This is a genomic window from Pseudomonas sp. GW822-FHT03F08, assembly GCF_058801265.1.
The window spans coordinates 84,896-142,566 of the sequence record NZ_JBXANC010000006.1 but is presented as its reverse complement, the minus strand read 5'-3'; the positions used below and the strand labels follow the sequence as shown (position 1 = coordinate 142,566).

Genomic DNA, 57,671 nt, shown 5'->3' with positions numbered 1-57,671 from the left:
CACCAGCATGCCCTTGTCGTGGGTGTATTTATTCATCCATGGCTGAACCAGATCCGAATAGCTCTGATCGCCGCCGTGGGTCAGCTTGGCCGAAGGACCGGTGCCGATGGCACCCTGAGCCTTGGCGTAGTCGACCCATTGCTTGAATTCAGCTTCGGATTTCGGCTCTTGTTTGCCGTAGAACGTGTTCTTGTCCTTCTCGCCGGAGTCGGCAAAAGTCACTTTGGATTTCGGCTCGATGCTGCCTTCGCCAACCCACAGCAACAGAATCTTCGGCACCTGCGGCATTTCCTTTTGCAGCAGTTCGAGGCTGTTCTTCTCGAAGGTTTGCAGGATCACTTTACCGTTGCCCGCGCCGACGCTGGTGGCGTCTTTTGGCTGTTTGGCGCCGGCCGGGATCAGCAGGCCGCGAGCCTGGAGTTTTTCCTTCAGGTCGTGCTCGATGCCGGGGAACAGTTGTGGCTCCTTGGTCTCGATGTACAGGCCCGGCTTGTGCTGCGGGTTGGCCTGGGCGATGTCGATGATTTCGTCCAGGGTCAGAATCTTCAGGCCGGCGTAGGACGGACGCGCACGATCCGGGTAGGCCTTGTTGTACCAGCTGCCGGCATCCAGGGTTTTCAGTTCGGCCATGGTGAAGGCGTTGGCCGGGCTGTCCTTGCGGTCCGGGAACTTGCTGGCGACGTCGGTGGTGCGTTGCAGGTTGTTGTCGTGCAGGGCGAACAGCACGCCGTCCTTGCTGCGCTGCAGGTCCATTTCCAGGTAATCGGCACCGAGGTCACGGGCCAGTTTGTAGGAGGCTGCGGTGGATTCCGGTGCATCGAAGGAGGCGCCACGGTGGGCGATCACCGCCGGGTGCGGAATGCCCTCGGAGGCAGCGAGCGCAACCGGGTTTGGCTGGCTGGCAGCATGGGCCTGACCGAGGCCGAGCATCAGGCTCAGCAGCAGAGCACTTTTGGTAAACGTGGCGGGCATGTCGAGGTCCTTTCGCAGGTATTTTCGAAGATGTCCCTTTTAGCAACTCAAACGAAAACGTGCTATCGCAAGACCGACATAAACGTACTGAAAGCGAAAATTTCCGCACTTTTGTGCGTTTGTTTGCAGTACGCTTGGCCACGGCGACCACCCCGGCAGAGGGTGTGCCTCAATGCCCTGCGTGTAAACCTTCGATCACTCTTGTGAGGTTTACCATGCGCATCACATCCCAACTCATCTGCCAGGCGGCCGACGACCTCAAGGGTTTTGTCGGCCTCAATCGCAAGACCGGCCAGTACATCGTGCGTTTCAGTGAAGACTCGTTCGGCATGGACGTGGCCGATGACGGCATCATTCCCGCCAGCGAATTCGTCTGGGCACCGGCCACCGAACAGACCATGACCCTCAAGCGCGAGTTGATCCAGTTGCTGCTCGATCAGCACATCGATGACCGGATCAACATCACCGAGCCGTTGCGCGTTTACATGAGCAAGCGCGAAGTGCCGGAGATTGTGGCGGTGCGCAGTCTGGTGAAGGGCTGACTATCCGAATCGATAATCGCGCTCCACTTTGCACACCCGCGTATGACATGCCGAGTACCAGGTCGAACGTCCGCGCTCGCGAATCGCCTGGTGCTCGGGATGGTGTTTCCACGCCAGAATCGCCGCTTCACTGTTCCAATACGATGTCGTGATCCCGAGCCCATCCGCCCCTCGGGCCGACTCCACGCCGAGAAATCCCGGTTGCTCGCGCGCCAGTTCAACCATGCGCTCGGCAGCTTCGGCATATCCCTGATCAACTTCGGTACGGGTTGAGGTGAAGATCACCGCGTAGTACGGCGCTTCTGGCGTTTCGGCGATCATGCCCGTTGCTCCGTGCAGGCTTCGACAAATGCCCGCACCAGCGGTGGCAATAGACCTTTGAGCGCCGCACGTTCCGGCTGGAACAACGTCGCGACAAAGAACACATGGTTTTTCAGTTCGATGGCGCGCAGATCGCCTGTCGAATCGTGGCCCACGGCGTGCAGGTCATGGGTCAGCAATTCGCGTTCGAACTGCGGATTCACACCAAAACGGCAGCGATAACCTTCGCAAATCTCGGACGTTTCGTACGCCTTGGCGATCAACGAACCGGGCACCAGATGGATGCTGTCCACCGCTTCCACCAGCGAACAGGTCAGCGGCGTGAGCACCGCACGGCTGGATTCGGGCGAGGTTTCGCCATGCTCCGCATCGGCCCAGCCCAGCACATTGCGGGAAAACTCCAGCACCGCATGTTGAAAACCGCCGCAGGTGCCGAGGAACGGGCGCTGCTGTTCGCGGGCAAAGCGGATGGCTCGCAGCGCGCCAGCTTCACTCTTGTAAGGGCTGGCCGGGACGCACCAGAAACCGTCGAAACCTTCGAGCGGCGTATCGAGGTGGATTTGCTCAGTGGACAGCCATTCGAAATCGACTGGTCGGCGGATGTGTTCCGCCACAAGCCCGAGGGCGACGGGGATGGCTTGATGGGCGGTGACTTGCGGGTCGTAGTCACCGATCAGGGCGATGCGCAGGGCTCTGGATTCCATGAGTGTTCGCTGTGCTTGTTGAGGGATGACGCTCACTATAGATTGGCGTTCACGCACTCAATATGGGCGTTTCCCCAAGTGATTAATGCAGCGACGCACTATCGACTCGACTTCCCGGATCTGGCGCTGATTCTCGCCCTGGTGCGCGGCGGCTCTCTGGCCCGGGCCTCGCAGCTGCTGAAGGTTGACGTGTCGACGGTGTTTCGCGCGGTGCGCCGACTGGAAGCCGCGCTCGGTCAGCAACTGTTCGAAAAAAGCCGCGCCGGTTACCTGCCCACCAGCCTTGCGCAGACTTTGGCCGAGCAGGCCGAGCGCGCCGAGCAGGCACTGGAAGCAGCGCGAATCGGCGTGGAGCAGGGCGGCGAAGTGATCAGCGGCACGGTACGCCTGACCTGTACCGACTCGGTATTGCAGGGTCTGCTGCTGCCGGCATTGGCGCAGTTCATGCCGAACTACCCGGCGCTGACCATCGAACTGAGCACCTCCAACGACTTTGCCAACCTCAGCCGTCGCGACGCCGACATCGCCTTGCGCCTGACGCGCACGCCACCGGAGCACCTGGTCGGACGGGAGCTGGCGAAGATTTCCTACCGGGTCTGTGCCAGCGAGCGTTATCTGCAAAATGTTGAAGCGGTCGATCTGAACGCCCTGACCTGGATCGCCCCGGACGATTTCCTGCCCGATCACCCGACTGTCGTCTGGCGTCGCCAGCACTTGCCGGGCGTGACACCGGGCTATCGCTGCAACAGCATGTTGTCGGTGACGGAGCTGGTGCGTGCCGGGCTCGGCGTCGCGGCGTTACCGGACTTTCTGATCACCGAAGGCCTGCGAGCCTTGAGCGAACCGCTGCACGGTTACGACACCGCGCTCTGGCTGCTGACCCGCCCGGACTGCCGTGCGTTGCGCTCGGTGGTTACGCTGTTCGATGAACTCGGGCGGGCACTGCGTTTGCCGTGATCAGGCCTGCGGGTTCTGGCGCATGTGATCGTGCAGTTCGCGGGTCAGGCCTTCGATGCGCTCGGTGAGGTTCTTGGTCATTTCGGTGAGCCGGGTGTTCTGCTCCAGCAGTTCCAGCAACTGCGCGGTGTTCTTTGCGGCCTGCGCCTGACGCTCGGAATTGGCCACGGCCAGGGCTTCGCGATGCTGCGCGTCGGCGTCGGATTGCGCCTTGTCCCGTGCGGCCTGACGGGTCTGGGCCAGCAGAATCAGCGGTGCGGCATAGGCCGATTGCAGGCTGAACGCCAAGTTCAACAGGATGAACGGATAGACGTCGAAGTTCGTGACGCCAAACATGTTGAGACACACCCACAGCACCACGATCAGGGTCTGCGCGCCGAGGAAGGTCGGCGTACCGAAGAATCGCGCAAACGCCTCGGCCCGCAAGGCGAACTTGTCGTTGCCGAAGGTTGTGTTGAGGTGGGCGTGGGGGCGGTGGAAGCGCAGGTGATCGACAGGGGCGGCGGATTCGTTTTTTTCGGTGGTCATGACGGGCTCGGCAAGGCTTGGGACGTTGAGTCACTATAGCCCTGCGTCGCCCGTGTTGGCCTTATCCCGGCGCACGCTCGTTGGCAAACATGCTCACCGCTTCCACGGCTTCGCTGGCGCCATCGCGAATCTGCAGAATCACCGTCCCCGCCTGATCCGCCAGTTCGACGCCTTGCGCCGCGCGTCCACGAGTGCCGTCCATGCTCTTGATCGCCTGACGGGTTTCGCTCTGGATCAGGCCGATCATGTTGGAAATCTCCGCCGTCGAGCCGCTGGTGCGTGCCGCCAGTTGCCGCACTTCATCGGCCACTACGGCAAAACCGCGACCTTGCTCGCCGGCCCGTGCCGCTTCGATCGCGGCGTTCAGGGCCAGCAGATTGGTCTGATCGGCAATCGCACGGATGGTGTTGACGATGGTGGTGATCTGTTCGGAGCGTTCGCCGAGTTGTGCGATCAGGTTCGAAGACTCGGCGATGTCATCGGCGATCTCGCGCATTTCGCTGGCCGTTTGCTGGATCACTTGCGTGCCTTGCTCGGCGACTTTTCGGGTGGCGACAGAGATGTGATAAGCGGCGCTGGCACTGCGTGCATCCTGCTCGTGCTGCTCGACCCGGGCGGTGACGTCCGAGGCAAACTTCACCACTTTGCACAAGCGGCCGGCGGCGTCGTAGACCGGGTTGTAGTTGGCTTCCAACCAAACGGTTTGCCCGCGCTTGTCGACGCGTTCGAACTGTCCGTGGAAAAACTCACCCTGATTGAGCCGGCGCCAGAAGTCATCATAAGCACTGCTGTTGACCAGCTCTGCAGTGCAGAACAAGCGGTGATGTTTACCTTTGAGTTCGGCGAGCGTGTAACCCATGCGTGTCAGAAAATTCTGATTGGCTGTAAGAACGTTGCCATTGAGGTCGAACTCAATCACCGCCATGGCGCGGTCGATGGCTTGCAGTTTGGCGTTGGCTTCACTTTCCTGCTGCACCTTGGCGGTGACGTCCATGGCGTACTTGACCACTTTCACCACACGACCCGAAGCATCCTTGATCGGGTTGTAACTGGCTTCGAGCCAGATCGGCCGGCCCTGGCTGTCGACGCGCTCGAAGGTGCCGGACTGGAACTGACCGTTTTTCAGCTTCGACCAAAGCTCGGTGTATTGGCTGCTGCGGGCAAATTCCGGTGGGCAGAACTGGCGGTGGGACTGGCCGATCACCTGTTCGGCGGTATAGCCCGTGGTCTTGAGAAAGTTGTCATTGGCGCGCAACACCACCGCGTCGAGATTGAATTCGATCACCGCCATGGAGCGGTCGATGGCTTCGAGCAGGCCGGTTTGCTGGGCGAGGGTGTGTTGCAGGTCGTCGACAACAGACTGCTGGCGATTGAAAAACATGCTGGGTGCGCTCCGGAAATAGGGCTAGAGGTGTTGTCCCTGTTCCCGCGGCGGCAGGCCGAAGATGCTGGCGACGTTCGGCGTTGACTTCATAGTGCCAGCATCCAGGCTGACAGTTCGATCTTATACAAAGTTTATAAAGTTGTACAAGAAAGTGGTTGATCTGGATCTTGTACAACGCTTGTCAGGCGCTGGAACGGCTCAACGCTACGCTGATCGTGTTACGGCCCGTGTGCTTGGCGGTGTACAACGCTTTGTCGGCGTCATCCAGCCAGTCGAGGGCGTCCGGGCAGGTCAGTTGGAAACGCGCCAGTCCGATGCTCAGGCTGACCCGCAACTCGGGCACCTCGGGATGGCGGTACTGATGCAGAGCCTGGCGCAGTTGCTCCATCAGGGCTTCGGCTTTGCTCAGCGGCAGGTTGGGCAGGATCACACAGAATTCGTCGCCGCCGTAACGCCCGGCCAGCTCACTTTCATCCAGCACGGATTTCAGTTCGCGACTCAGTTGTTGCAGCACCGCGTCGCCGACGATGTGCCCGTAACTGTCATTGATCACCTTGAAATGATCGATGTCGATCAGTGCCAGGGTGGCTTGGCTGTTGTGGTCGCGGCACTGCTGGAACTTGAGGTGCAGCAGGTCTTTCCAGGCGCCGTGGTTGAGCAGGCCGGTGAGGCTGTCGGTGCGGCTCAGGGCGCTCAAGGTGCGTTTGTGTTCGGCGAGTTTGATCGCCAGTTGGTAACAGACCATCCCCAGTGCAAGCGGATAAAGAGTGAGCATCGGCAGGCACGCCCAGACCTGGGTTTGCGTGGTGGTCAGGTTGAACTTGACCCCGAACACTGACCAGCCCAACAGCACGCCGATCACCTGGGCGAGGGCGCCGAGTAGGAACAGCCGCCGGCCACCGGCGGCCACATTGTTCATGGTCATCATCGACAGAATGGTCACGGCGGTCAGCGGGTTGAACTGGAAACACGCGGTCCAGAAACCACCGAACACCGAGTCGTAAAGCAGGTTGCGACGCTCGGCGCGATAGGGGAAGGCCGAACGGGTCGACCATTGATAGGCGACGTGGGGCCAGAGAAAACCGTTGAACAGCAACAGCGCCCAGAGCCAGGCCGGCATGTTCAACGGATACAGCGCGGCGCCGACACTGAAGAAACCGACGCCCAAACCGATGGCGCGTGGCAGGTAAATGCGTCTGGCGAATGACAAGCCTTTGCCGCGTTGGTTATCCATGAGGTTCTTCGCCAGATTCATTCTGAAACACTTTCCAGTGTAATTCTTCAGAGCGACCGTTCATCGGTCAATGACAGATATTGTCATTTATTCCAGCGGGAAAATTCAGTGTCCTTGTGAGCCATTTAATCGTGGCGCAGGCTCGATCTAGAGCTGATAACAGGCCAGGAACATGTCCAGCGCCGATTCGACCACGGCATTTTGCGTTGCGTTGTCGAGCGCCGGCTGGCCCATGGAAATCTGTGGCCAGAAGGCGAAAGACTTGAGCAGGCCCTGTACCTGATGCGCGGCGAATTCCGGGTCGACCGGTTTCAGCCGACCGTCTGCCTGAGCGGCGCGAATCCACACGGTCACGCTTTCCTCACGCTCGCCCATGCGCGCCACCATGTTCTGTGCGCGTTCGGGCGAGTGGATCGCGGCGGCGATGGCGACACGGGCCAGATTCATGAAATTGTCGTCCGCCATCATCTGCAGTTTGGCCAGCAGCATCGTTCGCAATTGATCGCGCAAGGGGTGATCAGGCTGATACGACACGGCTTGCTCGGTGCTGATTCGTGCCCACAACTGGTTGAGAATTTCGGCGAACAGCTCTTCCTTGCTCGGAAAATGGTTGTACACCGTGCGCTTCGACACCCCGGCGGTGGCCGCGATCTTGTCCATGCTGGTGACTTCGAAACCGTTGGCACGGAATTCGGTGATGGCCGCCAGGATGATGGCTTCGCGTTTGCGGTCGGTGAGGCGCGTTGGAGCTGTCATAAATTCGATTCGGCAGGAAATAGATGAAATTACACTCGGCAGTTTACTTGTCATCCGGTTTGATGCAACCTAGAAAGTACACCGATCAGTGTAATGTTGCGTTAATCGGTGCAACCTAAAACCAGATGTCCGGCTGATGCGTGCGTGCCTTGGCCATTTATCGTCCCACCGTGGAAAACCGTGAATTGCGCGGTTTTTCTGGAGTCATTCAGTCATGGCCAAATCAATTTCTTCCGCGGTCAGTCCTGTACCTGAAGCTTCGCGCCAGGCAGAAGGGACGTTCCGTAACCACGCCCCGGTGCAGCGCGAAGGCGTGCGAAAGATGCTGCGCATCATGTGGAACATGATCTTCCACAAACCGCGCAATACCCGTCCGGCGTCGGCCATTCCGGTGCAGTCACTGACCCGTGCCGACCTGATCGCCGCCCCCAATCACAGCGTCTTTCGCCTCGGTCACTCGACCTTGCTGCTGAAGCTGCAAGACAAATTCTGGATCACCGACCCGGTGTTCGCCGAGCGCGCCTCGCCCGTGCAATGGGCCGGCCCGAAACGTTTCCACCAACCACCGATCAGCATCGACGAGTTGCCACCGATCGAAGCGGTGATTCTGTCGCACAACCATTACGACCATCTCGACTACGAAGCGGTGTTGAAACTGGCGGACAAGGTCAACGTGTTCCTGACCCCGCTGGGCGTCGGTGACACGCTGGTCAAATGGGGCATCGATGCCAGCAAGATCCGCCAGTTCGACTGGTGGCAGGGCACCGAAGTCGCCGGCATCCGCTTCATCGCCACCCCGTCGCAGCACTTCTCCGGCCGTGGCCTGTTCGATGGCAATCAGACCCTGTGGGCTTCGTGGGTGATCATCGATGGCGATACACGAATCTTCTTCAGCGGCGACAGCGGCTACTTCGATGGCTTCAAACGCATCGGCGAACAATACGGCCCGTTCGACCTGACCCTGATGGAAACCGGCGCCTACAACGTCGAATGGCCCCACGTGCACATGCAACCGGAAGAAACCCTGCAAGCCCACATCGATCTCAAGGGTCGCTGGTTATTTCCGATTCACAACGGCACGTTCGATCTGGCGATGCATGCGTGGCACGAACCCTTTGATCGCATTCTTGCACTGGCCTGGGAGCGCAGCGTTTCCATTACCACCCCGCAAATGGGCGAGGCGTTTAACCTGGCACAGCCGCAACGCGGGCATGCGTGGTGGTTGGCGGTTGAAGGGGCGAGTGAGGCGGTGGTGCAAGGGGCCTGACTCACTGACGCAGGTTCGCCTCCATGAGGCGGACCGAATCACTCCGCCATCGCATAGTCCCCACGCACCGATTCAACCGTCGAACCATTGCTTGTCGAACGCCCTGGCGCAAACCCCGGAAAGAACACCAGCCCCTGCGCCTCAAACCGATAGGTCAACGCCAGCCGCGCCGAATCCGCCACTTCCTGTTGCGCCTCGAATCGCTGAATATCGTCTACCGAAACCCCTGCCTCCCGCGACAGCTGTTCCACGCTCCAGCCCAACATCCCTCGGGCCTGGGCGCAATGCGTCGGGGTGAACTGGAAAAGGGCGATACGTTCGAGGATGAGGTTCATCGCTGAAGAGGCCATGGTGTGCTCCGGGCTCGAGAGTGTTGATGGAAAATATACTGTGTTTTTGTACAGTTGTTTTCGGCCGGGATCAAACGCATTTTTTGATTTGCCCTAGTTCGCCGCCTCCAACCAGACGGACGGTGCCTGACCGAGGATCCGACGGAACATCGTCGAGAACGCCGCCGGGCTGTCATAGCCGAAATCCAGGGCAATCCGCGTCACCGCTTCACCCGCCGCCAGCCGTGCCAGCGCCAGTACCACGCAGGCGCGCTGGCGCCATTGACTGAAACTCAGGCCGGTTTGCTGACGGAACAGTCTGTTGAAGGTGCGCAAGCTTACGTGCAGCTGATCGGCCCATTGCAGGGGCGACTGGTGGGCGTTCGGCTGATGCAGAAATTTCTGACACAGTTCGAGCAGTCTTCCGTCAGACGGCAGCGGTATATGCAACGGCAGCGGTGCACTGCGCACCAATTCATGCAGCAACAAATCGATCAGCACGCCGTCACGCCCGGCCAGGTCATAGGTCAGCGGCAGCTCCACCGCCTCCATCAGCAAATGCCGCATCAACGGCGACACACTGATCACCTGACAACGCTCACCCAGATCCACCGCCCCCGGCTCGATATACAAACTGCGAGTGCTGACTCCCAGCATCAACACCTCATGCGCCACCCCCGGCGGAATCCATACCGCTCGCTGCGGCGGCACCACCCAGTTGCCGTCATGCGTGCTGACCTGCATCACCCCGGTCGCGCCGTACAACAATTGCGCCCGCCGATGCGTATGACGTGGCAACAGATAGCCGTGGGAATAATCCGTACCGATCGCCACCACCGGGCGTGGTGTGTCGTCCAGCAGGTTGATCGAAACATTGCGCATCGAGCGGCATCCAGCGATTGGCGTAAACGCAAACATTATTGGCTGACTTGCTGAGGCAGGCCAAGCGCCGCCGCTCTATCGTCGACCGCTCCCCACCAACGGACGACGCGCCATGTTCTACCTCCTGCTGACACTCTTCGGCTGCCTGACCGGTGTCACCGCCGTGCTCTTCGGATTCGGCGGCGGCTTCGTCGTCGTGCCGCTGCTGTACCGCATGCTCACCGCCAGCCACGGCGTCGACGACCCCGTCGGTCAATCGGCCATGCACATCGCCGTCGCCACCTCGACCTGCGTGATGATCGTCAACGCCCTGATTGCTGCCGACAAACACCGCCGCGCCGGCAACCTGATCCGGGATTACCTGTGGCCCTTGGGCGGGTTCATCGGGTTGGGCGCGGTTGTCGGCGCAGTCGCAGCGGTCTGGGTGAGCGGTGAGGTCATTCGCTATGCCTTCATCGCCTACCTCGGCGTGACGATTGTCGATTGCCTGCTGCGACGCGGGTTTCTCACACAGTCCGAAGGCGTCATCCCACGGCGATTAGGAACGGTGGAAACGTCCGGCGGTGGTGTAGGCATTGGCGCCATCGCGACGTTTCTCGGTGTAGGAGGAAGCGTCATGACCGTGCCGTTGTTGCGGCGTTGCGGGTTGAGCATGTCCCAAGCGACGTCGATGGCCAACCCGTTGAGCGTGCCGGTGGCGCTGGCAGGAACCCTGACGTACATGCTGATGGCGGGGTTCAGCGAGACACCCCTTGGGCCATGGTTTATCGGGTATGTGGATCTGCTGGCGTTCGCGGTGCTGACGCTGGGCTCGATGCTGGGGATTCGACTGGCGACGCCGTGGATCGGGCGGATACCGGATCGGGTGCATGCCTGGGTCTATATCGGGTTGCTGGTGATTGTGATGATCAGCATGTGCGTGAATTGAATCTGAAGTCGCTCGATTCCCCACTGCAACCACTACATAATCCGCGGCTACTTTTTGCGAGCAACGGCTCGTTTACTCAAGGATGAAGTGATGCTCCGAGGACTGTTGCGCCTTTTCGGTGTTTTTTTGCTGACGGGTTTGTTTGTGCCGACGCCGACCTGGGCCGACAGCGGCGCGCAGGTGTACACCGGCACTTTGGGTAAATCGCCCATCGTCCTCGAAATAAATGCTCGCACCGGAGAGGGGCGGTACTTCTATAAAAAGTACCGCAAGGATCTGGCACTCGACGGTGCCATGGAGGGGGAAACACTTGTGCTGGAAGAAGGTTCGCGGATAGAGAACTCCCGCCCGACCCTTCGCCTGCAGCCAGCACTTGATGGTTGGATTGGCGAGTGGACAAGTACCGCCGGTAAAACTCTGAGGATAGAGTTGAAGCCAGCCATCATTCCTGAAGTACCCGTTGATTCCTTACCCTATCTGGCCAAGCTGCATGATCATGCACCTTACGAGTACTTGCGGCTGCAGGGCGTCACACTCAAGAAAGGCAAAACCGAAACCTTCATGGGCTACACGCTGCAATGGTGGAGCGAGCCGCAGACCAAAACTTCACTCTTCGAAGTGGTCTCGGGTTACTCCCCTGAGGAGCGTCAGCGTATCAATCAGCAGTTGATGGCGCGTTTGTGGGGTCAAGTGTTGTCGTCATATGGCTGCGGCGGTTATTACGCTCAATCCAGTCAACCACTGTGGATGTCATCGGCAGTGATGAGCGTGCGCATTTCAACCGAATACTTCTGTGGCGGGGCCTATCCGGATCAAAACCAGGAAGCGCTCAATATCGATACAAAGAGCGGCAAGTTACTGACCCTCGAAGATGTCCTGTGGGTCGGGCAGGGCCAGCCAGTACGTCATGAAGAGCGCGACGACTACATCGACACATCCTCCGGTTCGTCTGATGTCTGGTCAAAGTACCGCACCACGGAGTTAGCGCCTTGGCTGGTTGCCCAATTGACCAGGCTCTACCCGAAAGACATGACCATCACGCCGGAAGGCACAGACGACTGCGGCTACAACGATGAAGGTCCTTGGGACTTCCCGGGTTGGTATTTCACACAGCAAGGCATCAAGCTCGATCCATCGTTTCCGCATGTAGCAGCGGTGTGCGGATTCGTGGACTGGAGTGTTCTGCCGTACAACATCGTCAAACAACATCCGGGTGGTGTTGCGCTGCAACTGCCATGACGCGATGTTGCATCTCGAATTACATTTCTCGATTACCGGGCACAACCCCGCCATAATCCGCCGCGAATTTTCCAGCGCCGGCACCCACGTCCCGGCGCAACTTCCGACTCATTCAGGGACCGATCCATGCTCAAGGGACTGTTACGCCTGGCGCCATATGCCGTGGCGTTGTTCACACTGATTTCCACTGCCCATGCCGAAGATGGTCGGCGCGTGTTCACCGGCAAGCTGGGCAAAACGCCGATTGTGGTTGAGCTCAATACCCAGCAACCGGATGAAGTGACCGGTCGTTACTTCTACGAAAAATACCATCGGGACCTGCCCCTCAGCGGGTCATTGCAGGACAGCACCCTGACGCTGGTTGAAGGCAATAATCGCTACGGTGACGACAAGCCACTGCCAACTTTGAAACTGGAAGAAACGGCCACTGGCTGGCAGGGCGAGTGGCAAAGTCCGAAGGGCAAGAAGCTTACAGTGCAGCTTTCCGAGGCCAGGCTTCCAGCGCCGACAACTTCTACGCTGCCCTTCATCGCCGCGCTGCCAAACGGCGAGCCGTATGAGTATTTGCGACTACAGGGACTCAAGCTCAAACCGCTGAAGAAACAAGACTTCATGGGTTACACCCTGCAATGGTGGACAGAGCCGGAGTCGAAGATTTCGCTGTTCAGCGTAGAGTCCGGTCTGCCAAAAGATGATCTGCAACGGGTCAACCAGCAGTTGCTTGGACGATTGTGGAATGAAGTCATCCGCTATCACGGTTGCCAACTACAGGGCGGGGAAAACGTCGACTTCATGCAGGACGCAGAGCCCAAAATGATTTCGCCGGCCGTGGTCAGCCTGAACATCTCGACCAGCTATTTCTGCGGTGGCGCGCATCCGGACTTCGGTGATTCACCCCTCAACATTGATGTGAGCACTGGTCATCCGTTGTCGCTCGAAGATGTGTTGTGGGTAGGTGAGGGCAAGCCACTGCTGCATGCCGAACGAGACAGTCTGGGTGACAAGCCTTTGAGCTCGGCTGAAAGTGACGCGCGTTATCAGTATGAAAACAAAGAGCTGGTGCCTTGGCTGATCAAGCAACTCACTGCCCTATACCCCGCAGAAATGAAGAAGCCGACGCAAGATGATGATTGCGACTTCACGGAAGAAAGCGTTTGGGGTTCTTCGCCGTGGTACTTCACTGCGAAAGGTTTGTACCTGGGCGCCTACTTTGCCCGCGTTCAACGGTCTTGCGACAGACCAGACTGGTCAGTCCTGCCGTACTCAGTCGTCAAACAACACCCCGGCGCCGTCAAACTGCAACTGCCCCAGGGCTAACCGTCACGCCAGACCCGGCGCTTCACGAATGATGAAGTGATCCAGGTTCTCGATATTGGCATTGAAGACCTCGAAAGGCTTTTCGGGGTTCTTCTTGCCCGGCACCTGCTTCAACTCCGGCGTTACACCATAGAAGAAGCAGAACAACTCCTTATCACTGTCGATGGCGTGCTTGATCTCCTCCAGAAACGCCTTGCGCTTGCGGTAGTTGTCGATCAGCTTTTTGTTGAGATAGACACTGACCGGATAAGGCTTCTTCTTGCTGTCATCCGGCTTCTTGAACCAGACCTTGTCCTCGAAATCGATCCGGAAACTGGCACTGTGGAAGTCCTCGATTTTCTTGATCCGGCCCCAGTAAATCAGCCCCTTGTTGTCCATCAAGTACTCGATCTTCTTGAAGAACGAACTGTACGGCGCCGTATGCTCGCCAATCTTCAACGGCATGCGCTTGAGCAAATCCTTGTCCGCGAAGTTCGACACAAAACACTCCACGGGGTGAGCGAAGACACTGGTCTTGTCCGGCGCCGTCTCACGACTCGGCGACTCTTTTGAGGGGGCAGTCGCCACCCGCACCGGATCATCCCGCAACACATCCGCCGCTCCCGCAGGCGCGGCAGGCTTGCGCACATACTCACGGCGCGTCAGCAACAGCTCCGACGGGAAATGCTCCTCACGCCCGTCATCCGTTTCCCCCTCCGCCGCCTCAACCCCCGACGCCGACGTCTTCAAACTCACATACGGACAACCCGCCACATGCTGCGTACCGGGCAGATTCTTGAAGTGCGGCGTGCGCACGTAATTCACGTTCTTGGCGTTGAACGTACCCAACTCGTTGGAAGCATCGAACGCCGCACGACAGGCGTCGTTGGGGCACTGGAAATGCTCCTTGGCGGAATCGAACGCCACCGTCTCATCGAAATTGAGATCGCGAACGTCATAGATCGACAACTTGTCGTCGAGGCTGAGGCAGTAGGCGAGGTCGAATTTCATGGTGGGGCTCGGGTCCTTGAGTGGGGGAGGGAGTATCAACAACGGGAGGTTAGGTGGGTTGCATTCACGGTTTCAACATACCATTGTCCTCCATGAGTATGAGGAGGTCGTTCGAGGGAGTTCAACGCAGATTTGCCATTCCTCGATTTTCCTCTATTCTCTCGGTCGTCAATAAAGAGTCGGATGTGATGCCTGAAGAAATTATCACCCTGAAGGAAGTTGCTGAGTATCTGAAACTTGCGGAGAAGACGGCCTATCGGCTTGCCGCCGAAGGGAAAATTCCCGGTTTCAAGGTAGGGGGTAGCTGGCGGTTCAGAAGAGATGCTATAGAAAACTGGATCGATCAGCAGACTGAAAGTCGGCGCACGTGATCTAAGCTTTCATCAGATGGTTCTGGTAAAGCAGACGTAAAGGTCAAACGGCACAAGACAGTGATCGGATCAATTTAAAGATTTATATGGAACAAGTGTGACTAAGACTTCTTACCCAATAGTAGATCTCTTTGCGGGCCCCGGCGGGTTAGGAGAAGGCTTCTCCGCCCTGCACAACGGAAAAGGCGCATCGTCCTTTCACAGTATTGTATCCATAGAGCACAACGTATTTGCTCATAAGACGCTTACGCTCCGACATTTTTTTCGCTTATTTAGGCCTGGTAAAGCTCCGAGGGAATATTATCAATATATTAGTGGCGAGATTCCCAAAGAAGAACTGATTAAAAAATATCCTGAGCAATGGGCGAGAGCGGAAAACTCTGCGCTTTGTATCTCTCTGGGAGAGGAGACTCATGACATTGTTAAAAGTGTTATTAGCTCTCGGCTGGGCAGCACGAAAAAGTGGGCATTGATTGGGGGGCCTCCTTGTCAGGCCTACTCTCTGGTTGGGCGTTCAAGAATGAGCGGTTCACCTGACTTCGAAGATGATAAAAGGCACTTTCTGTATCGGGAGTATCTGAAAATCATCGTTGATCATAAGCCGCCTGTATTTGTTATGGAAAATGTTAAAGGCCTGCTTTCGGCAAAAGTGAAAGGTGAGCCTGTAATTCAAAAAATTCTGCGTGATTTAACGCATCCAAAATCTGCTGTTGGAGAAGGCGATAACGGGTTGGCATATCGTCTTTACTCCTTGAGTGAAATGGGTGAGTTTAGTATGGACGCTGATCCCGCTTCATTTCTCGTCAAAGCGGAAGAGTATGGCATCCCTCAGGCTAGGCACCGGATCTTTATCATTGGTATTAGAAACGATATAAAAGTTACGCCCGGTATACTGGAACCGCGAAAATCTCCAAGCGTTCGGGACATTATTGGTAACCTTCCCCGTCTGAGAAGTGGCGTAACTAAGGACGCCGACAGCTCGGAACGCTGGCAGCAGATAATCCGCTCTGCAAGTGCTATGCCGTGGTACAGAATGTCTACCGGCTCAGACTATGCATTGTCCGAGATTATGGCGAAGTACATATCTCTTAATTATCGTCTTCCATCTGATAAGTGTTCGACACGATATTCACTGCCGGAAACGATGACCAGTTGGTATGGCGACGAGCACTTGATTGGTTTGACGCATCATGACTCGCGTGCGCACATGAAAGATGATCTTTACCGGTATCTTTTTGCTGCCTCCTATGCCAATAAATTTAAAGTCTCACCGGTCCTTGCCGATTTTCCAACTTTGCTTCTACCGAAACATAAAAACGTAAATGCTGGCGTCAGCGGGAAAATGTTTAATGATCGTTTCAGGGTTCAATTGGCTGAAAGGCCGTCGACAACCGTAACCTCTCACATATCAAAAGATGGGCATTATTTCATACATTATGACCCTAGCCAGTGCCGCAGCCTGACTGTGCGGGAGGCGGCGAGATTGCAGACATTTCCGGACAACTATTTTTTTGAAGGTCCTAGAACTGAGCAGTATCATCAGGTTGGAAATGCTGTGCCAGCCTATTTGGCGTTAAAAATTGCAAATATTGTAAGGGATGTTCTAGAAAGAGTTAAGGGCTGATAATGGCGGACCGACTTAGTAGTCAGAGGCGGAGTTGGAACATGTCTCGTATTAAGTCCCAGGATACCGCTCCGGAACTGGCGGTGCGGAAAGTACTGTATGGAATGGGGTATCGGTACAGGCTGCACTGCGCAGCCGTACCTGGAAAACCTGATATTGTGCTGAAGCGATTCAAGGCTGTCATTTTTGTTCATGGCTGTTTCTGGCATAGGCATCTAGGCTGTAAATTGTCCTATATGCCAAAATCCAGAGAGGAATTCTGGTTAAAAAAATTTGAAGCCAATGTTCAGCGTGACGAAATGGTTAAGAAGCAGCTTTCAGATTTGGGATGGAAGTCTCTAATTATCTGGGAGTGCGAAACAAAAAAAAGCGAAACAATTGAGCACCTGCTGAGAGGATTTCTGGGTGAAGATGGAACGAGCTCCAATCACTGAGCTGTCACCGGATGATTACGATGTTGCAGAACCTGAGCCATCAGCTCTCGTCGAGTCGCTGAGGGCCTTCGGATACAGTTTGCGTACTGCGGTTGCTGACCTTGTTGATAACTGTATTTCTGCATCAGCCAAAAATATCTGGGTCAGGTTTGAATGGGATGGCGTTAATTCCTTTATTTCCATCAGGGATGATGGCAGTGGAATGACCGATACCGAGTTGGTGGCGGCCATGAGGCCGGGCTCAAGAAGTCCGCTGGAAGATAGAGCTCCTAGCGATCTCGGCAGGTTTGGGCTGGGGCTGAAGACAGCGTCCTTCTCTCAGTGCAGGCGCCTTTCTGTTATCACCAAGACGAATGATACTGACTGTGTGGCCCGCTGTTGGGATCTTGATTATATCAACACGGTCGGAGAGTGGCGTCTCCTCAAAAAGGTTAATCAGCACCGTCTTACGGAGGCAAGGGAGGAGATAGCCCTACAGGGGACGATTGTTCTCTGGGAAGAAATGGATCGGGTTACCGGCTCCGCACGCACTGACGACAAGAACGCCTATAACCGTTTCCTCGAAGCCATTGAGGAGGTTAAGGAACACCTCGCAATGGTATTCCACCGCTACCTGGAAAGGCGGGGTGGCATCAATATCTTCATCAATGGTCGCAAAATAGAAGCCTGGGACCCGTTTCTGCGGGGAGAGAGGGCAACGCAAGAACTCCCCTCTGAAAAGCTATTCTGCAAAGGCGCTCATCTTACCGTTACGCCTTACGTGCTTCCACATCAGTCAAAGCTGGACCAAGACAGGCATCGGGTAGCGGCAGGCCCCCAGGGTTGGAACGCTCAGCAGGGTTTCTACATCTATCGGAATGAACGCTTACTCGTTCCCGGCGACTGGTTGGGGCTCGGTTTTCAGAAGGAAGAACACCACAAATTAGCAAGAATCCAGATTGACTTGCCTAACAACATGGACGATGAGTGGCAGATCGATGTAAAGAAATCCCGAGCCAGGCCGCCGGGCTACCTTCGCGCAGATCTAAAAAGAATCGCCAAACTGACGCGAGAACAGGCGGTCCAGATATATCGCCACAGAGGAAAGGTTATTGCCAGAAAGTCCTCCCAAGACCATGTTTTTCTCTGGCAGCAGAAAACCAGACACGGAAAGTATTTCTACGAGATAAACCGTGAACATCCTCTGATTCAGTCTTCTCTTCGTGAAATCGGGACCGACAAAATCGAGCCCATTCTGCGTTTGCTGGAAGAGACCATTCCTGCGTCTCACATCATCATCACTAGTTCTGAAGAACCAGATAGGATGAGCCGCCCGCTGGAGGGCGCACGATACATAGAGGTCCGGCCTCTCTTGCAAAAAGTTTACAGTTCATTTCAGAAAAATGGCCTAAGCCGGGACGAAATATTTGACCGTCTCGCAACGATGGAACCATTCAGTCAGAATCCTGAGTTTATAGAAGCCTTTAGAGAAGAACCCGAAGGAGAAATTTAGATGGATCAGTACGGATACGATGACATTAAGGCTGCGGTCATGAAAAGGCTTCGTAAAAAAGAAACAGTCACCTCTGAAAGAATTTTGAAGGAAATTAATACACTCCTCGACGCTTTTGAAGCGGCGGAAATGGTTGAGGAAGTCAATCGCGACCTATTGTTCCGGGATATTTCCAGCCAAGTCAGTGTATGGCAGCCTGATCCGTCGGTGTTGCGTGACAAAAAACACAAAAATTGGCTTCCTGAACGAAAAACTGAGATCAACTGGGGATTTTGGAAACGTTATCGCCAGTATCTGGAAGAAGAGAAGAGCTGGTCCCCCGTTGTCACCGGAAAACTAGATCAGGTCACAGATGCGATCTTGGGTGACATTGGAAATCCCGCACAGTCAGGTTCATGGGACCGACGAGGAATGGTTGTTGGTGATGTACAGTCAGGCAAAACAGCAAACTACACGGGACTTATCTGCAAGGCCGTAGATGCCGGGTACAAACTTGTCATTGTGCTTGCCGGCATGACAAACGATTTGAGGAGCCAGACACAGTCCCGTCTAGACGCCGAGTTTCTTGGTTTCGAAAGTGAGCTTGACAGACAACATGAGAACGGAAGCCGGATTGGCGTCGGGAAGCTTGAAGACCACGGTCAGCTAATTGTACAGCCTCTGACCTACAGCGCGCACGGTGGAGATTTTCGTGCCAGAAACGGCGCGAATGCGCAGCTCGGAGGTAATCCTCTTCTCCTCGTCGTCAAGAAAAATACTTCGGTTCTCAAACGGATACTCGCATGGGTCGAGGGGCAGGGACAGACCAATCCTGAAACGGGTGAGAAAATCGTTAACGGTATTCCTGTTCTGCTGCTTGATGACGAAGCCGATAACGCTTCTGTAAATACAAAAGATCCCGAAGAAGATCCCACTGCCATCAATCGGGCTATCAGAAAAATACTCAAGACATTCTCACAGAGCTCATATATCGGGTATACAGCTACACCTTTTGCGAATATTTTCATCCTGCCACCTGATGAGGAGAGTGAGAAGTCAAAGTATGGCGAAGACCTATTTCCGCGAAACTTCATCTACTATATCAATCCCCCGAATAATTATATCGGTGCTACGAAAGTTTTCGGCCTTTCAGAAAGCATCGACGGCCTGACTCCTGTAGATAAAAGCCTTCCTCTCATCAGACACGCCGAAGATGCCGAGCAGTATTTTCCTGCCAAACATAAAAAAAATCTTCCGGTAGATGGCCTTCCTGACACGATGATCGAAGCAATCCGGACGTTTGTTCTGTCTTGCGCGGCCCGCCGCGTCAGGGGGCAGAAGAATGTTCATAATACAATGCTGATTCATGTAACCAGATTCAACGATGTCCAAGAAAAGGTTATCGGTCTGGTGAAAGATGAGCTTGTCAGCATTCAAAGAACCCTTGAGTTCAATACGGGATCGCAATGGAAGGAGCTTCTGATAGACCTAAATAAGCTCTGGGATAGAGATTTTGTTGTAAGAACTGCATCTATTATAGAGCTGACAGGTGATCCGCTAATTACTCCGATTCAATGGGGTGAGGTATCTCGAGAGTTGACGGAAGCGGCACTAAAAATTCAAGTAAGAGGTATTAATGGCCTTGCTGAAGGTGTTCTTGACTATGCGGAGCATCCCAAAGGACTGAATGTTATTGCGGTTGGAGGTGATAAACTTTCCCGTGGCCTTACTCTTGATGGGTTAAGTGTAAGTTATTACACCCGCCCGTCTAAAAATTATGACACTCTGCTTCAGATGGGGCGCTGGTTTGGATATAGGTCGGGGTATCTAGATCTTTGCCGGCTATATACTACAGAAGAAATTGAAGGATGGTATCAGCATATCGCAGTAGCAACTGAAGAGTTGAAGCGTGAATTCAAGCTTATGGAACTAAGTAATCTTGATCCTGAGGCTTATGGGCTTAAGGTTAGAACACATGCTAATGGGCTAAACATCACTGCGGCCAACAAAATCAGAAGCGGCAAAAAAATGCAGGTTACGTTCGCTGACAGCCTAGCTCAGACGATAGTTTTTGATAAAAATCAAAACACACAGGAAAATAATTTCAGGCACGTAGATGAATGGATTGGCGGTCTTGGGGCATTCAGTATTCAGAAGAGGAATAATTATCTGTGGGATGAGGTCGAGCCCAATCGAATTTACGACCTACTAGCTGGTTTTAAGATCCATCCGTTTTCACGTGGTGCCGACCCTGAACTCATTACCAAGTATATTGAGAAAGTCAATGACATTGGAGAACTCACTTCATGGACAATTGTCCTGATATCTAGCGGCACTGCCGACATAAAGCGTCCAATCGGTGGTCACCAGGTCGGACTGGTTGAGCGTCAAGACGTCCAGCCGGATAAAGACCTATACTGGCTGCAAAAGGCAAACATTATCAGTCCTGAGGATCAGTATATAGATCTTGACGACACTCAGCAGGCCTCAGCGCTTGCGGCCACGGTTGAAGCTTGGGCAAGCGGTGAAACACGACACAAGATGCAGCCTACTTCTCCTAGCGGTCCGTTCATTCGCCGGGTAAGAAGCCCTCAGCGAGGCCTTCTGCTGATTTATCCCCTGGACTCTAGCAATGTGCTTCTGAACGGGAAGCGGTTTACAGAGATGCCTATTATTGGCATGGCCTTGAGCTTCCCCGCCAGTCGTAACAAAACTACCGTCGAATATCAGGTCAATACCAAGTACTGGCTTGATCGCTATGGGGATGACGAAGACGATGTTTAAAGATCTATGGACTGACCTTGAAGCATCTGCGAGCCATCAGATCGAACTGGGTACTGTTAAGCGCTTGGTAGGCCTTGATTCCATGTGTCCCATGTTTATTGGGGTAAAGGCTCCCGCATTGCTGCGTACCTTCGTTCTTGAAGTTCCAAGGGACAACGTGCCGCTGCCCGATATCATCCCCGTATCGCGGGGGCTGCATTTCACTGTTCAAATTACGGGAGATGAAATACACCCGGACCACGCTAGCCTGATACTTTCATCTTCAGCTGTCGGGTATAACGAGATATTTGCCTCTATCACAGAACATATTTACAAAAAGCTTCATATTCTGACCAAGAGGAAAGAGGTAATTGCAGGTTTCCTCACTCTAGTCCGACTCTGGCAGGTTTTCTTTGAAAAGCAGAGAGATGACGGCCTCTCAGAAGAGGCGCAACGCGGTTTGTACGGTGAGTTGCAATTCCTCAAGGTCCATATTCTTTCTTCTGCCGCCAGTCCGGAGAAGGCGGTGCTTGCGTGGACTGGCCCTAGAGGCAGGCAGCACGACTTTCAGTTTGGGGGCGCAGCTGTTGAGGTGAAAACCAGTGTTTCAAAACAACACCAGAAACTCCAGATTGCAAGTGAGCAGCAGCTAGATGAGACAACCGTAACAAAGCTTTACCTTTATTATCTTTCGGTTGCTCTCATCGAAGGAGGGGCAGATACGTTGCCGGCCCTTGTTGATGAAATCAGAGTCAGCCTCTCAGACCACTCAGGAGCCCTCATAGAATTTGATAATCTGCTGATCGAAGCTGGATATGTGGAATCGCACAGAGCGAAATATAATCCCACCGGATACTCGATCAGAGAATCTGCAGTTTTCTTGGTGGAGAGTGAGTTCCCAAGAATCCGTGAAAGTGATATTCGCTCGGGCGTAGGTGATGTTAAATACTCAGTCTCAGTTGCGCAATGCAGAAACTATGAAGTTCCCTTTTCAGAGCTTTCCGTAAAAATCGGGGAGGCTTGTTGATGAACGAAAAGGACGGGCTTAATTCATTCTGCGAAGACTTATTACAGGAGGTTCTCTCAGGTGCCGGTGATGAGGAGGAGGGTGGGTTCAAGGTGGATCAGTTCACACGAACGGTCGCAGATTACCTTATCGAAGCCGGTGAGATCGAAGACGTAAACGTCTGCTTCTATAAGTCCAGGGGAATGCAGCTCAACGGCTACAACGTAAGTCAGGACGGGGATTGTTTAGACATTTTTGTGTCTGTGTTTAACCAACAGACACCCCCTGTCACTGTCACAAAGGCCCAGTGCGAATCAGCTTTCAGGCAGGCGGAAACCTGCCTGCGCAAAGGGCTTGCGGGGTTTCACAGCACCCTTGAAGAATCGTCGGAAAGCTACGATGCCTTTCAGAGAATCCACGAACTCAGAGACAGCCTTGTCAGTTGCAGAATCTTTCTACTGACGGATGGGGTCGTTAATCAGGATACCTTCATCCCGGAAGGTGGCGAATATATCTCGGTCACGTTGCATGTATGGGATGCAGCAAGGCTATTTCGCCTTGCTAGTTCAGGGAGGAAATACGAGCCGATTGAAATTAATTTTCCTGAAGAATTTGGCCAGAACATTCCGTGTCTTTCGCTGGCAGATCCAAAGTCAGATTACAAAGGCTATCTTGCTGTCATCCCTGGAGAGATACTTGCCGGGATCTACAGCAAGTATGGGCCACGTCTGTTAGAGCGAAATGTAAGGTCGTTCTTGCAGGCAAGAGGCAATGTAAATAAAGGGATCAGAAAGACTATTCTTGAGGAACCTCATCGCTTCTTTGCCTACAATAATGGTGTTTCGGCAACCGCTGATGCTATCGAGTTTGACAAAGAGAACGGGAATTCAATATCAAAGATACGCAACCTGCAGATTGTGAACGGCGGGCAGACCACGGCCTCACTTTACTATACAGCTAGGAAAGACAAAGCGGATCTGCAGGGTATTTCTGTTCAGGCAAAAATATCTGTAATTCCTGAAGAACAGCTTGAACATATCGTTCCACTCATTTCACGATTTGCCAACAGCCAGAACAAAGTTAATGATGCCGATTTTTACGCGAATGACCCATTCCATATAGAGATCGAAGGTCTCTCAAGGACGGTCTGGGCCCCAGCGGTTGATGGTTCCAGCAGGCAGTCCAAGTGGTTTTACGAGCGGGCAAGGGGGCAGTATCTCGATGCAAAGGCCAGAGAGGGCACACCTGCCAGAAAACGGCAATTTGATGCGATGTTTCCCACTCGTCAGAAGTTTACAAAGACTGATCTGGCGAAATACGAGAATACTTGGATGCAGCTCCCACATGTTGTCAGTTTAGGTGCGCAAAAAAATTTCAATGACTTTGCTATCAGACTGAAAGAGCGTGGACGTGTTGATGTCGATTCACGATATTTTCAGCACTTAATTGCCAAAGCCATAATTTTCAGTAGGGCTGATCGCATCATTCGTGATCAGAATTTTGGTGGTTACAAGGCGAATATTGTCACATACACAATCGCTTGGATATCCAACAAGACATCTCAACGGATCGATTTGAATAGCATATGGAAAAATCAGGAAATTTCACCGGTGCTTTGCGATGTTATTCGTGATGTGTCTATTGCCGTACACCGCGTCATTGTCAGCCCGCCAAACGGGAAGAACATCACTGAATGGTGTAAGCGTAAAGAGTGCTGGGAAAAGATAAAAGATTTAAATATCAATATCGGTACTTTATTGCGTAGTGAGCTAATCGATGTTTCGAAAAAAACATCCGATTTTAGTGGGAATGAAGGTGTAAGCGCTCCCAATCAACAGGAACAAAGTCTGATAGAGCAGATCGCAGCTGTACCTGCGGATATATGGTTTCAGATATCTAGATGGTCAAAAGAAACGAACAATCTTCAGCCATGGCAAAGAAGTCTTGCTTTTTCAATTGGAAAACTAGTAAATGCATCGGTCAGGGTGAGTATTAAGCAAGCAAAGCACGGTGCAGCCATTCTTGAGGAAGTCCAGCGCCTTGGTTTTAAAGTACAAGTGACTGTTGGGGTCGATAAGGGCTGATAATGAATTCAAGGGCGTAACGCCTTTGCGTTCGCCACGCAGGATGATTGCGGGTAAGTGCAGAGGGTTGTGGTACTCCTTGTCTGTTCGATTGGAGCACGCTTCTTTCCGCTTTTACCGTCCTAACATAGTCGCGCAAAGGCGCTCCTCAAAAAAAGCCCTGATCAGGTCAGGGCTTTTTATTTTTCAATCCGCCATTCAAGGCGTTGTTCATTCTGGAATCAGTCCCAGCTCAGAGCACCACCAGTTTGGTATTCGATCACTCTCGTCTCAAAGAAATTCTTCTCTTTCTTCAAGTCCATGATCTCGCTCATCCAAGGGAACGGGTTAGTCGTCCCTGGATATTCTTCTTTAAGGCCGATCTGCGACAGACGACGGTTAGCGATGAACTTCAGGTAGTCCTCCATCATCGCTGCGTTCATGCCCAGTACGCCGCGAGGCATGGTGTCGCGGGCGTATTCGATTTCCAGTTGAGTGCCTTGCAGGATCATTTGCGAGGCTTCTTCCTTCATTTCGGCGTCCCACAGGTGTGGGTTTTCGATTTTGATCTGGTTGATCACGTCGATGCCGAAGTTCAGGTGCATGGATTCGTCGCGCAGGATGTACTGGAACTGCTCGGCGACGCCGGTCATTTTGTTGCGGCGGCCCATGGAGAGGATCTGGGTGAAGCCGCAGTAGAAGAAGATGCCTTCCAGAACGCAGTAGTAGGCGATCAGGTTGCGCAGCAGTTCTTTGTCGGTTTCGACGGTGCCGGTGTTGAATTCCGGGTCGGAGATGGCGCGGGTGTATTTCAGGCCCCAGGCGGCTTTTTTCGCGACCGACGGGATCTCGTGGTACATGTTGAAGATCTCGCCTTCATCCATGCCCAGCGATTCGATGCAGTACTGGTAGGCGTGGGTGTGGATCGCCTCTTCGAACGCCTGGCGCAGGATGTACTGGCGGCATTCCGGGTTGGTGATCAGGCGGTACACGGCCAGGGCCAGGTTGTTGGCAACCAGGGAGTCGGCGGTGGAGAAGAAGCCGAGGTTGCGCATCACGATGCGGCGCTCGTCGTCGGTCAGGCCTTCCGGGTTTTTCCAGAGGGCGATGTCGGCGGTCATGTTGACTTCTTGCGGCATCCAGTGGTTTGCGCAGCCGTCCAGGTATTTCTGCCAGGCCCAGTCGTACTTGAATGGCACGAGCTGGTTGAGGTCGGCGCGGCAGTTGATCATGCGCTTTTCGTCAACGGCGACACGGGCGGCGGAGCCTTCGAGTTCGGCGAGGCCTTCGGCGACGTCGAGGGAATCCAGTGCAGCCTTGGCGCGGGCCACGGCGGCCGAGTCAGCGGCGGTCACGGCGCGGGCTTCGAGAGCAGCGGCACCGCCGGCGCTGTCGAGGCGGTCCATGTTGGCTTCGGTAGCGTGGCCGGCGTTGGCGCCTTTTACGGCTACTTCACTGTCTTCTTTGTCGAATTCGTCCCAGCTCAGCATGACGTGTCGTCTCCTGCGTGAGGGCCAGATGCCCGTGTGAAAACTGATAGTTGGTTTTTCACACGACCGTACTGGCCGCGTTGGATCTTAAGGAATCGTTTTTTGCAGCAGCTAAGGCAGGCAATAAAACAGAATTTTGTACGGGTTTCCGAGAGCCTCTGACGGGCGCAGGTCAGCGTTGACGCTGCTGCGGGGCTTCAGAATGGCTTTGATCCCTGTAAGGGAATATTGCTGACCCGATTGGGCGGCATTATAGGGAAAAAAACACCGGCGTGGGGGAGGGCGAAACAGCGCAGGGCGGTCGAGCGCTGGGGTGATTTCGATCGGAGCGAGGGTTTACAGGGCTTTCGCCGGGATTGGCCCCGAAGAAAATTTTTTCATTAATTTTTCTGCGTGTGATTGGTTGCTCAAAAAACGAGCAAAAAACCGCGTTTTTCACTATATCTTGTGTTTTGCAACCCTTTTACGTCCCTTCAAACACAACTGAGCCCGACCGAAGCCGGGCTGGAATCGACCCTCGATGTTGCGCTGAGTGATCCGATTCGGTGCAGTCTCAAACCATCAATTGGTGCAGCCGTTACCCATCACGCTGTAACGCAGGATGTGGCGCTGGCCGGTGGAGTCGTCGTACTCCATTTTCATCGGAACCACTTCGCAGACATTCGGAACTTCGCTCATCGATACAACGTTGGCGATGTCCAGGTGAGTGGAGTAAGTGTATTCCTCGATGACCGGTTGTTGCTGTGCGACATCAGTCGGGACCTCGTCTGCCATGGCGGTTGCGCACAGACTGCTGAGGGCCAGAACCAATAAAGCTTTCATTTGAAATTTACCTTCTTGAGGTCGAGTGGGGGCACGCAACCTTTTTGGGGTTGCGTGTGGAACTTCATCGTTTTGGTTTGTTACTTAAGAGCTGGATTAACGGCCTTCGTGGGGGCTGTAACGTTGTTAATCGCTTTGCCTTGTCGGCGAGGTGAATTCTAGGGAGGTGGGGTGGGGGTAAACAGACTCGGTTTTGATAAACACCTTTGGCAGATTTGGTAACAATCGGCGGATATCGTGATGTCGGTGATGCGACTTTCCTGAGCAATCGAGTCGCCCGAATCGCTTGCAGGCCAGATCCAACAAGGGCTGCAGGGTGTTTCGCAAAGGTATTGGCGGCGCACCTCCGGGGTATCTGGATGTTTTGTAGGGGCTTGTTACTACCATCGTCGAATGGTTCTATACGGGCGCCCCGGCTACAACAGGGTCATACAAAAACAACTATTACACCGAGGTAGGAAAGATGAGTGCGGCTTCCCTGTATCCCGTTCGTCCCGAGGTTCTGGCCAATACGCTGACCGACGAGGCGACCTACAAAGCCATGTACCAACAGTCGGTCGTCAACCCTGACGGCTTCTGGCGCGAACAAGCCAAGCGCCTCGACTGGATCAAGCCTTTCACCACGGTGAAACAGACTTCGTTCGACGATCACCATGTCGACATCAAGTGGTTTGCCGACGGCACCCTGAACGTTTCCTACAACTGCCTCGACCGTCATCTGGCCGAGCGCGGCGATCAGGTCGCCATCATCTGGGAAGGCGACGATCCTTCCGAAAGCCGCAACATCACCTACCGCGAACTGCACGAACAAGTCTGCAAGTTCGCCAACGCCCTGCGTGGCCAGGACGTTCACCGCGGCGACGTGGTGACCATTTATATGCCGATGATCCCCGAAGCCGTGGTCGCCATGCTGGCCTGCACCCGGATCGGCGCGATTCACTCGGTGGTGTTCGGTGGTTTCTCGCCGGAAGCCCTGGCCGGTCGCATCATCGACTGCCGCTCGAAAGTGGTGATCACCGCTGACGAAGGCATCCGTGCCGGCAAGAAAATTTCCCTCAAGGCCAACGTCGACGACGCGCTGACCAACCCGGAAACCAGCAGCATCCAGAAAGTCATCGTGTGCAAGCGCACCGGCGGCGACATCAAGTGGAACCAGCATCGCGACATCTGGTACGAAGACCTGATGAAAGTGGCGGGCACTGTCTGCGCGCCGAAAGAGATGGGCGCCGAAGAAGCGCTGTTCATCCTTTATACCTCCGGCTCCACCGGCAAGCCGAAGGGCGTGCAGCACACCACGGGCGGCTACCTGTTGTACGCGGCCATGACTCACGAGCGCGTGTTCGACTACCGCCCGGGCGAAATCTACTGGTGCACCGCTGACGTTGGTTGGGTCACTGGTCACAGCTACATCGTCTACGGCCCGCTGGCCAATGGCGCGACCACGCTGCTGTTCGAAGGCGTGCCGAACTACCCGGACATCACCCGGGTGGCGAAGATCGTCGACAAGCACAAGGTCAATATCCTCTACACCGCGCCGACCGCGATCCGCGCGATGATGGCCTCCGGCACCGACGCTGTTGAAGGCGCGGACGGCAGCAGCCTGCGCCTGCTCGGTTCGGTGGGCGAGCCGATCAACCCGGAAGCCTGGGACTGGTACTACAAGAATGTCGGCAAGTCCCGTTGCCCGATCGTCGATACCTGGTGGCAGACCGAAACCGGCGGCAACATGATGAGCCCGCTACCGGGCGCTCATACCCTGAAGCCAGGTTCGGCAGCGCGTCCGTTCTTCGGTGTGGTGCCGGCGCTGGTGGACAACCTCGGCAACATCATCGAGGGCGAGGCCGAGGGCAATCTGGTGATTCTCGACTCGTGGCCAGGTCAGGCGCGCACCCTGTACGGCGACCACGACCGTTTCGTCGACACCTACTTCAAGACCTTCCGTGGCATGTACTTCACCGGTGACGGCGCCCGTCGCGATGCCGACGGTTACTACTGGATCACCGGCCGCGTGGACGACGTGCTCAACGTGTCCGGCCACCGCATGGGTACCGCCGAGATCGAAAGCGCGATGGTCGCTCACCCGAAAGTCGCTGAAGCGGCGGTGGTCGGTGTGCCGCACGACATCAAGGGGCAGGGCATCTATGTCTACGTCACCCTGAAGAATGGCGAAGAACCGAGCGAGCAACTGCGCCTGGAACTGAAGAACTGGGTGCGCAAGGAGATCGGGCCGATTGCTTCGCCGGACGTGATCCAGTGGGCGCCGGGGTTGCCGAAAACCCGTTCGGGCAAGATCATGCGTCGCATCCTGCGCAAGATCGCCACGGCCGAATATGACGGGTTGGGCGACATCTCCACCCTGGCCGATCCGGGTGTGGTGCAGCATCTGATCGATACGCACAAGACCATGAACGTCGCGTAAGCGGCGGGTCTGAAGGCTGAAAAGCCCCGTCCGGCATCGCGCCGGGCGGGGCTTTTTGTTTTCCAATAATTATCGGTTTCATCCGTCGGGAACTTCCCACTGTTACCCGTCAGCCTTCAAGTAACTGAATGTGTAACCGCCTGCTCCGCAACGGGGCGATGGGAAACGCTGCGCCCTGTTTCAGGGCCTCAAAACACCCTGTGAAAAATAAGACATAACCCCGCGCTTGCCGGATTAGAAGGGTTTGCGAATAATAGGCCCGCAATTTGCAGCATAGATCGGTTCACTGTCTTTCGCTCTTGCATGAAATTGCGGAGCTGTCAATGTGCTCAAGCGGGTTTCTCGGTGCATCTGTAATTAGTTGTCGCATTGAAGAAATATCGGCTTCGGGCCTGTCGTTAGAATGCCGATCACTCGCTCGTCGTGGCTCGTGTTGAAATCGCTAACGGTTTCAATGGGAAATTTCCCACGGATGCAGCACCGCTTTCCCGATTCACCCATTCGCATATTGGGCTGTCGCTCACTCTGCCGTTTTTGCCCTTTACCGATGGAGTCCCAAGATGAAGAAACTTGTGCTGCTTGGCGCCCTGGCACTGTCCGTGCTGTCCCTGCCGACATTCGCCGATGAAAAGCCTCTGAAGATCGGTATCGAAGCGGCTTACCCTCCATTTGCTTCCAAAGCGCCGGACGGCAGCATCGTCGGTTTCGACTACGACATCGGCAACGCGCTGTGCGAAGAAATGAAGGTCAAGTGCCAGTGGGTCGAGCAAGAGTTCGACGGTCTGATCCCGGCACTGAAAGTGCGCAAGATCGACGCGATCCTGTCGTCCATGTCCATCACTGACGACCGCAAGAAGTCCGTGGACTTCACCAACAAGTACTACAACACCCCGGCTCGCCTGGTCATGAAAGAAGGCACCGCTGTCAGCGAAGGCCTGACCGAGCTGAAGGGCAAGAACATCGGCGTGCAGCGTGGTTCGATCCACGAGCGTTTCGCCCGCGAAGTCCTGGCCCCGCTGGGTGCCGAGATCAAGCCATACGGCTCGCAGAACGAAATCTACCTCGACGTGGCCGCCGGTCGCCTCGACGGCACCGTGGCGGACGCTACGCTGTTGAATGACGGCTTCCTGAAAACCGACGCCGGCAAAGGCTTCGCGTTCGTCGGCCCGGCCTTCACCGACGTCAAATACTTCGGCGACGGCGTAGGTATCGCGGTGCGCAAGGGCGACGCCCTGAAAGACAAGATCAATACTGCCATCGCGGCCATTCGCGAAAACGGCAAGTACAAGCAAATCCAGGACAAGTACTTCGACTTCGACATTTACGGCAAGTAAAGACGTCGCTCGACCCGTCCGAAATGGCGCAAGCAACAGGATCTCTGCGGTTTGCGCCATTTTTTCATCCCAACTTTCGAGGACCTGAATCATGTTGAAAGGCTACGGGGCTGTCATCCTCGATGGCGCTTGGCTGACGCTTCAGCTCGCCTTGTCGTCCATGGCCCTGGCCATCGTTCTCGGGCTGATCGGTGTCGCATTGCGCCTGTCGCCAGTGCGCTGGCTGGCCTGGCTGGGCGATCTGTATTCCACGGTGATCCGCGGGATTCCCGATCTGGTGCTGATCCTGCTGATCTTCTACGGCGGCCAGGACTTGCTCAACCGCGTCGCACCGATGCTCGGCTATGACGATTACATCGACCTGAACCCGTTGGCCGCCGGTATCGGCACCCTCGGTTTCATCTTCGGTGCGTACCTGTCGGAAACCTTCCGTGGCGCGTTCATGGCGATCCCCAAAGGTCAGGCCGAAGCGGGCATGGCGTACGGCATGAGCAGTGTCCAGGTGTTTTTCCGGGTGCTGGTGCCGCAGATGATTCGTCTGGCGATTCCGGGCTTCACCAACAACTGGCTGGTGTTGACCAAGGCCACCGCGCTGATTTCCGTGGTCGGTCTGCAAGACATGATGTTCAAGGCCAAGCAGGCGGCCGACGCCACCCGCGAGCCTTTCACCTTCTTCCTCGCAGTGGCGGCGATGTACCTGGTGATCACCAGTGTCTCGTTGCTGGCGCTGCGTCACCTTGAGAAGCGCTACTCGGTAGGCGTAAGGGCGGCTGATCTATGATCTTCGACTACAACGTCATTTGGGAGGCCCTGCCGCTGTACCTCGGCGGTCTGGTGACCACCCTCAAGTTGCTCGCGCTGTCGCTGTTCTTCGGTCTGCTCGCGGCACTGCCGCTGGGGCTGATGCGCGTCTCGAAGAATGCCGTCGTCAACATGACGGCGTGGCTCTTCACTTACGTGATTCGCGGCACACCGATGCTGGTTCAACTGTTCCTGATCTACTACGGTCTGGCCCAGTTCGAAACGGTGCGTGAAAGCTTCCTCTGGCCGTGGCTGTCCAGCGCAACGTTCTGTGCGTGCCTGGCATTCGCGATCAACACCAGCGCCTACACCGCCGAAATCATCGCCGGCAGCCTGAAGGCCACGCCGAACGGCGAGATCGAAGCGGCCAAGGCCATGGGCATGTCGCGCTTCAAGATGTACCAGCGCATCCTGTTGCCATCGGCCCTGCGCCGGGCACTGCCGCAGTACAGCAACGAAGTGATCATGATGCTGCAGACCACCAGTCTGGCCTCCATTGTGACCCTGATCGATATCACCGGCGCGGCCCGTACCGTCAACGCGCAGTTCTACCTGCCGTTCGAGGCGTACATCACCGCCGGCGTGTTCTACCTGTGCCTGACCTTCATTCTGGTGCGCCTGTTCAAGCTGGCCGAGCGTCGCTGGCTGAGCTACCTGGCCCCGAGGAAGCACTGATATGGAACGCATCGACCACGTTCTGCCGTGGAGCCACCTGGGCAGCGAGCGCCGGATTTCGGTGTTTCGCTTCGGTAGCGGTGAGCGCAAGGCCTACATCCAGGCCAGCCTCCACGCCGACGAATTGCCCGGCATGCGTACCGCCTGGGAACTGAAAAAACGCCTCGGCGAGCTCGAAGCCAAAGGCCTGCTCAACGGCGTCATCGAACTGGTGCCGGTGGCCAACCCGCTGGGTCTTGGCCAGTTGCTGCAAGGCAACCACCAAGGGCGCTTCGAGGCCGGCAGCGGCAAGAATTTCAACCGTGATTTCGTCGAGCTCAGCGCGCCGGTGGCCGCTAAGCTTCAAGGACAACTCGGTGATGATCCGCACGCCAACATCCGTCTGATCCGTCAGGCGATGGCCGATCACCTGGCCGCATTGCCCGAGGCCAGCAGCCAGTTGCAAGGCATGCAGCGCATCCTGCTGCAACATGCCGCCACCGCCGATGTGGTGCTGGACCTGCATTGCGACTGCGAAGCCGCACTGCACATGTATGCCTTGCCGCAGCACTGGCCGCAGTGGCGTTCGCTCGCCGCGCACCTGGATGTGAAGGTCGGCCTGCTGGCGGAAGATTCCGGCGGCAGCTCGTTCGACGAGGCTTGCTCATTGCCGTGGCTGCGTCTGTCGCGCCTGTTCCCGGACGCGCAGATTCCACTGGCGTGCCTGGCGACCACCGTTGAACTCGGCGGTCAGGCTGACACCACACCTGCACAGGCTGAGGCCTGGGCAGAAGGCATTCTGGCGTTCCTCGCCGAGCAAGGCCTGATCCGTGGCGAGTGGCCAAGCGCCGTGCGCGAACCGTGCGAAGGCATGCCGTTCGAAGGCACGGAACTGCTCCTGCCGCCGCATCCTGGCGTTGTGAGTTTTCTGCGCAAGCCCGGCGAGTGGGTTGAAGCCGGTGACAAGATTTTTGAAGTGATCGATCCGCTGTCGGATCGGGTCAGCACGGTGTGTGCTGGTACGTCCGGGGTGCTGTTTGCCATTGAGCGGCTGCGTTACGCCCAACCCGGTTTCTGGCTGGCCAAAGTGGCGGGGCGCGATGCGCTGCGCGACGGCCCTTTGCTCAACGACTGACTGTTTTTGTGAGAACCGACCGCATGTACAAACTTGAAGTCCAAGACCTGCATAAACGCTATGGCAGTCACGAAGTGCTCAAGGGCGTTTCCCTGAAAGCGGCCGCCGGCGATGTGATCAGCATCATCGGCTCCAGTGGCTCCGGCAAAAGTACTTTCCTGCGCTGCATCAACCTGCTCGAGCAGCCGCACGCGGGCAAGATCCTGCTCAACAATGAAGAGTTGAAGCTGGTGGCGAACAAGGACGGCGCGCTGAAAGCCGCTGATCCGAAACAGCTGCAACGCATGCGTTCGCGCCTGTCGATGGTGTTCCAGCACTTCAACCTGTGGTCGCACATGACCGCGCTGGAAAACATCATGGAAGCGCCGGTTCACGTGCTGGGCGTGTCCAAGGCCGAAGCTCGCGAAAAAGCCGAGTACTACCTGAACAAGGTGGGCGTGGCTCATCGTAAAGACGCGTTCCCGGGGCACATGTCCGGTGGTGAGCAGCAGCGTGTGGCAATTGCCCGTGCGCTGGCGATGGAACCGGAAGTGATGCTGTTCGACGAACCGACTTCGGCCCTCGACCCGGAACTGGTCGGCGACGTGCTGAAAGTCATGCAGGCCCTCGCTCAGGAAGGCCGCACCATGGTGGTGGTGACCCACGAAATGGGCTTCGCCCGTGAAGTGTCGAACCAGTTGGTGTTCCTGCACAAAGGCGTCGTGGAAGAAAGCGGCAACCCGCGGGAAGTGCTGGTCAATCCGCAATCGGAACGTTTGCAACAATTCCTCTCGGGCAGCCTCAAGTAATCGCTCCCGTTATGCACCAAATTAGGTCATGCTGCGCAGCGCGCCAGATGGTCTAATTTGGTTGCAGCCGATTTCGGTTTTTCCCTCTGTTTACGTTTCGGATCGCCCGCCATGACTGCCCATCGAATTGGTTTCCTGATTTGGCCCAGCACTAAAGCTCTGACTTTGGCGCTGGCAGAGGAGGCCTTGCGTGTTGCCCAGCGTGTGCATCCGGACGTGGTTTACGAATTGTCGTTCCTGCAGGCCGAAGCACCGACCGAAGGTGAATGGCAACTGCCCGGCGAACCCTGGGCCGGCAAGCTCGAAAACTTCCAGAAACTGTTCCTGCTCGCTGACGAGCCACCGACGACTTTGGCGCCGGCACTCAGCAGCGCGCTGAAACAATTGGTGCGCGCTGGTTGTGTGATCGGCGGTCTGTCGGCCGGTGTGTATCCGTTGGCGCAACTCGGTCTGCTCGACGGTTATCGCGCTGCTGTGCACTGGCGTTGGCAGGACGACTTCGCCGAACGCTTCCCGAAAGTCATCGCCACCAGCCATCTGTTCGATTGGGATCGCGATCGCCTGACGGCGTGCGGCGGCATGTCGGTACTCGATTTGCTATTGGCGGTGCTGGCCCGTGATCACGGTGCTGAACTGGCCGGTGCGGTCTCCGAAGAACTGGTGGTCGAACGCATTCGTGAAGGCGGCGAGCGTCAGCGGATTCCATTGCAGAACCGTCTCGGCTCCAGCCATCCAAAGCTCACGCAAGCCGTGCTGCTGATGGAAGCCAACATCGAAGAGCCGCTCACCACTGACGAAATCGCCCAGCATGTGTGTGTATCCCGTCGCCAGCTGGAGCGGATCTTCAAGCAATACCTCAACCGCGTGCCGAGCCAGTACTACCTGGAACTGCGCCTGAACAAGGCCCGGCAGATGTTGATGCAAACCAGCAAGTCGATCATCCAGATCGGCCTGTCGTGCGGTTTCTCCTCGGGGCCGCATTTCTCCAGCGCCTATCGCAACTTCTTCGGCGCCACGCCACGGGAAGACCGCAACCAGCGGCGTAGCAGCAGTCCGTTCGAACTGTCGTCGGTGCCACCAGAGCGCGGTTGATCCGCTGCCAACGACGCCATGGCTTTGGCTGCCATGGCGCTGTCTCGGTCAGTCTTCGATTTCCAGATCAGGCCTCATTTCCGGCAGTCTCGGCGTACCGTCGATGCTGGCAACGTTCAGGTTGTTACCCGTTTCCTGATAGTAAGCCCGAACCCGGGCCAGGCTTTGGGGTGACAGCGGATTGTTGCGCAAGTCGTAGCGGTCACCGACCGTCGCGGGCACATCCATTATTTCTTCCGGTATGTCAGTGATCGCATTGTCGGACAGGTCAAGCTCGTTCCAGTACAGGTTTTCCAGCGTCCCTTTTGGTATCTCGGTGATCCCGGTATCACTCAAGTCCAGATCGGTCAGACCATGCAGGTTGCTCACGTCCGGCGTCAGCCCCAGCGGGTTGTTGCGCAGGTTGAGCACTTCGAGTTTGTCCATCCCCGCCAGTGCCGCGACTGACTCGTGTGTCAGGCGGATTTCGCAGTCCGGCAGGCTCAGCGCGGTCAGCCGGTTCATGGTGAAGACGTCCTTGGGAATATCGCCCAGATTGAATTCGCGGATTGCCAGGCTGTCGAGGCCGGTAAAGGCTTCGAGGAAACGACCGAGCCGTGATGAGTGGCTGTCACCCACCAGGAACAGGTCTGGCACGTAGGGAAATGGGGCGCCCAGCGTCGGCAGTTCGCCGATGAAACTCACGGTATGGCTGAACCCGTAACTGTCCAGACTTGAATCCTCTATCGGGATCTTGCGCCAGCAGGTCAGCAGCGCTTCGGCGAACTGTGACCGCAGTTGCTCCTGTCGCAATCGTGCGGTTTCCGACAGTGGCTGGCCGTTGAGCGGATTCGCCGGAATGTCGTCGCTCCAAAGGGTGAGGCTGCGGGTGAGATCACTCAGCGCCGTTTCCCGACGCGCCACTTCCTGGCGACCGTCGGCCAACGTTCCGCTCAGGCGATAGATGAAAGTGCTGGCCTGATCATTGTCCAGCGCGGGGTACAGCGTTTGCACCCGCGCTCGATCCGCTTCTTCGGCAAGCACGCCGAGATCACCGCCGGTGCGTCTGAAGTAGTCTTTGACCCGTTCACGAGTCGCAGGGCTCAGGGGGTTGTTGCCGAAGTCGTAGCCATTGCCGATTTCCGCCGGCAAGTTGAAAACTTCGTCTGGAATCTCACTGATGCGATTGTTGTTGAGGATGACGATTTCCAGCTCCGGATGATTGATCATCCCGATGGGTACCTCGGCAATCGCGGTACCGGCCAGATCGAGAAAATCCAGCGCCGGCAGGGAACGGATGTCCGGAGCCAACCCCAGCGGATTGTTGTAGAGATCGAGTTTCTTCAAGCGCGTCAGCGAGGCGAGAGTGGCTCGACCTTCGGTATCCAGCACCACAGCGCAGTTGCTCAGTACCAGACTTTCCAGGGCAGGCATGCGCCGGAATGAATCCGGCACTTGTTGCAAGCCGAGGTCGCGCAGTTCCAGGGTTTTCAGCCCTGTGAAAGCGCCAAGGAATCCATCGCCGGCACGCAACTGGGCATTGCCGGTGATCGACAGGGTTGCGACGTGGCTGAAGTCTGCGCTCAGCGTCGGCAGCTCACCGATGAAGGGGAGGTTGAGAACCAGCCTGTTTGACCGCACCTCGGGTTGGGCTGTTGAGCGGGTGCGCCAGAATGTTTGCAGATCCCGGCGACACTGATCGCGCCCGGAGCGCTCAACGACTTTTTCCTCATCAGTGAACTGGGCACCGGTTGAAGGATGTTGTGTGGGAATGTCCCCGACCCAACGGTTGAGCGTCGCATCCAACTGCTGCCATTCCGTTTCCCATTGAGCGATTTGAAGGCGACCTTGATCAAGTGTTCCCGGCAACAGGTAGAGCATTCGACTCGCTTGCTCGGCATCCAGTGCGGGAAACAGCGCAAGCACGCGGTCGATATCCGTCTGGGGCATCGACACCCCGAAGTTTTGCCGGTTGCGCTGGTAGCTGCTTTTGATTCGTTCGCGCGTGGCGGGTGACAACGGATTTTCGCCCAGAATGAACTGGTTGGGCGAAAGCACGGGAAGGTCGAACAGGCTGTCGGGCAGTTCGCTGATCCGGTTGTTATCGAAGTTGGCCATGATCAGTGTCGGGTGTTCGACCAGGCCTTCCGGCAGGTGGGTGATTCCGGTGTCGATCAGTCGCACATGGATCAGCGCCGGCAATTTCTTCAACTCCGGTGTGGCGCCCAACGGGTTATGGCTCAGGTTGAGGAACTGCAATCGGGCCATCGAAGACAGGCGAGCCTGGGTGGGTGGCGTCAGGGTCAGCTCGCAGTACTCCAGTACCAGACGTTCCAGCGAGGGCATGCGCTCGCACGCCTGGGGCAAGTGCTCCAGTCTGAATTCGTGCAGTTCCAAGTGACGAAGGCCGGTAAAGGATGAAAGGAAGGCATCGATGCCGCTCAGAGTCGGGTTACCGTCGAGGGTCAGTTTGGCGATGTGGCTGAAGTCCGCTGACAGCACGGGAAGCTCGCCGATGAAAGGCAGTTCCGCGATCAGTACATTGCCTCGTTCTGTGGGTTTCTCAGTCAGGCGGAAACGCCACAACTCTTCGATCCGCTGAGCAAATTGTCTTCTGTTCGCCTGCATCACGAATAACTGCCGGGGGTTAAGCAATTGCCCCGTGGTCGGATGAGTGCTTGGCCCTGTCGTTGCCCATCGCGCAAGGTCGGCGTTCAGTTGACGGATTTCTGCCTGCCAGTGCCGCAGCTGGCTACGGCTATCCTCGAGCGAGCCCGGCAAGCTGTAGAACACATCGCTGGCGTCCTGCGCGTCGAGGTCGGGGAACAGCTGCTGGGTGGTTTCGATATCGGCCGCGTCGGCGAGGACGGCGAAATCCTGGCCGGTTTCACGGCAGTACTGTTTGATCCTTTCTCGAGTGGCGAGGGTCAGTGGGTTGTTCGACAGGTCGTAGCCGTCACCAGCCTGGGCCGATAACTCAAACAGTGCCTCGGGCAGTTCGGTGATCTGGTTTTCGCTGAGGATCGCGGTCTTGATTTTCGGGTGATCGATCAGGCCGGGCGGGATTTCCAGCAGGCCCGTACGCGACAGGTCAAGGTAAGTCAGAGAACTCAGGGTTTGCAGGTCGGGTACCAGTTCCAACGGATTTCGTGGCAGTTCCAGTGATTCGAGTCTGGGCATCGCGGCCAGCGCCGTCAGTGACTCGGCGGTGAAACTCACGCCGCAGTTGTCCAGTACCAATACCTCCAGCATCGGCAGCCCGGTGAGGGTTTGGGTCAATTGATCGAGTTCACCATCGCGTAGAAACAACCGCTTGAGCCGGGGAAAACTTTTGAGGAAGGGTGCATTGCCGCGCAGGCCTTTGTTGCCGTTGAGGGTCAGCGCAGTGAGGTGGTGGAAGTCGGCGCTCATTTGCGGCAGGTCGCCGATAAACGTAGCTTCGGCCGTGAAGACATCGGCCCTGGCGTGAGGATGGATTTTCGAGCGGTGACGCCACAGGCGCAGCAGCTTGCCGGCGAAGGTCTCGCGCGCATCCTGTTCGGTAAACCGTTCGTTGGCCTCCAGCATCACGCCGCTGTTCGGGTCGCGGTCGGGAATGTCCCTGGCCCAGCGAGTCAGCTCGGTACTCAGCGTGGCCAACTCGGTTTCCCACGCCGTCAGTTGCAGACGGCCCTGAATCAGTGAGCCGGGCAAGCGATAAATCAGGCCGCTGGCCTGGCCCTCGTCGATGTCCGGAAACAGCGCTCTGGTACGAACAATGTCGGCCTGTTCGGCGCGAACGCCGAAATTGACGCCTGTGCGGGTGAAATAGGTTTTCACCCGTTCGCGCGCGGCGGCGGAGAGTGGGTTGCCGGAAAAATCGTATCCGGCCCCGGCGGTGGGCGAGAACTCGAACAGCGCTGTGGGCAGCGTGGTGATCTGGTTGTCGGTCAGCCAGGCGCTCCTGATCTGCGGGTGATCGATCAAGCCGACGGGCACTTCGGCAATCCCGGTGCGCGACAGATTGAGGTAGGTCAGCGAAGGCATGAAGGTCACGTCGAAGCTCGTTCCCAGCGGGTTGTCCTTCAGGTCCAGCTCCACCAGTTCGTTGAGTGATGTCAGTAGCGCCTGGTTTTCCGGGGTCAGGATGATTCCACATTTACGCAGCCGCAGTTGCCGCAGGGTGGGCAGGGTCGTGATGGCTTGCGGCAAGTTGTGCAGGTCGAAGTTCTGCAGGTCGAGACGGGACAATCGAGGGAAGCAGCCTATGAAAGTCTCGATGCCTGCAGATGTTCCGCTGCCGCTCAATTCCAGGCTGATGACATGGCTGAAGTCCGCCGTCAGCACCGGCAGGTCGCCCAGCAGAGGCTCGGTGAAGCGCATGCGATAGCCAAAGCGTTCCTGGGTTTCCCGGCGCCAGCAACTGAGCAGTGTGCGGGCGAACACTTGTCGGTCACGCCCTGCGGCTGCCCGCCGGGCGAGGGACAGTTCCTGGCCGGTCGCGGGATCGATCCGCACTTCCTGGAGGCGCCATTGGTCAAGATCGTTTTCCAGGCGTGCGTATTCGAGGCGCAGGCGCGACAGCTCGGCAATCGGATTCTCCAGATGGCTTTGCAGGTGCAGCACCATCGCCTGCAGGCCTTCTTGCGTGATGCCGGGAAAAACATCGCGCACCCGGGTTTCCAGGGTAGGCGGTGAGTCGTCGGGTGACAGATTGCGTGAGTAACCTTCAGCGCCCAGCAGGCGAAGGGGGTCGACGTCGGCAGCGGGAGCGGTTTCGACTGCCAGTGTGAGTCGCAGGCTGGCGCGTGGCAGGGGATTGTCGCGTATGAGCTGCCGGAGTTTCTGCCCTTCGCCGATTTGCAGGTTCATTGCCCGGCGCTGTGTATCGGGCAAGGCTTGCAGCACGCTGGTGTAGAAATCCGTCGGGCCGTGCAGTTCCAGTCCGGCCTGGTCGAACGGTTGCCAGGTGCCGTCGGCCCGGCGCACCAGAATTTTCTCGATGGCAGCACCCACGGGGCCGGTGGTGTCGAGCCTGTTCCCTGCAAACGACTGGTCGCGGACTTCGAGACTCACCGCGTCTGACCAGCCCGGCAGCAGCGGCAGACTGTGCAGTGCCAGGGTTTCGGAATCCGGGTTGTGCACCGAATCGATTTCCAGTCCTTCATAGGCGCGGGTGATCCGCAATTCGTGCAGGGCGTTTTCAGAGAGTCGCTGCTGACGCTCTGGAAACGCGCCTTCGCCCAGTTGCAGCAGCTCGGTGCCGGTGGCGGTGTGAATGAGTTCTTCGGTTATCCTGACAGGCAGTTGCGGTACGTGCCGGGCCACTTGTTTCACCAGCGGGGTATCGTGATGCTGGAGTGATTGATAGCGTTGTTCGAACAGAGCAGGGCGCTGCTGTTCGGCGATCTGCGCGAGCCGGATCCTGAGTTGACGACTGCGTACATCGAGGGCGATTTTCTGTCCGAGCGCTTCATCGAGCAGGGCGTGGATTTCGGCTTCGCCGAGGGTTTGCAGCAAGGTCTTGAGCAGGTCGCTGTCGATAAGCCGGTCAGCGTGAATGTCTGTCAGGGGGAGCTGCGCATTGTCGGAGGACTGCCAGACCGTTTCGCCCCGGGGATTGATCAGGCGCAGCCGTTTGGTGTCCGGCCACAAGCCCTGCTCGTTGAGCAATTGAAGCTGGATCAACGGATCGGCCTTGCGATAAATCGCTGGATCGTCGCTGGTCAGTTGCTCGATGAACGTCTGCAGATCCTGATCGATCCTGAAGCGCTCGATGGTGTCGGCCAGCAACGGTGGCACGCGCTCCTGATTCACGTGCATCTTGCGCAAGCCATCTTCGGTGTAGCCGCTGACTTGAAGCATTCGCTCGCGCCGGGCCGGGGCGAACGGTTCCATGCGCGGGCCGATACGTCGCAGCACGGTGGCGCCGTCCCACTGCAGCGGATTTTCCAGTTCGGTATGAAACGCACCTTCGCCGTTATGCCGCACGATCGGTTCATAGGCATCGGTGCGCGCGGGGTGTTCGATCCGCAACTTGCCGGGTGTCTCGTGATCGTTGACGACGAAGTGCGCCTGCTCCAGCGGGAGCAGTTTTTTACCCTGATGCCAGTGCAAGCCTTGCGCGTCGGGTGTGGAACCAGCCGCAGGCACGATGTCACGGGCGTAGCTTTGCAGATCCGGCTTCCAGTACAGGGTTTTGCCGTTACGCAGTTTCACCGGCTGGAAGCGATCCATGAACGCCACCACCTCGGCCGGCAACACCTTGGGCAATTCGGCCATGGCGATGCCGGTACCGATCCCGAAAGCGCCGAGCTGGATTAGCGATTCGAGTGCTGCGAAGAAATGTTCGCAGGCTTCGGTCGTTTGAGCTTCAGTCCAGTCGATGACCGATTCAAAGACCTCATCGAGCAGTTGGTAAGCGATGTACGCCATCATCATTTCGCCCAGAAACGGTACGAACGGCAAAACGACGAGCGCGGCAATTTCCAGGATCGACGCCGCGACACTGACAAATGAATCCCAGCGCCTCCAGCGTGCATTGCGATCGACCATTGCGGTTGGAACTGCAATCACCGCCCCATCGTTGAGGATCTTGTTCAGCTTGCCCTGATAAAGATGTTCCCAAAGATCGCCGACGATGGGCGTGACAGCGAGTTGCAGGTCAGGCTTTTCGATGGGCGTCTCGTGCCAGGACGGCAATTGACTGCCGACCTGGGGCGGGTGCCATTTCACTTCGCTCAGGCGTTGCTTGAGCTGGCCGAAAAATTGTCCACGCTGCTCGTGAGCGAAAAAGCGGCTGAAGAATCGCTGATAGTCGGTCCCGCGCAATTGCCGGATCAGTTCTTTTGCAAGGTCTGCGGTGGAGCGGTACTCCTTGATCGGATGCTCCGGGTCATCCGGTAAGTAAGCCACCACACTGACTGCGGTTTTCGTGCGTTCGAGGTCTGGCGCAAATATCACGATCCCGGTCAGGGCGACCGACATCATCGTCAGGTCGTGGCACCGCATTGGCTGGCCGTTCATCAATACGGTGGTTGCGCCATCCAGCAGGCTTTCAATCGACAGCAGATTCGCTTCACTGATATCGCCCTTCATCCGGGCCATCTTCAGTGCGACTCGCAGTGCGGTTTTTTGCGTCGCGTTGACTTTGTGTCTCAGCACAGCAGCCGCGACCGGGTTGGAAATCGCGAGGTTTTCCTCGAGATAGTTCTTGTAGCGGGCGCCGATATCCAGCTCCCGGCAAAGACGGGTAAAGGCCGGGATGCCGGGTTTCGCATTGAGCGGCGCCAGCGTTTCGAATTGCCCCGTCGCCGACGGGCGGGTGATGAACGAGGAGCCGCTGGCATACGCCCCGGCTTCTGTTTCGCCAACCTCAAAGTTATGCAGCGCCGCCTCCAGCAGAGACACCGTCCACGTCCGGGTGCCGGTGGTCATGCCAGCCGCTGTGACGAGGATATACAACTGCAAAAAGGTTTCCCTGACATTCACGTCCAGGTCGAAGCGCGACTTCAGCGCCTCGGTCAGCAGAGGCTCGGCGAAGGTGCTGGCGTTTTGCACGCGGTCGAGCATTTGATCGACAGCATTTTGTGCCGTCATGTGCTGGGTGATGGCGTTTCTGAGGGCGTCGTGCTGCGGTCGCGGGGCTGACTTGAGCGAGTCGGTGAGGGAGAGACGGCTGTTCTTCAATGCGGAGCGTCGGGCGGGAGAGGCCTTGCCCAGCCATTCGGGGATCGCTTTGGCCAGCGGTTCATAGTGAGAAGCGGGGTTGAGCGATTGCCCGGTGGTGGAAGACATCGTTGGCGTCCTTGAGCGTCGATAAGGAGCTCAAGCAGAGCAAAATGCATCCCGTGTCCGGTGGTACATATGTATGACAGCAAGCGCCTTCGCAATTGATAAGCTCGCAGGAGTGCTGCAATGGCCGGCGGCAGTTTAAACTGCGCCTTTGCGACGCTATATGTCGCATTGCCGTAAACCCGGGAAAATCCGGGGTTTGCGCTATAAGAAGTTGTCGCTTGGCGGCAAGGCCGGGCTGAAAACTGTCCTTACAATCCCCCCATCGCTCGCCAGTTTCAGGCGGGTGGCCCTCATCAGGAGACTCCGATGTCCGTTGAGCACGCTGCGGTACAACGCGCCGATTTCGACCAGGTTATGGTTCCCAACTACGCGCCTGCCGCTTTCATTCCGGTGCGTGGCGCCGGTTCCCGCGTCTGGGACCAGGCCGGCCGCGAGCTGATCGACTTCGCCGGCGGCATCGCCGTCAACGTATTGGGTCACGCGCACCCGGCGCTGGTCGGTGCCTTGACCGAGCAAGCGAACAAGCTGTGGCACGTGTCCAACGTGTTCACCAACGAACCGGCCCTGCGCCTGGCGCACAAGCTGATCGACGCCACCTTCGCCGAGCGCGTGTTCTTCTGCAACTCCGGCGCCGAAGCCAACGAGGCCGCTTTCAAGCTGGCCCGTCGGGTTGCGTTCGACCGTTTCGGCACCGAGAAGTACGAAATCATCGCTGCGCTCAACAGCTTCCACGGCCGTACTCTGTTCACCGTGAACGTCGGTGGCCAGTCGAAGTACTCCGACGGTTTCGGCCCGAAAATCACCGGCATCACCCACGTACCGTACAACGATCTGGCGGCTCTGAAAGCCGCTGTTTCGGACAAGACCTGCGCGGTCGTTCTGGAACCGATCCAGGGCGAGGGCGGCGTACTGCCGGCCGAGCTGGCTTACCTGCAAGGTGCCCGTGAACTGTGCGACGCGAACAACGCGCTGCTGGTGTTCGACGAAGTGCAGACCGGCATGGGCCGTACCGGCAACCTGTTCGCCTACCAGCATTACGGTGTGGTTCCGGACATCCTGACCAGCGCCAAGAGCCTGGGCGGCGGCTTCCCGATCGCCGCGATGCTGACCACCGAAGCGCTGGCCAAGCACCTGGTCGTCGGCACGCACGGCACCACGTACGGCGGCAACCCGCTGGCGTGCGCCGTGGCCGAAGCGGTGATCGACGTGATCAACACCCCTGAGGTGCTGAACGGCGTCAACGCCAAGCACGACAAGTTCAAGACCCGCCTGCAACAGATCGGCGAGAAGTACGGCCTGTTCACCCAGGTGCGTGGCCTCGGTCTGCTGATCGGTTGCGTGCTGAGCGATGCCTGGAAAGGCAAGGCCAAGGACATCTTCAACGCCGCTGAAAAAGAAGGCCTGATGATTCTGCAGGCGGGTCCGGACGTGATCCGTTTCGCCCCGAGCCTGGTGGTTGAAGACGCGGATATCGACGCCGGTCTGGATCGCTTCGAACGTGCTGCAGCGAAACTGACCCAAGCCTGATTCATGCAAGACCGCCCGCCGCCTGTCGTCATGGACTGGTGGCGGGACAATTTTCCTGTGCCGGGCCTGCCCGGCATTTTTTTCCCGAGTCGGCGCTTTCGCCGACCTGAAGTTGAGAAAGGAGTGACACCATGCTGGTGATGCGCCCCGCGCAAATGGCTGATCTGGGCGAGGTACAGCGTCTGGCTGCGGACAGCCCGATTGGTGTCACTTCCTTGCCGGATGACGTTGAACGCCTGAGCGACAAGATCGCCGCGAGCGAAGCCTCGTTTGCTGCCGAAGTGAGCTTCAACGGTGAAGAAAGTTACTTCTTCGTCCTTGAAGACACCGCCACCGGCAAACTGGTGGGCTGCTCGGCGATCGTCGCTTCGGCCGGTTATTCCGAGCCGTTCTACAGCTTTCGCAACGAGACCTTCGTGCACGCTTCCCGCGAGCTGAAGATCCACAACAAGATCCACGTGCTCTCGCAATGCCACGACCTGACCGGCAACAGTCTGCTGACCAGTTTCTACGTGCAGCGCGAGCTTGTGGGTTCGCCGTTCTCGGAACTCAACTCCCGTGGCCGTCTGCTGTTCGTCGCCAGCCACCCGGAGCGGTTCGCTGATTCGGTGGTGACCGAGATCGTCGGTTACAGCGACGAGAACGGCGACTCGCCATTCTGGGACGCCATCGGTCGCAACTTCTTCGACTTGAACTACGCCGAGGCCGAGCGTCTGTGTGGCCTGAAAAGCCGCACGTTCCTCGCCGAACTGATGCCGCATTACCCGATCTACGTGCCGCTGCTGCCGGATTCTGCTCAGGAAGCGATGGGCCAGGTTCACCCGCGTGCGCAGATCACCTTCGACATCCTGATGCGCGAAGGCTTCGAGACCGATCACTACATCGACATTTTCGACGGTGGCCCGACCCTGCATGCACGCGTCTCGGGGATCCGTTCGATCGCCCAGAGCCGTGTGGTGCCGGTGAAGATCGGCGAGCCGGTCAAAGGTGCCGGGCGCCAGTATCTGGTGGCCAATGCCCAGTTGCAGGATTACCGCGCGGTATTGCTGGAACTGGATTACGCGCCGGGCAAACCGGTGACCCTGGATCTGGAAGCGGCCGAAGCCCTGGGCGTCGGTGAAGGTGCCAGCGTGCGCCTGGTGGCGGTTTAACGCCTTAGCGAGTTTCACGGGTGGCCACGGCGGCCCGTTTGAGGAGATAGCATGATTGTTCGTCCCGTACGCAGCAGCGATTTGTCCGCTCTGATCGACCTGGCCCGCAGCACCGGCACCGGCCTGACCACGTTGCCGGCCAACGAAGAGCGCCTGACCCACCGGGTCGGCTGGGCCGAGAAGACCTTTCGCGGTGAAGCCGGCCGTGGCGACGCGGACTACCTGTTCGTGCTCGAAGACGACAACGGTCGCGTGGTGGGGATTTCCGCCATCGCCGGCGCCGTCGGTCTGCGCGAGCCTTGGTACAACTTCCGTGTCGGCCTGACCGTCAGCGCCTCGCAGGAGCTGAACATCTATCGCGAGATCCCGACGCTGTTCCTGGCCAACGACCTGACCGGCAACTCCGAACTGTGCTCGCTGTTCCTGCACGCCGACTACCGCACCGGCCTCAACGGTCGCATGCTGTCCAAGGCGCGGATGCTGTTCATCGCCGAATTCCCGCAGCTGTTCGGCAACAAGATCATTGCCGAGATGCGCGGTGTGTCGGATGAAGCCGGCCGTTCGCCGTTCTGGGAAAGCCTGGGCCGTCACTTCTTCAAAATGGAATTCAGCCAGGCCGATTACCTGACCGGCGTCGGCAACAAGGCGTTCATCGCCGAACTGATGCCGAAATTCCCGCTGTACACCTGCTTCCTGTCGCCGGACGCGCGCAACGTCATCGGCCAGGTGCACCCGGACACCGAGCCGGCGCTGGCGATGCTCAAGAGCGAAGGCTTCAGCTATCAGGGCTATGTCGACATCTTCGATGCCGGCCCGGCCATCGAGTGCGAGACCAGCAAGATCCGCGCGGTGCGTGACAGCGAGGCGCTGGTGCTGGCCATCGGCACGCCGGGCGAAGACGCCACGCCGTTCATCATCCATAACCGCAAACGCGAAGACTGCCGCATCACGGCTGCGCCGGCCCGTCTGGCCGCCGGCACCCTGGTGGTCGATCCGCTGACCGCCAAACGTCTTCAACTCAACGCTGGCGATCAGGTTCGCGCCGTGGCGTTGTCCGCTGCTCGGGAGTCGAAATAATGAATTCGCTATACATCGCAGGTGAGTGGCTGGCCGGTCAGGGCGAGGCCTTTCAATCGCTGAACCCGGTGACCCAGCAAGTGCTGTGGTCGGGGGAGGGCGCCACTGCCGCTCAGGTCGAGTCGGCCGTGCAGGCTGCGCGTCAGGCGTTCCCGAGCTGGGCCCGTCGTACCCTGGAAGAGCGCATCAGCGTGCTTGAGGCTTTCGCCGCCGCGCTGAAAAACCACGCCGACGAGCTGGCCCGCACCATCGGTGAGGAAACCGGCAAGCCGCTGTGGGAAGCTGCGACCGAAGTCACCAGCATGGTCAACAAGATCGCGATCTCGGTGCAAAGCTACCGCGAACGTACTGGCGAGAAGAGCGGTCCATTGGGCGACGCCACCGCCGTGTTGCGCCACAAGCCCCACGGCGTGGTAGCGGTGTTCGGCCCTTACAACTTCCCTGGGCATTTGCCGAACGGCCACATCGTGCCGGCGCTGCTGGCCGGTAACAGCGTGCTGTTCAAGCCAAGCGAGCTGACGCCGAAAGTCGCCGAGCTGACGGTCAAGTGCTGGATCGAGGCCGGTCTGCCGGCCGGCGTGCTGAACCTGCTGCAAGGCGCCCGTGAGACCGGGATCGCTCTGGCGGCGAACCCGGGCATCGACGGTCTGTTCTTCACCGGTTCGAGTCGTACCGGCAATCACCTGCACCAGCAGTTTGCCGGTCGTCCGGACAAGATCCTCGCGCTGGAAATGGGCGGCAACAACCCGCTGGTGGTCGATCAGGTCGCTGACCTCGATGCGGCGGTGTACACGATCATTCAATCGGCGTTCATTTCCGCCGGTCAGCGTTGCACCTGCGCCCGTCGTCTGCTGGTGCCGCAAGGCGCGTGGGGCGACAGTCTGCTCAAGCGTCTGGTGGACGTCAGCTCGACCATCGAAGTCGGCGCGTTTGATCAGCAGCCGGCGCCGTTCATGGGCTCGGTGGTTTCCCTCGGCGCGGCGAAAGCGTTGATGGATGCCCAGGCACATCTGCTGGCCAATGGCGCAGTGTCGCTGCTGGCAATGACTCAGCCACAGGCGCAGTCGGCGCTGCTGACCCCGGGCATCGTTGATGTGACGGCGGTTGCCGATCGCTCCGACGAAGAACTGTTCGGCCCGTTGCTGCAAGTGATCCGCTACGCCGATTTCGCGGCGGCGATTGCCGAAGCCAACGACACCGCGTTTGGTCTGGCCGCTGGCTTGCTGTCGGATTCCGAAGAGCGCTACCAGCAGTTCTGGCTGGAAAGCCGTGCCGGTATTGTCAACTGGAACAAACAGCTGACGGGTGCTGCGAGCAGCGCGCCGTTCGGCGGTGTCGGCGCTTCGGGCAACCACCGCGCCAGTGCCTACTACGCGGCGGATTACTGCGCGTACCCGGTGGCCTCGCTGGAAACCCCGAGCCTGGTGATGCCGGCGGCCCTGACGCCTGGCGTGAAGATGGCGTGAGGCGCGTCGCGCCTCGATTGCACTCGATTGTTATTTGATGCCTATAAAAACAGATTCTCGTGGAGCCTCGCTGATGAAATCCTTTGAAGTCAATTTTGACGGTCTAGTGGGGCCGACCCATAACTACGGTGGTCTGTCCTACGGCAACGTTGCGTCCCAGAGCAACAGCCAGCAGTCCTCGAATCCGAAGGAAGCGGCGCTGCAAGGCCTGGCGAAAATGAAAGCGCTGATGGAAATGGGCTTTCAGCAGGGCGTTCTCGCACCGCAGGAGCGTCCGGACGTGGCCGCTTTGCGCCGTCTGGGTTTCAGCGGCACCGACGCCCAGGTCATCGAGCGCGCCGCGAAAGACGCGATGCCGCTGCTGGTCGCCAGTTGCTCGGCGTCGAGCATGTGGGTGGCCAACGCGGCCACGGTCAGCCCGAGTGCCGACACCGCTGACGGTCGCGTGCATTTCACCGCCGCCAACCTGAACTGCAAATATCACCGCAGCATCGAGCACCCGACCACCAGCCGCGTGCTCGGTGCGATGTTCGCTGACCAGCAACACTTTGCTCACCACGCCGCATTGCCGGCGGTGGCGCAGTTCGGCGACGAAGGCGCGGCCAACCACACGCGTTTCTGCCGTGAGTATGGCGAGGCGGGCGTCGAATTCTTCGTGTTCGGTCGCAGTGCGTTCGACACCCGTTACCCGGCGCCGCAAAAGTACCCGGCGCGCCAGACCCTCGAAGCCTCGCAAGCCGTTGCCCGTCTGCACGGCCTGCGTGACGAAGGCGTGGTCTACGCGCAGCAGAATCCGGCCGTGATCGATCAGGGCGTGTTCCACAACGACGTGATCGCGGTAGGTAACGGCGAGGTGCTGTTCTATCACGAGGACGCGTTCCTCGACACCGAGCAGATGCTGGCCGAGTTGCAAACCAAGCTGGCCAAGGTCGGCGGCAAGTTCCAGTCGGTCTGCGTGCCACGCTCGGCGGTCACCGTGGACGACGCGGTGCGTTCTTACCTGTTCAACAGCCAGTTGCTGTCGCGCCCTGATGGTTCGATGCTGCTGATCGTGCCGGAAGAGTGCCGTGGCAACGAGCGCGTGTGGAATTACCTGCAAGGCCTGACCAGCTCCGGCGGCCTGATCCGTGAAGTGAAGGTTTTCGACCTCAAGCAAAGCATGCAGAACGGCGGTGGCCCGGCGTGCCTGCGACTGCGCGTCGCGCTCAACGAAACCGAGCTGGCGGCCGTCAACCCAGGGGTTATCATGACCGCCCCGTTGTACGGTTCGTTGACCGCATGGGTTGAAAAGCACTACCGCGACCGCCTGAGCGAAAGCGATCTGGCGGACCCGCAATTGCTGCTTGAATGCCGGACGGCACTGGATGAACTGACGCAAATCCTTAAACTGGGCGCGGTTTATCCATTCCAGATCAATTGATGGCCGGCGCGCCGCCTGAACGCGGCGCGCGGCTTGTCACCCCAACAGAGCGTAAAAAAGACATGAGCGATTCCCTGCGGCTGATCCTTGAAGACACCGACGGCAAGCAACTGGAAACTTCCTGCACCCGCGTCGCGGTCATGTGGCAAGGCAAAGAGCTGTGGATCCAGCAGGACGGCCGCGGCCAACTGTTGATCGGCGTGGACGTCGAAGAAGGCGATGCTGAATACGCCAACCTGCTGTTGCGCCCATTGGCGACTAATCTGGTAAGTCTGCAACTGGAGATGGAACCGGCTGACCTCGGCGACGACGAAGACCACGTGCACGGCCCGGATTGCAACCACGACCACTAAGGAAACCGCTCTATGCTCGCCCTCGGCAAACTGCTTGAACTGACCCTCGCCGGCCGCGAACCGGCGGAGAAGACTCAACTGACTGTCGAAGGCGTGCGCATGCGCTGGTTGAGCGAGGGTGCGCTGGAAGTCCGGCCACCCGAAGCACGCGACAATGGCCTGGACCTGCTGCTGTCGGCAGGGATCCACGGCAACGAAACGGCGCCGATCGAATTGCTCGACCGGTTGCTGCATGACATTGCCCGCGGCGACTTGAAGCCGCGCGCACGCATTCTGTTCCTGTTCGGCAACCCGGAAGCGATTCGCAAGGGCGAGCGTTTCATCGAGCAGGACGTCAATCGGCTGTTCAACGGCCGTCACGAACAAAGCAGCGGTTCCGAAGCCCTGCGCGCCTGCGAGCTGGAACGTCTGGCCGCGAGCTTCTTCAGCCTTCCTGATCGTCAGCGTCTGCACTACGACCTGCACACGGCGATTCGCGGTTCGAAGATCGAGCAGTTCGCCCTGTATCCGTGGAAGGAGGGTCGCCAGCATTCCCGTCTTGAACTGTCCCGTCTGCGTGCGGCCGGCATGGAGGCGGTGCTGTTGCAGAACAAGCCGTCGATCGTGTTCAGCTCCTACACCTACGACAAGCTCGGTGCCGAGTCCTTCACACTGGAACTGGGCAAGGCGCGGCCGTTCGGGCAGAACGCCGGGGTCAATGTGTCGCTGCTGGAAACCCGTCTGAAGCAGATCATCGAAGGCACCGAGCCGGAGATGGCCGAGCAGGGGCTGGACGGTCTGCAACTGTTCAGCGTGGCCCGGGAAATCATCAAGCACAGCGATGCGTTCCGCCTGAACCTGCCGGCGGACATCGAAAACTTTTCGGAACTGGATGTGGGTTATGTGCTGGCCGAAGACCTGGCCAATACCCGCTGGATCATCGAGGAGCAGGGCGCGCGGATCATCTTCCCCAATCCCAAGGTCAAGAACGGCCTGCGGGCGGGCATTTTGATTGTGCCGACCACTGACGCGCAGTTGGCCTGACACTGAATCTCCCCCGCGCAGCGCGGGGGATATCGTTATTGCATCAGACCGCTACGGCGCGCGGCTCGGTGCGGCGCAACGCACGCACTTTCTGCAGCGTATCCGCGCACGTCTTCGCCGCTTCCTGACCCTTGTGCACGAAATGCTCGAAGAAGAACTTCTGGTGTTCTTCGCCGGCATGGAAGTGGTGCGGGGTCAGCGATACCGAGAACACCGGCACTTCGGTTTCCAGCTGAACCTGCATCAGGCCGCTGACGACCGACTGGGCGACGAATTCGTGACGGTAGATCCCGCCGTCCACCACCAGGGCGGCCGCGACGATACCGGCATAACGGCCGGTCTTGGCCAGCAGCTTGGCGTGCAGAGGCATTTCAAAGGCGCCGCCGACTTCGAAGAAATCGATGTCCGATTCCTGATAGCCCTGGGCGATCATTTCGGCGAGGAAGCCTTTACGGCTCTGGTCGACGATTTCCTTGTGCCAGCAGGCCTGGATGAACGCGACGCGCTCGCCGTGAGTGTGTTTGCTTTTGCTGTCGATAGCGGTGGGTTGCATGTTCTGACTCCTGTTTGTGTGAAAAACAGGGCGTTATGAATCGAAAGGGATTCAAGGGTACGCACGCTCGCGCGAACACGGCGGACGGCCCTTTGGCGTCAATCCCGTTCTCTCTTCATCCGGACTATGACCGTCGGCCCCGGAATCACACCGGGTCTGCTGACCTTGCCGCCGCTCACGGCTTTTGCCGTGCCTGACACCAAGCGCTCGCGGGCTATGCGCATTGCGCGCAATTACCGCCGGTGGGGAATTGCACCCCGCCCTGAGAACGTTTCGCCACCCTTTATCGGGCGGCGCAGCGTTTTTAACACAGATCGGCGGGCTGTGCATTGCGCCTTTGTGATGATTGCCATCGGATTTTTCGAAGCGTGGAAACGACTTTTCCTTGCGCGAGGGTTGATTAATCCGCGCCATGCCCGCAGTAATTCCTCTACGAAAAGGGATTTCCCCTGCTGACTAGAGGCCAGGTTCATGAGTGTTATCGATCTTCGCAGCGACACCGTCACCCAACCGACTCCCGCCATGCTCGACGCGATGACCGCTGCGGCCACCGGTGATGATGTGTATGGCGAAGATCCGACGGTCAATCGTCTGGAAACCGAACTGGCAAAACGGCTGGGTTTTGCTGCGGCGCTGTTCGTCCCGACGGGCACCATGAGCAACTTGCTGGGCTTGATGGCGCATTGCGAACGCGGTGACGAGTACATCGTTGGTCAGCAGGCGCACACCTACAAGTACGAGGGCGGTGGCGCAGCGGTACTCGGTTCGATCCAGCCGCAGCCGCTGGAAGTGCAGGCCGATGGCTCGCTGGACCTGGATCAGGTGGCGGCGGCGATCAAGCCTGACGACTTTCACTTCGCCCGCACCCGTCTGCTGGCGCTGGAAAACACCATGCAAGGCAAAGTGCTGCCGCTGGAGTATCTGGCCCGGGCTCGCCAGTTCACTCAGGACAACGGACTGGCCCTGCATCTGGACGGCGCGCGGCTGTACAACGCGGCGGTCAAGCTTGGGGTCGATGCCCGGGAAATCACGCAACACTTCGATTCAGTGTCGGTGTGCCTGTCCAAAGGCCTAGGCGCGCCGGTCGGCTCGGTGCTTTGCGGTTCGGTCGAGTTGATCGGCAAGGCGCGGCGCCTGCGCAAGATGGTCGGCGGCGGCATGCGTCAGGCCGGGTTATTGGCGGCGGCGGGGCTGTACGCGCTGGATCACAACATCGAGCGTCTGGCGGATGATCATGCCAACGCGCAATTTCTGGCCGAAGGCCTGCGTGCGGCCGGTTTCACCGTCGAGCCGGTGCAGACCAACATGGTTTACGTGCAGATGGGCGACCGTGCCGAGGCGATCAAGGCGTTTGCCGCCGAGCGCGGGATCAAATTGAGCGCTGCCGCCCGTCTGCGGATGGTCACGCACATGGACGTCAATCGTTCGCAAATCGAGCAAGTGATCGCGACATTCGTCGAGTTTTCGCGCAAGTGACAGCGTTAGCCCCTCAATTGACCGTTTCTATCGTATAAACACGCTGTACCCCGCGCGCAGGGCCGATATAATGCGGCCCTTTGCCGTCGTTTCGTCTGTTGACGTTTCGTACAGGCCTTTGGCCGCAGCCTCCGTGGAAGAACCTAATGAAAAGCGCAGAAATCCGTGAAGCCTTCCTTCGCTTCTTCGAAGAGCAAGGCCACACCCGTGTAGCCTCCAGCTCTTTGATTCCGGGCAACGACCCAACCCTGCTGTTCACCAACGCGGGGATGAACCAGTTCAAGGACTGCTTCCTGGGCCAGGAAAAGCGCGCGTACACCCGTGCGACCAGCAGCCAGAAATGCGTGCGTGCCGGTGGCAAGAACAGCGACCTGGAAAACGTCGGTTATACCGCCCGTCACCACACCTTCTTCGAAATGCTGGGTAACTTCAGCTTCGGTGACTATTTCAAGCATGACGCGATTACCTTCGCCTGGACGTTCCTGACCGGTGTCCTGAAACTGCCGAAGGAAAAGCTCTGGGTCACCGTCTACGCCTCCGACGACGAAGCGTATGACATCTGGACCCAACAAGTCGGTGTGCCGGTCGAGCGCATGATCCGCATCGGCGACAACAAAGGCGCGCCTTACGCGTCCGACAACTTCTGGACCATGGGCGATACCGGCCCGTGCGGCCCATGCACCGAGATTTTCTACGATCACGGCGACCACATCTGGGGCGGCCCACCGGGTTCGCCGGAAGAAGACGGCGACCGTTACATCGAGATCTGGAACAACGTGTTCATGCAGTTCAACCGCACCGCCGACGGCGTGTTGCATCCGTTGCCAGCGCCGTCGGTGGATACCGGCATGGGCCTGGAGCGGATCAGTGCGGTGATGCAGCACGTCAATTCCAACTACGAAATCGACCTGTTCAAGAACCTGCTGAGCGCATCGGCCGAAGCAATCGGCTGCGAAAATGGCGATCAGTCGTCGCTCAAGGTTGTTTCGGACCACATCCGTTCGTGCGGTTTCCTGATCGCCGACGGCGTGCTGCCGTCCAACGAAGGCCGTGGCTACGTGCTGCGCCGGATCATCCGTCGTGCCTGCCGTCACGGTAACAAGCTGGGCGCCACCGGCAGCTTCTTCTACAAGATCGTTGCAGCGCTGGTCGCCGAAATGGGCGAAGCGTTCCCGGAACTGAAGAAGCAGCAATCGAACATCGAACGCGTGCTCAAGGCCGAAGAAGAGCAGTTCTCCAAGACTCTGGATCACGGCTTGAAGATCCTCGAGCAGGATCTGCTGGAACTCAAAGGCACCGTAGTGCCGGGTGACGTGGTGTTCAAACTCTACGACACCTACGGTTTCCCGATGGACCTGACTGCGGACATCGCTCGCGAGCGCAGCCTGACCATCGACGAAGTCGGTTTCGAACGCGAGATGGAAGCCCAGCGTGTTCGTGCACGTTCGGCCAGTTCGTTCGGTCTGGACTACAACACGCTGGTCAAGGTTGATGTGGCCACCGAGTTCACCGGTTACACCGACACCAGCGGTTCGGCGAAAATTGTCGCTATCTATAAAGATGGCCAGTCGGTCGACGTCTTGAATGAAGGCGAAGAGGCGGTGATCGTTCTGAATCAGACGCCGTTCTACGCTGAGTCCGGTGGCCAGGTGGGCGACTGCGGTTATCTGCAGGCCGGCAACAGCCGCTTCGATGTGCGCGACACCACCAAGACCGGCGGCGCGTTCCTGCACCACGGCGTGCTGGCGTCCGGCAGCCTGCTCATCGGCGCGCCAGTGGAAACCCACGTGGATGCCGAAGTGCGTCATGCGACTTCGTTGAACCATTCGGCCACCCACTTGCTGCACGCTGCATTGCGTCAGGTGCTCGGTGAGCATGTTCAACAGAAAGGTTCGTTGGTTGATAGCCAGCGCCTGCGTTTCGACTTCAGCCACTTTGAAGCGATCAAGCCTGAGCAAATCAAAGCGCTGGAAGACATCGTCAACGCCGAGATCCGCAAGAACTCCGCTGTTGAAACCGAAGAAACCGACATCGAAACCGCCAAGCAGAAAGGCGCGATGGCGCTGTTCGGCGAGAAGTACGGCGACAACGTGCGCGTGCTGAGCATGGGCGGTGATTTCTCCGTCGAGCTGTGCGGCGGTATCCACGCCAACCGTACCGGCGACATCGGCCTGCTGAAAATCATCAGCGAAGGCGGTGTGGCATCGGGTGTGCGTCGTATCGAAGCGGTCACCGGCGCTGCGGCGCTGGCCTACTTGAACGCGGCGGAAGAACAACTCAAGGAAGCGGCCAGCCTGGTCAAGGGCAGCCGCGACAACCTGATCGACAAGCTGTCGGCTGTGCTGGAGCGCAACCGTGCGCTTGAAAAGCAGCTCGAGCAGTTGCAGGCCAAGGCCGCTGCTGCCGCAGGCGACGATCTGTCGGCCTCGGCCGTGGACGTCAAGGGCGTGAAGGTCCTGGCCGTGCGTCTGGATGGTCAGGACGGCAAGGCGCTGCTGGCGCTGGTCGATCAGCTGAAAAACAAACTCGGTCGCGCAGTGATCCTGCTCGGCAGTGTCCATGAGGAAAAGGTCGTACTGGTTGCAGGTGTGACCAAGGACCTGACTGGCCAACTCAAAGCCGGTGATTTGATGAAGCAGGCTGCTGCGGCAGTGGGCGGGAAGGGCGGTGGTCGTCCGGACATGGCGCAGGGCGGCGGTGTCGACGCTGGCGCACTGGATGGCGCACTGGCGCTGACCGTTCCATTCGTCGAGCAGGGTTTATAAGACGGCTTGACGGGCCCGCAGTCTAGTGGCGGGCCCGGCGGCTGTTTGAGTGATTATTGGGCGCCCTTCATGGGCAGAGGCGGCTTTGAAATGGCTTTGATCGTACAGAAATTTGGAGGCACCTCGGTCGGCACTGTCGAGAGAATCGAGCAGGTCGCCGACAAGGTTAAGAAATTCCGCGATGCCGGCGATGACCTGGTGGTTGTGCTGTCTGCAATGAGCGGCGAAACCAACCGTCTGATCGATCTGGCCAAGCAAATCAGTGGCGAAGATCAACCGGTTCCGCGTGAACTGGACGTGATCGTTTCCACCGGTGAGCAGGTGACGATTGCCCTGTTGGCCATGGCGCTGATCAAGCGTGGTGTGCCAGCGGTGTCGTACACCGGCAACCAGGTGCGGATCCTGACGGACAGTGCGCACAATAAAGCGCGTATCTTGCAGATTGATGACCAGAAGATTCGCGGCGACCTGAAGGCCGGCCGCGTGGTTGTGGTCGCCGGTTTCCAGGGCGTCGACGAGCACGGCAACATCACGACCCTGGGTCGTGGTGGTTCCGACACCACCGGCGTGGCGCTGGCCGCTGCGTTGAAGGCTGACGAATGCCAGATCTACACCGACGTCGATGGTGTCTACACCACTGACCCGCGTGTGGTATCGGTTGCTCAGCGTCTGGACAAGATCACCTTCGAAGAGATGCTGGAAATGGCCAGCCTCGGTTCCAAGGTGCTGCAGATCCGCGCGGTGGAGTTCGCCGGCAAGTACAACGTTCCGCTGCGCGTACTGCACAGCTTCAAGGAGGGTCCGGGCACCCTCATTACTATTGATGAAGAGGAAACCATGGAACAGCCGATCATTTCCGGCATCGCTTTCAACCGCGATGAAGCCAAGCTGACCATCCGTGGCGTGCCAGACACCCCGGGCGTGGCGTTCAAGATTCTCGGCCCGATCAGTGCCGCGAACATCGAAGTCGACATGATCGTGCAGAACGTCGCGCACGATAACACCACCGACTTCACCTTCACCGTGCACCGCAATGACTACCAGGCCGCACAGACCGTGCTGGAAAACACCGCTCGCGAGATCGGTGCCCGTGAAGTCGTCGGCGACACCAAGATTGCCAAGGTCTCGATCGTCGGCGTCGGCATGCGTTCCCACGCAGGTGTGGCCAGCCGCATGTTCGAATCCCTGGCGAAGGAAAGCATCAACATCCAGATGATCTCGACTTCGGAAATCAAGGTTTCCGTAGTGATTGAAGAGAAGTACCTGGAATTGGCCGTGCGCGCCCTGCACACGGCTTTCGAACTGGACGCTCCGGCCCGTCAGGGCGAGTAATCCTGGTCAATGAAGGGCGCGGTCTGACCGCGCCCTTTATTTTTTGAATGGCGCGAGCCCTGAACTGTTCTTTTGCTCGCGCTGGTCAATACTCAGGCATGTAGGGCTACGATCGCTCCGGTTGTAGGTCGGGTGCCTTTTTTTTGCAGACTGTTGTCCCTGAAATGATTCGCGTGAGGAGAAAGGTATGCTGATTCTGACTCGTCGGTGCGCAGAAAGCCTGATTATCGGTGATGGCGAAATCACCGTGACCGTGCTCGGCGTCAAAGGAAATCAAGTGCGTATCGGCGTCAACGCCCCGAAAGAGGTCGCCGTGCACCGTGAGGAAATCTACCTGCGTATAAAGAAAGAGAAGGACGAAGAACCAAGTCATTAATTTTTATTGATTTTTATGTTTGCAAACGGGGAAAAGGTTGGTTAAGATACGCCCCGTGTTGCGGAGAGCTGGCCGAGTGGCCGAAGGCGCTCCCCTGCTAAGGGAGTACACCTCACAAGGGTGTCGGGGGTTCGAATCCCCCGTTCTCCGCCATTATTTGCTTAGTACGTTGTAATCTGGCTTTTTCTGTAAGTTGTTGAAATTAATAGAAAAAGTGGTTGGAATAGAGATTAGACGGGCTATAATGCGGCGCAACAAATGCACTCGTAGCTCAGCTGGATAGAGTACTCGGCTACGAACCGAGCGGTCACAGGTTCGAATCCTGTCGAGTGCACCATTTAAGAGTCAATTGCAGCAATGTAAATGACTCGGCTTCAACCAGGTGTGATCTGGTCTAACAAACACAAATGCACTCGTAGCTCAGCTGGATAGAGTACTCGGCTACGAACCGAGCGGTCACAGGTTCGAATCCTGTCGAGTGCACCATTTAAGAGTCAATTGCAGCAATGTAAATGACTCGGCTTCAACCAGGTGTGATCTGGTCTAACAAACACAAATGCACTCGTAGCTCAGCTGGATAGAGTACTCGGCTACGAACCGAGCGGTCACAGGTTCGAATCCTGTCGAGTGCACCATTTAAGAGTTAGTTGCAGCAATGTAAGTAACTTGGTTTCAGCCAGTTGTGGTCTGGTCTAAAAACACAAAATGCACTCGTAGCTCAGCTGGATAGAGTACTCGGCTACGAACCGAGCGGTCACAGGTTCGAATCCTGTCGAGTGC

44 protein-coding genes, 5 tRNA genes, 2 pseudogenes and 1 riboswitch (1 of these 52 cut by a window edge) are annotated in these 57,671 nt (G+C 57.7%); of the genes and pseudogenes, 36 read left to right on the top strand and 15 right to left on the bottom strand.

Annotated elements, in window-relative coordinates:
• A protein-coding gene (locus AC1RME_RS16510; RefSeq protein ID WP_096818161.1) for a glycerophosphodiester phosphodiesterase crosses the window boundary here: on the bottom strand, positions 1–972 show its 5' portion. It extends 156 nt beyond the left edge of the window; 972 of the gene's 1,128 nt are visible here — the first part of the coding sequence; its start codon is at positions 970–972; its stop codon lies off the left edge, out of view.
• Positions 973–1,187: 215 nt separating this feature from the next.
• Here AC1RME_RS16510 and AC1RME_RS16505 point away from each other — a divergent pair, with 215 nt between their 5' ends.
• On the top strand, positions 1,188–1,514 hold the full coding sequence (locus AC1RME_RS16505; protein WP_085730336.1) for a DUF2025 family protein: 327 nt from the start codon (positions 1,188–1,190) through the stop codon (positions 1,512–1,514).
• On the opposite strand, the gene AC1RME_RS16500 is transcribed toward AC1RME_RS16505, so the two are convergent.
• Both AC1RME_RS16500 and AC1RME_RS16495 read right to left on the bottom strand, forming a co-directional pair.
• Complete coding sequence (locus AC1RME_RS16500) at positions 1,515–1,835, bottom strand: antibiotic biosynthesis monooxygenase family protein (protein WP_096818157.1); 321 nt, start codon at positions 1,833–1,835, stop codon at positions 1,515–1,517.
• Entirely contained in the window at positions 1,832–2,539 is a 708-nt protein-coding gene (locus AC1RME_RS16495; RefSeq protein WP_096818155.1) for a CTP synthase C-terminal region-related (seleno)protein, read from the bottom strand. The genes AC1RME_RS16500 and AC1RME_RS16495 overlap by 4 nt, the downstream gene beginning before the upstream one ends.
• Positions 2,540–2,554: 15 nt before the next feature.
• On the opposite strand from AC1RME_RS16495, the gene AC1RME_RS16490 reads away from it, so the two are divergent.
• Complete coding sequence (locus AC1RME_RS16490) at positions 2,555–3,496, top strand: LysR family transcriptional regulator (RefSeq protein ID WP_096818154.1); 942 nt, start codon at positions 2,555–2,557, stop codon at positions 3,494–3,496.
• Here AC1RME_RS16490 and AC1RME_RS16485 read toward each other — a convergent pair whose 3' ends face one another.
• The 5 genes and pseudogenes from AC1RME_RS16485 to AC1RME_RS16465 all read right to left on the bottom strand — a co-directional run bounded on the left by AC1RME_RS16485 (position 3,497) and on the right by AC1RME_RS16465 (position 7,398).
• Complete coding sequence (locus tag AC1RME_RS16485) at positions 3,497–4,024, bottom strand: DUF1003 domain-containing protein (RefSeq protein ID WP_096818152.1); 528 nt, start codon at positions 4,022–4,024, stop codon at positions 3,497–3,499.
• 61 nt (positions 4,025–4,085) lie between these two features.
• A pseudogene (locus AC1RME_RS16480) lies at positions 4,086–4,523 on the bottom strand (methyl-accepting chemotaxis protein); the annotation flags it as partial.
• Between the two features lie 108 nt (positions 4,524–4,631).
• A pseudogene (locus tag AC1RME_RS16475) lies at positions 4,632–5,315 on the bottom strand (PAS domain-containing protein); the annotation flags it as partial.
• Positions 5,316–5,589: 274 nt separating this feature from the next.
• Positions 5,590–6,642 carry a diguanylate cyclase gene (locus AC1RME_RS16470; protein WP_096818646.1) on the bottom strand — a complete coding sequence of 351 codons (1,053 nt, stop codon included), beginning with the start codon at positions 6,640–6,642 and terminating at the stop codon, positions 5,590–5,592.
• A 147-nt stretch (positions 6,643–6,789) separates the two neighbouring features.
• Positions 6,790–7,398, bottom strand: a complete 609-nt coding sequence (locus AC1RME_RS16465) for a TetR/AcrR family transcriptional regulator (RefSeq protein WP_096818148.1) — start codon at positions 7,396–7,398, stop codon at positions 6,790–6,792.
• Between the two features lie 214 nt (positions 7,399–7,612).
• Here AC1RME_RS16465 and AC1RME_RS16460 point away from each other — a divergent pair, with 214 nt between their 5' ends.
• Positions 7,613–8,665 (top strand): MBL fold metallo-hydrolase, encoded by a 1,053-nt coding sequence (locus AC1RME_RS16460; protein ID WP_096818147.1) that lies wholly within the window; start codon positions 7,613–7,615, stop codon positions 8,663–8,665.
• A 38-nt stretch (positions 8,666–8,703) separates the two neighbouring features.
• Here AC1RME_RS16460 and AC1RME_RS16455 read toward each other — a convergent pair whose 3' ends face one another.
• Together AC1RME_RS16455 and AC1RME_RS16450 are read right to left on the bottom strand one after the other, a co-directional pair.
• The gene (locus AC1RME_RS16455; RefSeq protein WP_096818145.1) at positions 8,704–9,015 is read right to left on the bottom strand and encodes a helix-turn-helix domain-containing protein; all 312 of its coding nucleotides are present in this window, start codon (positions 9,013–9,015) and stop codon (positions 8,704–8,706) included.
• Between the two features lie 93 nt (positions 9,016–9,108).
• On the bottom strand, positions 9,109–9,876 hold the full coding sequence (locus AC1RME_RS16450; RefSeq protein WP_096818143.1) for an AraC family transcriptional regulator: 768 nt from the start codon (positions 9,874–9,876) through the stop codon (positions 9,109–9,111).
• A 112-nt stretch (positions 9,877–9,988) separates the two neighbouring features.
• Here AC1RME_RS16450 and AC1RME_RS16445 point away from each other — a divergent pair, with 112 nt between their 5' ends.
• The 3 genes from AC1RME_RS16445 to AC1RME_RS16435 all read left to right on the top strand — a co-directional run bounded on the left by AC1RME_RS16445 (position 9,989) and on the right by AC1RME_RS16435 (position 13,360).
• Positions 9,989–10,804 (top strand): sulfite exporter TauE/SafE family protein, encoded by an 816-nt coding sequence (locus AC1RME_RS16445; protein ID WP_096818141.1) that lies wholly within the window; start codon positions 9,989–9,991, stop codon positions 10,802–10,804.
• A gap of 90 nt (positions 10,805–10,894) precedes the next feature.
• A complete protein-coding gene (locus tag AC1RME_RS16440; protein ID WP_096818139.1) occupies positions 10,895–12,043 on the top strand; it encodes a hypothetical protein in 1,149 nt (382 codons plus the stop codon).
• A gap of 126 nt (positions 12,044–12,169) precedes the next feature.
• Positions 12,170–13,360 carry a hypothetical protein gene (locus tag AC1RME_RS16435; RefSeq protein ID WP_096818137.1) on the top strand — a complete coding sequence of 397 codons (1,191 nt, stop codon included), beginning with the start codon at positions 12,170–12,172 and terminating at the stop codon, positions 13,358–13,360.
• 3 nt (positions 13,361–13,363) lie between these two features.
• On the opposite strand, the gene AC1RME_RS16430 is transcribed toward AC1RME_RS16435, so the two are convergent.
• A complete protein-coding gene (locus AC1RME_RS16430; RefSeq protein ID WP_096818135.1) occupies positions 13,364–14,350 on the bottom strand; it encodes a hypothetical protein in 987 nt (328 codons plus the stop codon).
• Between the two features lie 188 nt (positions 14,351–14,538).
• On the opposite strand from AC1RME_RS16430, the gene mads1 reads away from it, so the two are divergent.
• From mads1 to AC1RME_RS16395, 7 genes are all read left to right on the top strand, one after another.
• Positions 14,539–14,721 carry a methylation-associated defense system helix-turn-helix domain-containing protein MAD1 gene (gene mads1 / locus AC1RME_RS16425; protein ID WP_096818134.1) on the top strand — a complete coding sequence of 61 codons (183 nt, stop codon included), beginning with the start codon at positions 14,539–14,541 and terminating at the stop codon, positions 14,719–14,721.
• A gap of 97 nt (positions 14,722–14,818) precedes the next feature.
• Positions 14,819–16,345, top strand: a complete 1,527-nt coding sequence (locus AC1RME_RS16420; RefSeq protein WP_096818132.1) for a DNA cytosine methyltransferase — start codon at positions 14,819–14,821, stop codon at positions 16,343–16,345.
• Between the two features lie 2 nt (positions 16,346–16,347).
• A complete protein-coding gene (locus tag AC1RME_RS16415; RefSeq protein ID WP_096818131.1) occupies positions 16,348–16,779 on the top strand; it encodes a very short patch repair endonuclease in 432 nt (143 codons plus the stop codon).
• Complete coding sequence (locus tag AC1RME_RS16410; protein ID WP_096818129.1) at positions 16,757–18,271, top strand: ATP-binding protein; 1,515 nt, start codon at positions 16,757–16,759, stop codon at positions 18,269–18,271. Before AC1RME_RS16415 ends, AC1RME_RS16410 begins: the two co-directional genes overlap by 23 nt.
• Complete coding sequence (locus tag AC1RME_RS16405; RefSeq protein ID WP_096818127.1) at positions 18,272–21,034, top strand: Z1 domain-containing protein; 2,763 nt, start codon at positions 18,272–18,274, stop codon at positions 21,032–21,034.
• On the top strand, positions 21,015–22,040 hold the full coding sequence (locus tag AC1RME_RS16400) for a PD-(D/E)XK motif protein (protein ID WP_176504802.1): 1,026 nt from the start codon (positions 21,015–21,017) through the stop codon (positions 22,038–22,040). The genes AC1RME_RS16405 and AC1RME_RS16400 overlap by 20 nt, the downstream gene beginning before the upstream one ends.
• Entirely contained in the window at positions 22,040–24,103 is a 2,064-nt protein-coding gene (locus AC1RME_RS16395; RefSeq protein ID WP_096818124.1) for an AIPR family protein, read from the top strand. Before AC1RME_RS16400 ends, AC1RME_RS16395 begins: the two co-directional genes overlap by 1 nt.
• 221 nt (positions 24,104–24,324) lie before the next feature.
• Here AC1RME_RS16395 and AC1RME_RS16390 read toward each other — a convergent pair whose 3' ends face one another.
• Both AC1RME_RS16390 and AC1RME_RS16385 read right to left on the bottom strand, forming a co-directional pair.
• The gene (locus tag AC1RME_RS16390; protein WP_096818122.1) at positions 24,325–25,572 is read right to left on the bottom strand and encodes a ribonucleotide-diphosphate reductase subunit beta; all 1,248 of its coding nucleotides are present in this window, start codon (positions 25,570–25,572) and stop codon (positions 24,325–24,327) included.
• Positions 25,573–26,133: 561 nt separating this feature from the next.
• Positions 26,134–26,394: a DUF2790 domain-containing protein gene (locus tag AC1RME_RS16385; RefSeq protein ID WP_096818120.1), complete on the bottom strand. Its 261-nt coding sequence runs from the start codon at positions 26,392–26,394 to the stop codon at positions 26,134–26,136.
• 463 nt (positions 26,395–26,857) lie between these two features.
• On the opposite strand from AC1RME_RS16385, the gene acs reads away from it, so the two are divergent.
• The 7 genes from acs (at position 26,858) to argR (ending at position 34,617) form a co-directional block, all read left to right on the top strand.
• Positions 26,858–28,813 carry an acetate--CoA ligase gene (gene acs / locus AC1RME_RS16380; RefSeq protein WP_096818118.1) on the top strand — a complete coding sequence of 652 codons (1,956 nt, stop codon included), beginning with the start codon at positions 26,858–26,860 and terminating at the stop codon, positions 28,811–28,813.
• 560 nt (positions 28,814–29,373) lie between these two features.
• The gene (locus AC1RME_RS16375; RefSeq protein ID WP_096818116.1) at positions 29,374–30,147 is read left to right on the top strand and encodes an ABC transporter substrate-binding protein; all 774 of its coding nucleotides are present in this window, start codon (positions 29,374–29,376) and stop codon (positions 30,145–30,147) included.
• A 91-nt stretch (positions 30,148–30,238) separates the two neighbouring features.
• Positions 30,239–30,928, top strand: a complete 690-nt coding sequence (locus AC1RME_RS16370) for an ABC transporter permease (RefSeq protein ID WP_096818114.1) — start codon at positions 30,239–30,241, stop codon at positions 30,926–30,928.
• Complete coding sequence (locus AC1RME_RS16365) at positions 30,925–31,623, top strand: ABC transporter permease (protein WP_102621033.1); 699 nt, start codon at positions 30,925–30,927, stop codon at positions 31,621–31,623. The genes AC1RME_RS16370 and AC1RME_RS16365 overlap by 4 nt, the downstream gene beginning before the upstream one ends.
• Position 31,624: 1 nt before the next feature.
• Complete coding sequence (locus tag AC1RME_RS16360; RefSeq protein WP_432217503.1) at positions 31,625–32,737, top strand: succinylglutamate desuccinylase/aspartoacylase family protein; 1,113 nt, start codon at positions 31,625–31,627, stop codon at positions 32,735–32,737.
• Positions 32,738–32,760: 23 nt separating this feature from the next.
• Entirely contained in the window at positions 32,761–33,525 is a 765-nt protein-coding gene (locus AC1RME_RS16355; protein WP_016983952.1) for an ABC transporter ATP-binding protein, read from the top strand.
• A gap of 111 nt (positions 33,526–33,636) precedes the next feature.
• Complete coding sequence (gene argR, locus AC1RME_RS16350; RefSeq protein ID WP_085709719.1) at positions 33,637–34,617, top strand: transcriptional regulator ArgR; 981 nt, start codon at positions 33,637–33,639, stop codon at positions 34,615–34,617.
• Between the two features lie 48 nt (positions 34,618–34,665).
• Here the strand turns inward: argR and AC1RME_RS16345 are convergent, their stop codons facing one another.
• The gene (locus tag AC1RME_RS16345; protein ID WP_493091558.1) at positions 34,666–42,372 is read right to left on the bottom strand and encodes a dermonecrotic toxin domain-containing protein; all 7,707 of its coding nucleotides are present in this window, start codon (positions 42,370–42,372) and stop codon (positions 34,666–34,668) included.
• Positions 42,373–42,678: 306 nt separating this feature from the next.
• On the opposite strand from AC1RME_RS16345, the gene AC1RME_RS16340 reads away from it, so the two are divergent.
• The 7 genes from AC1RME_RS16340 to astE all read left to right on the top strand — a co-directional run bounded on the left by AC1RME_RS16340 (position 42,679) and on the right by astE (position 50,389).
• Positions 42,679–43,899 (top strand): aspartate aminotransferase family protein, encoded by a 1,221-nt coding sequence (locus AC1RME_RS16340; protein ID WP_096818105.1) that lies wholly within the window; start codon positions 42,679–42,681, stop codon positions 43,897–43,899.
• Between the two features lie 131 nt (positions 43,900–44,030).
• On the top strand, positions 44,031–45,050 hold the full coding sequence (aruF, locus tag AC1RME_RS16335; protein WP_096818103.1) for an arginine/ornithine succinyltransferase subunit alpha: 1,020 nt from the start codon (positions 44,031–44,033) through the stop codon (positions 45,048–45,050).
• Between the two features lie 51 nt (positions 45,051–45,101).
• Positions 45,102–46,127, top strand: a complete 1,026-nt coding sequence (gene astA / locus AC1RME_RS16330) for an arginine N-succinyltransferase (protein WP_096818101.1) — start codon at positions 45,102–45,104, stop codon at positions 46,125–46,127.
• Positions 46,124–47,593 carry a succinylglutamate-semialdehyde dehydrogenase gene (gene astD, locus AC1RME_RS16325; protein WP_493091598.1) on the top strand — a complete coding sequence of 490 codons (1,470 nt, stop codon included), beginning with the start codon at positions 46,124–46,126 and terminating at the stop codon, positions 47,591–47,593. The genes astA and astD overlap by 4 nt, the downstream gene beginning before the upstream one ends.
• A 73-nt stretch (positions 47,594–47,666) precedes the next feature.
• Positions 47,667–49,013, top strand: coding sequence for an N-succinylarginine dihydrolase (gene astB / locus AC1RME_RS16320; RefSeq protein WP_192558777.1), 1,347 nt, complete (start codon positions 47,667–47,669; stop codon positions 49,011–49,013).
• 62 nt (positions 49,014–49,075) lie between these two features.
• Entirely contained in the window at positions 49,076–49,366 is a 291-nt protein-coding gene (locus tag AC1RME_RS16315; RefSeq protein WP_096818644.1) for a topoisomerase II, read from the top strand.
• Positions 49,367–49,378: 12 nt separating this feature from the next.
• Positions 49,379–50,389 (top strand): succinylglutamate desuccinylase, encoded by a 1,011-nt coding sequence (astE, locus tag AC1RME_RS16310; RefSeq protein ID WP_493091557.1) that lies wholly within the window; start codon positions 49,379–49,381, stop codon positions 50,387–50,389.
• 43 nt (positions 50,390–50,432) lie between these two features.
• On the opposite strand, the gene AC1RME_RS16305 is transcribed toward astE, so the two are convergent.
• Positions 50,433–50,942 carry a 6,7-dimethyl-8-ribityllumazine synthase gene (locus tag AC1RME_RS16305; protein ID WP_011335530.1) on the bottom strand — a complete coding sequence of 170 codons (510 nt, stop codon included), beginning with the start codon at positions 50,940–50,942 and terminating at the stop codon, positions 50,433–50,435.
• Between the two features lie 102 nt (positions 50,943–51,044).
• A riboswitch (FMN riboswitch) is annotated at positions 51,045–51,216 on the bottom strand.
• 197 nt (positions 51,217–51,413) lie between these two features.
• Here AC1RME_RS16305 and ltaE point away from each other — a divergent pair.
• The 9 genes from ltaE (at position 51,414) to AC1RME_RS16260 (ending at position 57,671) form a co-directional block, all read left to right on the top strand.
• Positions 51,414–52,418 (top strand): low-specificity L-threonine aldolase, encoded by a 1,005-nt coding sequence (gene ltaE / locus AC1RME_RS16300; protein WP_096818093.1) that lies wholly within the window; start codon positions 51,414–51,416, stop codon positions 52,416–52,418.
• A gap of 146 nt (positions 52,419–52,564) precedes the next feature.
• The gene (gene alaS, locus AC1RME_RS16295) at positions 52,565–55,183 is read left to right on the top strand and encodes an alanine--tRNA ligase (RefSeq protein ID WP_096818092.1); all 2,619 of its coding nucleotides are present in this window, start codon (positions 52,565–52,567) and stop codon (positions 55,181–55,183) included.
• A gap of 90 nt (positions 55,184–55,273) precedes the next feature.
• The gene (locus tag AC1RME_RS16290) at positions 55,274–56,515 is read left to right on the top strand and encodes an aspartate kinase (RefSeq protein WP_096818090.1); all 1,242 of its coding nucleotides are present in this window, start codon (positions 55,274–55,276) and stop codon (positions 56,513–56,515) included.
• A 187-nt stretch (positions 56,516–56,702) separates the two neighbouring features.
• Positions 56,703–56,891, top strand: coding sequence for a carbon storage regulator CsrA (gene csrA / locus AC1RME_RS16285; protein WP_002554426.1), 189 nt, complete (start codon positions 56,703–56,705; stop codon positions 56,889–56,891).
• Positions 56,892–56,953: 62 nt separating this feature from the next.
• Positions 56,954–57,044, top strand: a tRNA-Ser gene (locus AC1RME_RS16280).
• 107 nt (positions 57,045–57,151) lie between these two features.
• Positions 57,152–57,228: transfer RNA gene (locus AC1RME_RS16275), tRNA-Arg, on the top strand.
• A gap of 72 nt (positions 57,229–57,300) precedes the next feature.
• Positions 57,301–57,377 (top strand) — tRNA-Arg (locus AC1RME_RS16270).
• A gap of 72 nt (positions 57,378–57,449) precedes the next feature.
• Positions 57,450–57,526 (top strand) — tRNA-Arg (locus AC1RME_RS16265).
• Positions 57,527–57,598: 72 nt separating this feature from the next.
• Positions 57,599–57,671, top strand: a tRNA-Arg gene (locus AC1RME_RS16260).

What these genes read in the sequence shown, in the direction of transcription:
- ltaE (WP_096818093.1), top strand. Translation starts at nt 51,414, where the DNA reads ATGAGTGTTATCGATCTTCGCAGCGACACCGTCACCCAACCGACTCCC.
- AC1RME_RS16430 (WP_096818135.1), bottom strand. Translation starts at nt 14,350, where the DNA reads ATGAAATTCGACCTCGCCTACTGCCTCAGCCTCGACGACAAGTTGTCG.
- AC1RME_RS16505 (WP_085730336.1), top strand. Translation starts at nt 1,188, where the DNA reads ATGCGCATCACATCCCAACTCATCTGCCAGGCGGCCGACGACCTCAAG.
- mads1 (WP_096818134.1), top strand. Translation starts at nt 14,539, where the DNA reads ATGCCTGAAGAAATTATCACCCTGAAGGAAGTTGCTGAGTATCTGAAA.
- AC1RME_RS16395 (WP_096818124.1), top strand. Translation starts at nt 22,040, where the DNA reads ATGAACGAAAAGGACGGGCTTAATTCATTCTGCGAAGACTTATTACAG.
- astB (WP_192558777.1), top strand. Translation starts at nt 47,667, where the DNA reads ATGAAATCCTTTGAAGTCAATTTTGACGGTCTAGTGGGGCCGACCCAT.
- AC1RME_RS16435 (WP_096818137.1), top strand. Translation starts at nt 12,170, where the DNA reads ATGCTCAAGGGACTGTTACGCCTGGCGCCATATGCCGTGGCGTTGTTC.
- aruF (WP_096818103.1), top strand. Translation starts at nt 44,031, where the DNA reads ATGCTGGTGATGCGCCCCGCGCAAATGGCTGATCTGGGCGAGGTACAG.
- AC1RME_RS16445 (WP_096818141.1), top strand. Translation starts at nt 9,989, where the DNA reads ATGTTCTACCTCCTGCTGACACTCTTCGGCTGCCTGACCGGTGTCACC.
- acs (WP_096818118.1), top strand. Translation starts at nt 26,858, where the DNA reads ATGAGTGCGGCTTCCCTGTATCCCGTTCGTCCCGAGGTTCTGGCCAAT.
- AC1RME_RS16370 (WP_096818114.1), top strand. Translation starts at nt 30,239, where the DNA reads ATGTTGAAAGGCTACGGGGCTGTCATCCTCGATGGCGCTTGGCTGACG.
- AC1RME_RS16495 (WP_096818155.1), bottom strand. Translation starts at nt 2,539, where the DNA reads ATGGAATCCAGAGCCCTGCGCATCGCCCTGATCGGTGACTACGACCCG.
- AC1RME_RS16450 (WP_096818143.1), bottom strand. Translation starts at nt 9,876, where the DNA reads ATGCGCAATGTTTCGATCAACCTGCTGGACGACACACCACGCCCGGTG.
- AC1RME_RS16405 (WP_096818127.1), top strand. Translation starts at nt 18,272, where the DNA reads ATGGATCAGTACGGATACGATGACATTAAGGCTGCGGTCATGAAAAGG.
- csrA (WP_002554426.1), top strand. Translation starts at nt 56,703, where the DNA reads ATGCTGATTCTGACTCGTCGGTGCGCAGAAAGCCTGATTATCGGTGAT.
- AC1RME_RS16355 (WP_016983952.1), top strand. Translation starts at nt 32,761, where the DNA reads ATGTACAAACTTGAAGTCCAAGACCTGCATAAACGCTATGGCAGTCAC.
- AC1RME_RS16305 (WP_011335530.1), bottom strand. Translation starts at nt 50,942, where the DNA reads ATGCAACCCACCGCTATCGACAGCAAAAGCAAACACACTCACGGCGAG.
- AC1RME_RS16365 (WP_102621033.1), top strand. Translation starts at nt 30,925, where the DNA reads ATGATCTTCGACTACAACGTCATTTGGGAGGCCCTGCCGCTGTACCTC.
- alaS (WP_096818092.1), top strand. Translation starts at nt 52,565, where the DNA reads ATGAAAAGCGCAGAAATCCGTGAAGCCTTCCTTCGCTTCTTCGAAGAG.
- AC1RME_RS16315 (WP_096818644.1), top strand. Translation starts at nt 49,076, where the DNA reads ATGAGCGATTCCCTGCGGCTGATCCTTGAAGACACCGACGGCAAGCAA.
- AC1RME_RS16410 (WP_096818129.1), top strand. Translation starts at nt 16,757, where the DNA reads ATGGAACGAGCTCCAATCACTGAGCTGTCACCGGATGATTACGATGTT.
- AC1RME_RS16415 (WP_096818131.1), top strand. Translation starts at nt 16,348, where the DNA reads ATGGCGGACCGACTTAGTAGTCAGAGGCGGAGTTGGAACATGTCTCGT.
- AC1RME_RS16465 (WP_096818148.1), bottom strand. Translation starts at nt 7,398, where the DNA reads ATGACAGCTCCAACGCGCCTCACCGACCGCAAACGCGAAGCCATCATC.
- AC1RME_RS16340 (WP_096818105.1), top strand. Translation starts at nt 42,679, where the DNA reads ATGTCCGTTGAGCACGCTGCGGTACAACGCGCCGATTTCGACCAGGTT.
- AC1RME_RS16290 (WP_096818090.1), top strand. Translation starts at nt 55,274, where the DNA reads ATGGCTTTGATCGTACAGAAATTTGGAGGCACCTCGGTCGGCACTGTC.
- AC1RME_RS16485 (WP_096818152.1), bottom strand. Translation starts at nt 4,024, where the DNA reads ATGACCACCGAAAAAAACGAATCCGCCGCCCCTGTCGATCACCTGCGC.
- AC1RME_RS16500 (WP_096818157.1), bottom strand. Translation starts at nt 1,835, where the DNA reads ATGATCGCCGAAACGCCAGAAGCGCCGTACTACGCGGTGATCTTCACC.
- AC1RME_RS16400 (WP_176504802.1), top strand. Translation starts at nt 21,015, where the DNA reads ATGACGAAGACGATGTTTAAAGATCTATGGACTGACCTTGAAGCATCT.
- AC1RME_RS16375 (WP_096818116.1), top strand. Translation starts at nt 29,374, where the DNA reads ATGAAGAAACTTGTGCTGCTTGGCGCCCTGGCACTGTCCGTGCTGTCC.
- AC1RME_RS16385 (WP_096818120.1), bottom strand. Translation starts at nt 26,394, where the DNA reads ATGAAAGCTTTATTGGTTCTGGCCCTCAGCAGTCTGTGCGCAACCGCC.
- AC1RME_RS16440 (WP_096818139.1), top strand. Translation starts at nt 10,895, where the DNA reads ATGCTCCGAGGACTGTTGCGCCTTTTCGGTGTTTTTTTGCTGACGGGT.
- AC1RME_RS16390 (WP_096818122.1), bottom strand. Translation starts at nt 25,572, where the DNA reads ATGCTGAGCTGGGACGAATTCGACAAAGAAGACAGTGAAGTAGCCGTA.
- astA (WP_096818101.1), top strand. Translation starts at nt 45,102, where the DNA reads ATGATTGTTCGTCCCGTACGCAGCAGCGATTTGTCCGCTCTGATCGAC.
- AC1RME_RS16470 (WP_096818646.1), bottom strand. Translation starts at nt 6,642, where the DNA reads ATGGATAACCAACGCGGCAAAGGCTTGTCATTCGCCAGACGCATTTAC.
- AC1RME_RS16345 (WP_493091558.1), bottom strand. Translation starts at nt 42,372, where the DNA reads ATGTCTTCCACCACCGGGCAATCGCTCAACCCCGCTTCTCACTATGAA.
- argR (WP_085709719.1), top strand. Translation starts at nt 33,637, where the DNA reads ATGACTGCCCATCGAATTGGTTTCCTGATTTGGCCCAGCACTAAAGCT.
- AC1RME_RS16460 (WP_096818147.1), top strand. Translation starts at nt 7,613, where the DNA reads ATGGCCAAATCAATTTCTTCCGCGGTCAGTCCTGTACCTGAAGCTTCG.
- AC1RME_RS16455 (WP_096818145.1), bottom strand. Translation starts at nt 9,015, where the DNA reads ATGGCCTCTTCAGCGATGAACCTCATCCTCGAACGTATCGCCCTTTTC.
- AC1RME_RS16360 (WP_432217503.1), top strand. Translation starts at nt 31,625, where the DNA reads ATGGAACGCATCGACCACGTTCTGCCGTGGAGCCACCTGGGCAGCGAG.
- astE (WP_493091557.1), top strand. Translation starts at nt 49,379, where the DNA reads ATGCTCGCCCTCGGCAAACTGCTTGAACTGACCCTCGCCGGCCGCGAA.